Origin of the sequence: Streptomyces sp. NPDC059371 (genome assembly GCF_042751995.1) — a bacterium.
GTDB lineage: Bacteria > Actinomycetota > Actinomycetes > Streptomycetales > Streptomycetaceae > Streptomyces.
Map to the genome: position 1 here is coordinate 1 of NZ_JBHYXD010000019.1, position 54,176 is coordinate 54,176.

The 54,176-nt window shown below is 71.0% G+C and carries 46 protein-coding genes and 3 pseudogenes; 28 read left to right on the plus strand and 21 right to left on the minus strand.

Annotated elements, in window-relative coordinates; translation table 11 throughout:
- Positions 1-442 precede the first annotated feature (442 nt).
- Positions 443-946, plus strand: a complete 504-nt coding sequence (locus tag ACFXGX_RS13675) for a MarR family winged helix-turn-helix transcriptional regulator (protein WP_384789426.1) — start codon at positions 443-445, stop codon at positions 944-946.
- Here the strand turns inward: ACFXGX_RS13675 and ACFXGX_RS13680 are convergent.
- Positions 919-1,332: a winged helix-turn-helix transcriptional regulator gene (locus tag ACFXGX_RS13680; protein ID WP_384789429.1), complete on the minus strand. Its 414-nt coding sequence runs from the start codon at positions 1,330-1,332 to the stop codon at positions 919-921. The genes ACFXGX_RS13675 and ACFXGX_RS13680 overlap by 28 nt on opposite strands.
- A 122-nt stretch (positions 1,333-1,454) precedes the next feature.
- Here ACFXGX_RS13680 and ACFXGX_RS13685 point away from each other — a divergent pair, with 122 nt between their 5' ends.
- A complete protein-coding gene (locus ACFXGX_RS13685) occupies positions 1,455-2,345 on the plus strand; it encodes an NADP-dependent oxidoreductase (protein ID WP_384789432.1) in 891 nt (296 codons plus the stop codon).
- A 24-nt stretch (positions 2,346-2,369) separates the two neighbouring features.
- On the opposite strand, the gene ACFXGX_RS13690 is transcribed toward ACFXGX_RS13685, so the two are convergent.
- Positions 2,370-3,791 carry an MFS transporter gene (locus ACFXGX_RS13690; RefSeq protein WP_384789435.1) on the minus strand — a complete coding sequence of 474 codons (1,422 nt, stop codon included), beginning with the start codon at positions 3,789-3,791 and terminating at the stop codon, positions 2,370-2,372.
- A gap of 142 nt (positions 3,792-3,933) precedes the next feature.
- On the opposite strand from ACFXGX_RS13690, the gene ACFXGX_RS13695 reads away from it, so the two are divergent.
- Both ACFXGX_RS13695 and ACFXGX_RS13700 read left to right on the plus strand, forming a co-directional pair.
- On the plus strand, positions 3,934-5,025 hold the full coding sequence (locus ACFXGX_RS13695; RefSeq protein ID WP_384789697.1) for an LLM class flavin-dependent oxidoreductase: 1,092 nt from the start codon (positions 3,934-3,936) through the stop codon (positions 5,023-5,025).
- On the plus strand, positions 5,022-5,723 hold the full coding sequence (locus ACFXGX_RS13700) for a CE1759 family FMN reductase (RefSeq protein WP_384789438.1): 702 nt from the start codon (positions 5,022-5,024) through the stop codon (positions 5,721-5,723). The genes ACFXGX_RS13695 and ACFXGX_RS13700 overlap by 4 nt, the downstream gene beginning before the upstream one ends.
- A 225-nt stretch (positions 5,724-5,948) precedes the next feature.
- Here the strand turns inward: ACFXGX_RS13700 and ACFXGX_RS13705 are convergent, their stop codons facing one another.
- The 3 genes from ACFXGX_RS13705 to ACFXGX_RS13715 all read right to left on the minus strand — a co-directional run bounded on the left by ACFXGX_RS13705 (position 5,949) and on the right by ACFXGX_RS13715 (position 10,313).
- On the minus strand, positions 5,949-7,421 hold the full coding sequence (locus ACFXGX_RS13705) for an ATP-binding protein (protein WP_384789441.1): 1,473 nt from the start codon (positions 7,419-7,421) through the stop codon (positions 5,949-5,951).
- Entirely contained in the window at positions 7,422-8,141 is a 720-nt protein-coding gene (locus ACFXGX_RS13710) for a response regulator transcription factor (RefSeq protein WP_384789444.1), read from the minus strand. It abuts the gene before it with no gap.
- A 210-nt stretch (positions 8,142-8,351) separates the two neighbouring features.
- Positions 8,352-10,313 carry an amino acid transporter gene (locus tag ACFXGX_RS13715; protein ID WP_384789447.1) on the minus strand — a complete coding sequence of 654 codons (1,962 nt, stop codon included), beginning with the start codon at positions 10,311-10,313 and terminating at the stop codon, positions 8,352-8,354.
- Between the two features lie 472 nt (positions 10,314-10,785).
- Here ACFXGX_RS13715 and ACFXGX_RS13720 point away from each other — a divergent pair, with 472 nt between their 5' ends.
- The gene (locus ACFXGX_RS13720; RefSeq protein ID WP_384789450.1) at positions 10,786-11,172 is read left to right on the plus strand and encodes a hypothetical protein; all 387 of its coding nucleotides are present in this window, start codon (positions 10,786-10,788) and stop codon (positions 11,170-11,172) included.
- Between the two features lie 24 nt (positions 11,173-11,196).
- Here the strand turns inward: ACFXGX_RS13720 and ACFXGX_RS13725 are convergent, their stop codons facing one another.
- Positions 11,197-11,901: a class F sortase gene (locus tag ACFXGX_RS13725; RefSeq protein ID WP_384789452.1), complete on the minus strand. Its 705-nt coding sequence runs from the start codon at positions 11,899-11,901 to the stop codon at positions 11,197-11,199.
- A 390-nt stretch (positions 11,902-12,291) separates the two neighbouring features.
- On the minus strand, positions 12,292-13,020 hold the full coding sequence (locus ACFXGX_RS13730; RefSeq protein ID WP_384789455.1) for a hypothetical protein: 729 nt from the start codon (positions 13,018-13,020) through the stop codon (positions 12,292-12,294).
- Between the two features lie 459 nt (positions 13,021-13,479).
- Here ACFXGX_RS13730 and ACFXGX_RS13735 point away from each other — a divergent pair, with 459 nt between their 5' ends.
- Entirely contained in the window at positions 13,480-14,217 is a 738-nt protein-coding gene (locus tag ACFXGX_RS13735) for an SDR family NAD(P)-dependent oxidoreductase (protein WP_384789458.1), read from the plus strand.
- A gap of 156 nt (positions 14,218-14,373) precedes the next feature.
- Here ACFXGX_RS13735 and ACFXGX_RS13740 read toward each other — a convergent pair whose 3' ends face one another.
- Positions 14,374-14,811: a hypothetical protein gene (locus tag ACFXGX_RS13740; RefSeq protein WP_019061278.1), complete on the minus strand. Its 438-nt coding sequence runs from the start codon at positions 14,809-14,811 to the stop codon at positions 14,374-14,376.
- A gap of 582 nt (positions 14,812-15,393) precedes the next feature.
- Here ACFXGX_RS13740 and hemL point away from each other — a divergent pair.
- From hemL to ccsB, 7 genes are all read left to right on the plus strand, one after another.
- A complete protein-coding gene (gene hemL, locus ACFXGX_RS13745) occupies positions 15,394-16,710 on the plus strand; it encodes a glutamate-1-semialdehyde 2,1-aminomutase (RefSeq protein WP_384789462.1) in 1,317 nt (438 codons plus the stop codon).
- Entirely contained in the window at positions 16,707-17,408 is a 702-nt protein-coding gene (locus tag ACFXGX_RS13750) for a histidine phosphatase family protein (RefSeq protein ID WP_384789465.1), read from the plus strand. The genes hemL and ACFXGX_RS13750 overlap by 4 nt, the downstream gene beginning before the upstream one ends.
- 211 nt (positions 17,409-17,619) lie before the next feature.
- Positions 17,620-18,882, plus strand: a complete 1,263-nt coding sequence (locus ACFXGX_RS13755) for a hypothetical protein (protein WP_384789468.1) — start codon at positions 17,620-17,622, stop codon at positions 18,880-18,882.
- Between the two features lie 66 nt (positions 18,883-18,948).
- The gene (locus ACFXGX_RS13760) at positions 18,949-19,566 is read left to right on the plus strand and encodes a TlpA family protein disulfide reductase (RefSeq protein ID WP_384789471.1); all 618 of its coding nucleotides are present in this window, start codon (positions 18,949-18,951) and stop codon (positions 19,564-19,566) included.
- Positions 19,567-19,616: 50 nt separating this feature from the next.
- Positions 19,617-20,354 (plus strand): cytochrome c biogenesis CcdA family protein, encoded by a 738-nt coding sequence (locus ACFXGX_RS13765; RefSeq protein WP_384789700.1) that lies wholly within the window; start codon positions 19,617-19,619, stop codon positions 20,352-20,354.
- 3 nt (positions 20,355-20,357) lie between these two features.
- Positions 20,358-22,208 (plus strand): cytochrome c biogenesis protein ResB, encoded by a 1,851-nt coding sequence (locus tag ACFXGX_RS13770; RefSeq protein ID WP_384789474.1) that lies wholly within the window; start codon positions 20,358-20,360, stop codon positions 22,206-22,208.
- Positions 22,205-23,326 (plus strand): c-type cytochrome biogenesis protein CcsB, encoded by a 1,122-nt coding sequence (gene ccsB / locus ACFXGX_RS13775; RefSeq protein ID WP_384789477.1) that lies wholly within the window; start codon positions 22,205-22,207, stop codon positions 23,324-23,326. The genes ACFXGX_RS13770 and ccsB overlap by 4 nt, the downstream gene beginning before the upstream one ends.
- 19 nt (positions 23,327-23,345) lie before the next feature.
- Here ccsB and ACFXGX_RS13780 read toward each other — a convergent pair whose 3' ends face one another.
- The 6 genes and pseudogenes from ACFXGX_RS13780 to ACFXGX_RS13805 all read right to left on the minus strand — a co-directional run.
- Positions 23,346-24,890: an ABC transporter substrate-binding protein gene (locus tag ACFXGX_RS13780; RefSeq protein ID WP_384789480.1), complete on the minus strand. Its 1,545-nt coding sequence runs from the start codon at positions 24,888-24,890 to the stop codon at positions 23,346-23,348.
- A complete protein-coding gene (locus ACFXGX_RS13785; protein ID WP_384789483.1) occupies positions 24,890-27,004 on the minus strand; it encodes a hypothetical protein in 2,115 nt (704 codons plus the stop codon). The genes ACFXGX_RS13780 and ACFXGX_RS13785 overlap by 1 nt, the downstream gene beginning before the upstream one ends.
- Before the next feature lie 137 nt (positions 27,005-27,141).
- Positions 27,142-28,077 carry an isopenicillin N synthase family dioxygenase gene (locus tag ACFXGX_RS13790; protein ID WP_384789703.1) on the minus strand — a complete coding sequence of 312 codons (936 nt, stop codon included), beginning with the start codon at positions 28,075-28,077 and terminating at the stop codon, positions 27,142-27,144.
- Between the two features lie 244 nt (positions 28,078-28,321).
- Entirely contained in the window at positions 28,322-28,780 is a 459-nt protein-coding gene (locus tag ACFXGX_RS13795) for a nucleoside deaminase (RefSeq protein ID WP_384789486.1), read from the minus strand.
- Between the two features lie 122 nt (positions 28,781-28,902).
- Complete coding sequence (locus ACFXGX_RS13800) at positions 28,903-29,514, minus strand: class I SAM-dependent DNA methyltransferase (protein ID WP_384789489.1); 612 nt, start codon at positions 29,512-29,514, stop codon at positions 28,903-28,905.
- A gap of 45 nt (positions 29,515-29,559) precedes the next feature.
- A pseudogene (locus tag ACFXGX_RS13805) lies at positions 29,560-29,796 on the minus strand (zinc-binding dehydrogenase); the annotation flags it as partial.
- Here ACFXGX_RS13805 and ACFXGX_RS13810 point away from each other — a divergent pair.
- A pseudogene (locus tag ACFXGX_RS13810) lies at positions 29,790-29,879 on the plus strand (transcriptional regulator); the annotation flags it as partial. The pseudogenes ACFXGX_RS13805 and ACFXGX_RS13810 overlap by 7 nt on opposite strands.
- Before the next feature lie 62 nt (positions 29,880-29,941).
- Here the strand turns inward: ACFXGX_RS13810 and ACFXGX_RS13815 are convergent.
- A complete protein-coding gene (locus tag ACFXGX_RS13815; RefSeq protein ID WP_384789492.1) occupies positions 29,942-31,399 on the minus strand; it encodes an MFS transporter in 1,458 nt (485 codons plus the stop codon).
- Positions 31,400-31,577: 178 nt separating this feature from the next.
- Between ACFXGX_RS13815 and ACFXGX_RS13820 the strand changes: the two genes are divergently transcribed.
- Both ACFXGX_RS13820 and ACFXGX_RS13825 read left to right on the plus strand, forming a co-directional pair.
- Positions 31,578-32,225 (plus strand): TetR/AcrR family transcriptional regulator, encoded by a 648-nt coding sequence (locus ACFXGX_RS13820; RefSeq protein ID WP_384789706.1) that lies wholly within the window; start codon positions 31,578-31,580, stop codon positions 32,223-32,225.
- A 155-nt stretch (positions 32,226-32,380) separates the two neighbouring features.
- Positions 32,381-32,473: pseudogene (locus tag ACFXGX_RS13825) on the plus strand (EamA family transporter); the annotation flags it as partial.
- Positions 32,474-32,678: 205 nt separating this feature from the next.
- Here ACFXGX_RS13825 and ACFXGX_RS13830 read toward each other — a convergent pair.
- Complete coding sequence (locus tag ACFXGX_RS13830) at positions 32,679-33,077, minus strand: PLD nuclease N-terminal domain-containing protein (RefSeq protein ID WP_384789495.1); 399 nt, start codon at positions 33,075-33,077, stop codon at positions 32,679-32,681.
- 89 nt (positions 33,078-33,166) lie between these two features.
- On the opposite strand from ACFXGX_RS13830, the gene ACFXGX_RS13835 reads away from it, so the two are divergent.
- The 8 genes from ACFXGX_RS13835 to ACFXGX_RS13870 all read left to right on the plus strand — a co-directional run bounded on the left by ACFXGX_RS13835 (position 33,167) and on the right by ACFXGX_RS13870 (position 39,660).
- Positions 33,167-34,618 (plus strand): menaquinone biosynthesis decarboxylase, encoded by a 1,452-nt coding sequence (locus tag ACFXGX_RS13835; protein WP_384789498.1) that lies wholly within the window; start codon positions 33,167-33,169, stop codon positions 34,616-34,618.
- Positions 34,615-35,517 carry a menaquinone biosynthesis prenyltransferase MqnP gene (mqnP, locus tag ACFXGX_RS13840; RefSeq protein WP_384789501.1) on the plus strand — a complete coding sequence of 301 codons (903 nt, stop codon included), beginning with the start codon at positions 34,615-34,617 and terminating at the stop codon, positions 35,515-35,517. The genes ACFXGX_RS13835 and mqnP overlap by 4 nt, the downstream gene beginning before the upstream one ends.
- A gap of 31 nt (positions 35,518-35,548) precedes the next feature.
- A complete protein-coding gene (locus ACFXGX_RS13845; protein ID WP_384789504.1) occupies positions 35,549-36,238 on the plus strand; it encodes a UbiX family flavin prenyltransferase in 690 nt (229 codons plus the stop codon).
- 62 nt (positions 36,239-36,300) lie between these two features.
- On the plus strand, positions 36,301-36,756 hold the full coding sequence (locus tag ACFXGX_RS13850) for an Lrp/AsnC family transcriptional regulator (protein ID WP_037627278.1): 456 nt from the start codon (positions 36,301-36,303) through the stop codon (positions 36,754-36,756).
- A gap of 94 nt (positions 36,757-36,850) precedes the next feature.
- Positions 36,851-38,014: an aminofutalosine synthase MqnE gene (gene mqnE / locus ACFXGX_RS13855; protein WP_384789508.1), complete on the plus strand. Its 1,164-nt coding sequence runs from the start codon at positions 36,851-36,853 to the stop codon at positions 38,012-38,014.
- 1 nt (position 38,015) lies between these two features.
- On the plus strand, positions 38,016-38,549 hold the full coding sequence (locus ACFXGX_RS13860) for a GNAT family N-acetyltransferase (protein ID WP_384789511.1): 534 nt from the start codon (positions 38,016-38,018) through the stop codon (positions 38,547-38,549).
- A gap of 83 nt (positions 38,550-38,632) precedes the next feature.
- Entirely contained in the window at positions 38,633-38,938 is a 306-nt protein-coding gene (locus ACFXGX_RS13865) for a DUF4229 domain-containing protein (RefSeq protein ID WP_384789514.1), read from the plus strand.
- A 47-nt stretch (positions 38,939-38,985) separates the two neighbouring features.
- Complete coding sequence (locus ACFXGX_RS13870) at positions 38,986-39,660, plus strand: TetR/AcrR family transcriptional regulator (protein ID WP_384789517.1); 675 nt, start codon at positions 38,986-38,988, stop codon at positions 39,658-39,660.
- Positions 39,661-39,718: 58 nt separating this feature from the next.
- On the opposite strand, the gene ACFXGX_RS13875 is transcribed toward ACFXGX_RS13870, so the two are convergent.
- Both ACFXGX_RS13875 and ACFXGX_RS13880 read right to left on the minus strand, forming a co-directional pair.
- Positions 39,719-41,011 carry a DUF6716 putative glycosyltransferase gene (locus ACFXGX_RS13875; protein WP_384789520.1) on the minus strand — a complete coding sequence of 431 codons (1,293 nt, stop codon included), beginning with the start codon at positions 41,009-41,011 and terminating at the stop codon, positions 39,719-39,721.
- A gap of 203 nt (positions 41,012-41,214) precedes the next feature.
- A complete protein-coding gene (locus ACFXGX_RS13880) occupies positions 41,215-42,324 on the minus strand; it encodes a MaoC/PaaZ C-terminal domain-containing protein (protein ID WP_384789709.1) in 1,110 nt (369 codons plus the stop codon).
- Positions 42,325-42,872: 548 nt separating this feature from the next.
- Here ACFXGX_RS13880 and ACFXGX_RS13885 point away from each other — a divergent pair.
- Positions 42,873-44,777 (plus strand): AMP-dependent synthetase/ligase, encoded by a 1,905-nt coding sequence (locus ACFXGX_RS13885; RefSeq protein WP_384789522.1) that lies wholly within the window; start codon positions 42,873-42,875, stop codon positions 44,775-44,777.
- 108 nt (positions 44,778-44,885) lie between these two features.
- Here the strand turns inward: ACFXGX_RS13885 and ACFXGX_RS13890 are convergent, their stop codons facing one another.
- Positions 44,886-45,089, minus strand: coding sequence for a cold-shock protein (locus ACFXGX_RS13890; RefSeq protein ID WP_037627265.1), 204 nt, complete (start codon positions 45,087-45,089; stop codon positions 44,886-44,888).
- Positions 45,090-45,434: 345 nt separating this feature from the next.
- On the opposite strand from ACFXGX_RS13890, the gene ACFXGX_RS13895 reads away from it, so the two are divergent.
- A complete protein-coding gene (locus ACFXGX_RS13895; protein WP_355762557.1) occupies positions 45,435-46,283 on the plus strand; it encodes a menaquinone biosynthesis protein in 849 nt (282 codons plus the stop codon).
- Positions 46,284-46,380: 97 nt separating this feature from the next.
- On the plus strand, positions 46,381-48,204 hold the full coding sequence (locus ACFXGX_RS13900; RefSeq protein WP_384789712.1) for a serine/threonine-protein kinase: 1,824 nt from the start codon (positions 46,381-46,383) through the stop codon (positions 48,202-48,204).
- A 24-nt stretch (positions 48,205-48,228) separates the two neighbouring features.
- Here the strand turns inward: ACFXGX_RS13900 and ACFXGX_RS13905 are convergent, their stop codons facing one another.
- Entirely contained in the window at positions 48,229-48,831 is a 603-nt protein-coding gene (locus ACFXGX_RS13905; protein WP_384789525.1) for a hypothetical protein, read from the minus strand.
- Positions 48,832-48,883: 52 nt separating this feature from the next.
- Positions 48,884-53,449: an FtsK/SpoIIIE domain-containing protein gene (locus ACFXGX_RS13910; protein ID WP_384789528.1), complete on the minus strand. Its 4,566-nt coding sequence runs from the start codon at positions 53,447-53,449 to the stop codon at positions 48,884-48,886.
- Between the two features lie 277 nt (positions 53,450-53,726).
- Between ACFXGX_RS13910 and ACFXGX_RS13915 the strand changes: the two genes are divergently transcribed.
- The gene (locus ACFXGX_RS13915; protein WP_078943692.1) at positions 53,727-54,032 is read left to right on the plus strand and encodes a WXG100 family type VII secretion target; all 306 of its coding nucleotides are present in this window, start codon (positions 53,727-53,729) and stop codon (positions 54,030-54,032) included.
- Positions 54,033-54,176: the final 144 nt, after the last annotated feature.

Below are 54,176 nucleotides of genomic sequence, written 5' to 3' on the forward strand. Positions count from 1 at the left end.
GGTGGGCGTCGGTGGCGACGGGCATCGATGTACCGGCACGGCCCCGACGGTGCGTGGCCGGCTGCGGGTGCGTCGTGGTGGCCGCGCCGACCTCTATGCGTTCGCCCGGCTGCGGGTGCGTTGTGGTGGCCGGTCCATATTTGAGCCCCGGCCGGGCAGCAGGTTCAGCCCCTCCGGCGACAGTTTCAGTTCCGGCCGGCGAAGCTTCAGCCCCGGCCGACGAACTTTCAGCTCCGGTCGGCGAAAGTTCAGCCCCGGCGCCGGGAAAATCCAGCCCTGGCCGGGGAAAGCTTCAGCCCCTCCGGCGTTTGTGGAGTGGGGTCTGGGGTGGGGACCCGGGGGTGGGGCGGGTGGCTAGGGGAGGCTGGTGGGGCGGGTGCTCGTTTCTGGGGGTGCGGGGCGGGCGGCGTACGATTCTGGCCGGGCTGGTGAAAGGGGCCGTATGGCCATCGGCGGGGATTCTCGGGAGCGGCTGCTGGGGGAGCTGGCGGTCGTCTCGCGGCGGTACATGGCCTCGTACGCGCTGTTCAACCAGGCCCTCGCCGACCACGTCGGCCTGCATCCGACGGACGTGCAGTGCGTGAACCTGCTCAGCCTGGAGGACGGGCCCGTGACCACCGGGCGGATCGCCGAGATGACGGGGCTCACCACCGGGTCGGCCACGCGGCTGGTGGACCGGCTGGAGAAGGCCGGTTACGTGGTGCGGGAGCGCGATGTGGTCGACCGGCGACGGGTGCTGGTGGCGACCGTGCCCGAGAAGATCGCCGAGTTCGGGCGCATGTGGGAGCGGCTGGGCGCCGGCTGGTACGGCCTGTTCGACGGGCTCGACGACGACGAGGTCGCCCTGATCATCGGGCACATGCGGCGCACGGTCGATTTCAGCGCCGAGCAGGTCGCACGGCTGCGGTCCGGGGACTTTCAGGACGCCTCGGACGAGGTGTCGTAGCGCTCGCGGGCCTCGACGACTTCCTCGATGTGGTGCTCCGCCCAGTCCTTGACGGCGGTGAGCAGGCAACTCAGGTTCGTGCCCAGCGGCGTGAGTTCGTAGTCGACGCGGACCGGCACGGACGGGGTGACCGTGCGGGAGAGGATGCCGTCGCGCTCCAGTGACCGCAGGGTCTGCGTCAGCATCTTGGGGCTCACTCCGGCGATCTTGCGGCCGAGGTCGCTGTAGCGCATCGGTCCGCCGGCGCCGGCGAGGGCGCTCACGATCAGGCTGACCCACTTGTCGCTGATGCGGTCCAGGAGCTGGTTGGTGGGGCAGCTCTTGAGGAACGCGTCGTACTCGACACGGGCCTGGTGGCGCCGCTGGGCCGCCGTCGTGGTCGCCATGACTCACCTCCGGGTGACGTACGCACCTTCAGGTGCCTACTTACCAATGGATAGTAACTCTTCCTAGGGTTGTTGTGGCGGGTGAGAGACCCGCGAATGACCTACAGATGGGGTGAGTTGGGATGCGTGCAGCGGTTGTGACGTCGTTCGGTGGTCCGGAAGCCGTCGAGATCGTCGAGGTCGCCCTGCCGGAGCCGGGGGCCCGGCAGGTGCGGATCAAGGTGGCGGCCGCCGGGGTCAACCCCGTCGACGCCGGGGTGCGCGCCGGTGTGTTCGGGGGCGCCGGGAAGCGGCTGGGGCTCGGCTGGGATGTGGCGGGTGTGGTGGAGGCGGTCGGGGTCGCCTCGGGGTGGACCGTGGGTGACCAGGTGGTGGCGCTGGCGTACGGGACCGCCAAGCCTCTCGGCACACACGCCGATCTCGTGGTGGTCGACGCCGAAGCGGTGGCCGTGGCGCCCCGCTCGGTCGACACGGCGCACGCGGCGAGCCTGCCGCTCAACGCGCTGACCGCGGCCCAGGCCCTGGACGGGCTGGGCCTGGAGCCGGGGCAGAGTCTGCTGGTCACCGGGGCCGCGGGCGCGGTCGGCGGGTACGCCGTGCAGCTCGCCGCCCGGCTCGGGGTGAGCGTGACCGCACTGGCCCGCGAGGGCGACGAGGAGCTCGTACGGTCCCTGGGGGCGGACCGGTTCGTGTCGGACGGGGCGGCCCCGCGGAGCGTGGACGCCGTGCTGGACGCGGCGATCCTGGGCGCCGACGCCCTGGAGTGGGTGCGGGACGGGGGTGCGTTCATGGGCCTCATCCCGGGGGCCCACCCGGCGTCCGTGCGCGGGGTGCGGACCGGTGCCGTGGAGGTCGCGGCGGACGGCGCCCGGCTCGCGGAGCTGGTGGCGCTCGTCGACGAGGGGGCGCTGACCACCCGGGTGGCGGGGACGTACGCCCTCGACGAGGCCGTCAAGGCACACGCGCGGCTCGCGGAGGGCGGACTGCGCGGCCGGCTGGTGCTGGTGCCCTAGGGCCGGTGGAGTGTCAGTGGAATGTCAGTGGTGCTGCTCCGGGGCCTTGAGGGGGAGCAGACGTACGAGGGGGCAGCACAGGAGGGTGATGGCGGCCACGACGGTGAGGCTCACGGTGGTGGCGTGGGTCCCGCCGCCGTCGGCTCGGAAGTAGACGGTGGTGACGGCGGCGGCTCCGAGGGCGTTGGCGAGCTGCTGGACCGCGCCGAGTGAGCCGCCCGCGCTGCCGGCCTCGGCGGGTTCGATGTCGCCGATGGTGACGTCGTAGAGCGAGCCGAAGCAGGCGCCCATGCCGAGGCCGATGACCAGCAGCGGGGGGACCAGGGCCCAGCCGCCGGTGTCCGTGCCGGAGACGGTGACCAGGGCGAGGAGGTGGGCCGTTCCGGCGAGGGTGACCAGGAAGCCGATGAGGACGAGTCGGCGGCCCAGGCGGCCGATCAGGCGGTAGCAGGCGATCGAGGCGATGACGATGCCCGCGGACAGGGGTGTGAGGGCGAGCGCGGCAGCCGCGGGGGAGCGGCCGAGGCTCTGCTGGAGGAAGAGGGAGACGACGTAGAGGAGGCCGGCGACCGCGGCGAAGAAGACGACGCCGATGGCCAGTCCCGAGGTGAAGCCGCGGTTGTGCAGGAGGGAGGGCTTGATCAGGGGGCTGGGCGCGGTGCGCTGGCGGTGGCAGAACCCCGCGAAGAGCGCGAGGCCGGCGAGCAGGAGCAGGACGGGGAGCGCGCCCCAGCCGTGGGCCGAGCCTTCGATGAGGCCGGTGAGCAGGGCGAGCATGGCGGCGCCGAGGAGGGCGGAGCCGGGGACGTCGACGGTGGTCGCGCGGTCGCCGGTGTCGTGGGGGAGCAGGCGGGCGGCGGCGAGGAGCGCGGCGCCGCCGAGGACGAGGTTGATGAGGAACATCGGGCGCCAGCCGAGACCGGCGAGGTCGGCGTCGACGATGAGCCCGGCGAGGATCGGGCCGCCGACGGCGGACAGGCCCATCACCGGTCCGAACAGGCTGTAGGCCTTGCCGATCTGGTCCCGGGGCCAGGTCGCCCCGAGGATGCCGAAGCCCTGCGGGATGACGAGCGCGCCGAACGCGCCCTGGGCGAGACGGGCGGCGACGAGGGTTCCCGGCGTGGGTGCGAGGCCGCAGGCGACCGAGGCGGCGGTGAAGCCCGCGAGTCCGGTCAGGAAGAGCCGGCGGCGGCCGTACTTGTCGCCGAGCCGTCCGCCGAGGACGAGCAGGACGCCGAGCGCGAGGGCGTACGAGGCGCCCAGCCACTGGATGAGGGCGGTACCGCCGCCGAGGTCGCGGGCGATGGTCGGGGCGGCGATGTTGGTGATGGTGCCGTCGAGGAGGTCGAGGACGTCGGCGGCGAGGACGACGCCGAGGACCGCCCAGCGGATGCGGGAGGGAGGGTGTTCCGGAGTTTCCTTTGCGTTATGCAGTATCTGTGTCACGCAGATAAATGTGAGGCATGGATTGGGGTGCGGTCAAGCGAGATGACGGGAAAAGGGGTCCGCCGGTGTCGCGGAATACCTGGAGAGGGGCGGCGGTTCGAAGGTATAGTTGAACAGTCAACAAGATGGAGGGTGAGTGACCATGCAGTTCGGGATCTTCAGCGTCGGTGATGTGACACCGGACCCCACCACGGGCAGGGAGCCGAGCGAGCGCGAGCGGATCAAGGCCATGGTCGCCATCGCACTGAAGGCCGAGGAGGTCGGCCTCGACGTCTTCGCGACCGGCGAGCACCACAACCCGCCGTTCGTGCCGTCGTCGCCGACGACGATGCTCGGCTACATCGCGGCGAAGACCGAGAAGCTCGTGCTGTCCACCTCCACCACCCTCATCACCACCAACGACCCGGTGAAGATCGCCGAGGACTACGCGATGCTCCAGCACCTCGCGGACGGCCGGGTCGACCTGATGATGGGCCGCGGCAACACCGGGCCGGTCTATCCCTGGTTCGGGCAGGACATCCGGCAGGGCCTCAACCTCGCCGTCGAGAACTACGCGCTGCTGCGCCGGCTGTGGCGCGAGGACGTGGTGACGTGGGAGGGCAAGTTCCGTACACCGCTCCAGTCGTTCACGTCGACCCCGCGTCCGCTGGACGATGTCCCGCCGTTCGTCTGGCACGGCTCCATCCGCTCGCCCGAGATCGCGGAACAGGCCGCGTACTACGGTGACGGCTTCTTCCACAACAACATCTTCTGGCCCGCCGACCACACCAAGCAGATGATCGAGCTCTACCGCGAGCGGTACGCGCACTACGGGCACGGCACGGCCGAGCAGGCGATCGTCGGCCTCGGCGGCCAGGTGTTCATGCGGGCCAACTCGCAGGACGCCGTGCGGGAGTTCCGTCCGTACTTCGACAACGCGCCGGTCTACGGGCACGGGCCCTCGCTGGAGGACTTCACCGAGCAGACGCCGCTGACCGTCGGCTCGCCGCAGCAGGTCATCGAGAAGACGCTGGCCTTCCGCGAGTACGCCGGTGACTACCAGCGCCAGCTCTTCCTGATGGACCACGCCGGGCTGCCGCTCAAGACCGTCCTGGAGCAGCTCGACCTCCTCGGCGAACAGGTCGTGCCGGTGCTGCGCGAGGAGTTCGCCAAGAACCGTCCGGCCGACGTGCCGGACGCGCCGACCCACGCGGCCCGGGTGGCCGCGGCCAAGGAAGAGGTGAGCCGCGTATGAAGCTCGTCGTCGTCTCGGCGGGGCTGAGCGTTCCGTCGTCCACGCGGCTGCTGGCCGACCGGCTGGCGGCCGCGACCGCCGGCCGGGTCCCCGGCGCGGTGGATCTGCGGGTCGTCGAACTGCGGGACCTCGCCGTCGAGATCGCGCACAACTTCACCAACGGCTTTCCCGGCCGGGGGCTGTCCGCCGCGATCGACGACGTGACCTCCGCGGACGGGCTGATCGTCGTCACTCCTGTCTTCTCGGCTTCCTACAGCGGGCTGTTCAAGTCGTTCTTCGATGTGCTCGACAAGGACGCGTTGGCGGGCAAGCCCGTGTTGATCGGGGCGACCGGGGGGACCGGGCGGCACTCGCTCGTTCTCGAGCACGCCATGCGGCCGTTGTTCGCCTATCTGCGGGCTGTGGTCGTGCCGACCGGGGTGTACGCGGCTTCGGAGGACTGGGGGGTGGAGGGGTTGGCCGAGCGGGTCGAGAGGGCCGGGGGTGAGCTGGCCGGTCTCATGACGGCACTGACCGGCTCCCCGGTGCCCGGTCCGACGGGCCCCCTGGCCTCGGCTCAGGCTGCGCCCGCGTCGACCGCCGTCACCGCCCAGCCTTCGCCCGGGGCGGCCGCTGTCCCTGCCCAGCCTTCGCCCGGTCGGGCGGACGGGTTCCAGGTGGTCCCGTTCGCGGAACAGCTCGCGGCGCTTCGGTCGTAGCGGGTTCCTTCGCCCCTACCCGACCCATACCTGGGGCTCCGCCCCAGACCCCGCTCCTCAAACGCCGGAGGGGCTGAAATTTTGCACCCGCAGCCGGGAGCGCGCCGTCGGGGACGTGCCGGTACATCGATGCCCGTCGCCACCGACGGTCACGTCTCCGTCCAACGGCGACGGGCTGATGCACCGGCACGGCCCCGACCCACCCACCGACCGGGACCGCGCGTGTCAGTCGAGTGCCGGTGCGCCTTCCACCGTGAAGCCGATCACCGTGCCGCCGCCCTTGCGGGGGTGGGCGAACGGGATGCCTCCGTGGGCCGTGGAGACCTCGCGGACGATCGACAGGCCGAGGCCCGAGCCGGGGAGGCTGCGGGCGTCGGCGGTTCGGTAGAAGCGGTCGAAGACACGCACGAGGTCGTCGCCGCCGATGCCGGGGCCCCGGTCGAGCACCTCGACGCGCACCGGCCGGTGACGGCCGCCGGAGCCCGCCGAGACCGCGGAGCCCGCCGGGCTCGTTGGACCGGTGGAGGGCGGGCCCGTCACCTCGACCTCGATCGGGGCCGTTCCGGCCCGGTCGAACTTGGTCGCGTTCTCCACCAAGTTGGAGATGGCGCGCTGCAGGGCGCTCGGGCGGCCGTCGACCGTCGTGTCGCCGGTGGCCCGGACGGTGATGTCCCGCCCGGTGCGGCGGCGCGCGACGACCGCGACGTCCTCGGCGAGTTCGGCGAGGTCGAGCCGCCGCACCGGCTCGGTGTCCGACTGGCCGGCCGCGAGGGCGACCAGCTCGTTGACGAGGTCGGTCAGCTCCCGGGACTCCAGCGCCAGATCGGCGACGAGTTCCTCTCGGGCGTCGGGCGGCAGTTCGTCGATCCGGCGGAGCATCGAGATGTTCGTACGCAGGGAGGTCAACGGCGTACGGAGTTCGTGCCCCGCGTCCTGCACCAGGCGCCGCTGGTCCTCCTCGGACTGGGCGAGGCGGCCGAGCATCCGGTCGAAGGACCGCCCGAGCCGGGCCACTTCGTCGTATCCGGTGACCGGCACCTGGATGCCGAGACGACCGGTGCGCGCCACGTCCTCGGCGGCCCCCGCCAGCCGCACCAGACGCCGGGTGATGCGCCGGGCCAGCCACCAGCCGAACAGCCCCGCGGCGATCACGACGGCCCCGACGAGCAGTACGGTCCGCTGCTGGAGCTCCCGGAGCAGATCCTCGGTGTCGCTGAACTGCTGGGCGACCTGCACGGCACCGCGTCCGCCGCCGAGCGAGACGGTCGCGATGCGGTAGCGGTCACCGGCGACGTCGACGTCCTTGTGCTCCACGACCCTGCCCGCCGTGGCGTCGTCGGCGACCGCCCGGTCGCGCCCGTCCACGGGCAGCGGCGGGACACCGTGGTCGGCGATCACGCCGTCCGGTCCGAGCACCTGAACGTCGGTGCGGCTGGGCCGGATGATGTCGTCGAGGGGCCCGTCGTGGTCCGGGTCCGAGGAGGCGAAGTCACCGGTGTGCAGGGGGTGTTCACGAACCTGGTCGCGCAGGTCCTGCACCACCTCGGCGAAGACGGTCTGCTGATCGACCCGCACCAGCCGCGCGGCGGCGTCGTAGCTCAGGAATCCGACGAGGACCGTGACGGCGGCGGCGACGGCCGCGAAGGACACGGTGAAGGTGGCCCGCAGTGAGGACACCTGCCGCAGCCGTCGTCGCACTCAGTCCTCCCTCAGGACGTACCCCACGCCCCGCACGGTGTGGATCAGCGCCGGAGCGCCCGGCTCGTCGAGCTTGCGCCGCAGGTAGCCCACGTACACGGCGAGGTTCTTGGACCCGGGGCCGAAGTCGTAGCCCCAGATCCGGTCGTAGATGGTGGAGTGGTCGAGGACGATGCCCGCGTTGCGGACGAGCAGTTCGAGGAGCTCGAACTCGGTGCGGGTCAGTTCCAGCTCGCGCCGGCCGCGCCAGGCCCGGCGGGCCTGGATGTCCATGCGCAGCCCGGCCGCGGAGATCTGCGCTCCGGACGTCCGGGGTTCCCGGGGCGGGGGCGTGTCCTCGTCGAAGGAGCCGTTCCCGGTGCGGCGCAGCAGCGCGCGGAGCCGGGCGAAGACCTCCTCGACGTCGAACGGCTTGACGACGTAGTCGTCGGCGCCGGCGTCGAGGCCGGCGATGCGGTCGGCGGTCTCGACGAGCGCGGTGAGCATCAGGATCGGGGTGCGGTCGCCCTCGGCGCGCAGCACGCGGCACACCTGGAGGCCGTCGATGCCGGGCATCATGACGTCGAGGACGAGGACGTCCGGCGGGGTGCGGTGGGCCTGGGCCAGCGCTTCCACGCCGTCGGCCACGGCTGTCACCGTGTAGCCCTCCAGTGTCAGTGCCCTTTCCAGGGCATGGCGGATGGCGCGGTCGTCCTCGGCGAGCAGTACGTTCTGGGGCACTCGACCAGTCTGCCAAGCCGTTGGCGGCGTGCGACCTGGTGAGCGGCTCCGCGACGGACCTTCTTACCGGCCTCTCACTCCCTTCCGGTGTGTCGGACGTGCCCGGAAAGGTCCGGGACACGTCCGGATCCAGCCGGGCACCGCCCGATCTCCCGGGGGCCCGGGGCCCCGTCGGGCATCACCGGATCCCGCCGGCCCCCACCGGGGGTGTCAGCCGACGTGCACCCGTGGCCGGCGTGCGCGGTCGGGTTCGGCCTCGCGCAGGACTTCCCTGGTGACGGGGGCGACCTCGCCCTGGCCGAAGAGGAAGAAGCGCAGGAAGTTGGCGAAGGGGCTGCCCTCGGTCCACTCGAAGTAGATGTGCGGGATGCCGCCGGTGGAGTCGCGCACGTAGAGGAGCAGGGCGGCGAGGGCGTTGGGGATGGAGGCGGATTCCAGGGTGAGGACGCGGTAGCGGCCGTGCAGGACCTCGCCGCGTACGTTCATGACGGACTCGAACTCCGAGGGGTCGCCCACGGTGACCTCCAGGAAGACGAAGTCCTCCTGGGGCGGGAGGTCGTGGTCGGCGCGGATCTGCTCGATCTTCTCGCGGTACTCGGTGATGTCCCGCTGGTCGGGCTCGTTGGCGATGAACCGGATGCGCCGGCTCGCGATGTCCCGTACGAACCGCTCGGCCATGTCGTCCAGGGTCATGCTGGTCACCCGGAGTTCGAAGGCGCGGGCGAGCCGGGAGAGGAAGGAGACGAGCATGATGCCGGCGATGAAGCAGGCGCCGATCTTCACACCGTCGGGGCGCTCGATGATGTTGACGACGGTCGTGTAGAGGAAGACGACCGAGATGACCGCGAACGCGATGGTCCAGTGTTTCTGCTGGGCCTTGCGGGCGGCGATGGTGACGGCGATGGCGGCGGAGCTGATCAGGACGAGGACACCGGTCGCGTACGCGCCGCCCTGTGCGTCGACGTCGGCGTTGAAGATCCAGGTGACCAGGAACGCGACCAGGGTGAAGACGATCACCATGGGGCGGACGGCGCGGGCCCAGTGCGGGGCCATGCCGTAGCGCGGGAGATAGCGCGGCATGAGGTTGAGGAGCCCGGCCATGGCGGAGGCGCCGGCGAACCACAGGATGCAGATCGTGGAGACGTCGTAGACCGTGCCGAAGGCGTTGCCGAGGTACTCGTGGGCCAGGTAGGCGAGGGCACGGCCGTTGGCCTGGCCGCCCGGCTCGAACTCCTTCTCCGGGATCAGCACGGTGGTGATGAAGCTGGTGACGATCAGGAAGACGCTCATGATCACGGCGGCGGTGGTCAGGAGCTTCTTGGCGCCGCGGATCCGTCCGGTGGGCTTCTCCTCGGTGTCGGCCGGGTCGCCCTCGACGTGCGGCATGACCGCGACTCCGGTCTCGAAGCCGGACAGGCCGAGCGCGAGTTTCGGGAAGACCAGCAGGGACACGCCGATCATGGCGAAGACGTTGCCGTGCTCGGCGGTCAGCGCGGTGGTCCAGTCGGTGACGAGGTGCTCGTGGGTGATGACCTCCCAGACACCGGCCACGGCGACCACGACGTTGAGTCCGAGGTAGATGCCCACCAGGACGACGGCGACGCCGATCGCCTCCAGGAAGCCCTTGAGGAAGACCGCGCCCAGCAGGGCCACCAGGAACAGGGTGATCACCATCTGCTTGTCGTGCAGGGCGCTGTTCAGGTGGGGGTTCTCCACCAGGTGGGTGGAGGCGTCGGCCGCCGAGAGCGTGATGGTGATGAGGAAGTCGGTGGCGGCGAAGCCGAGCAGGGTGAGGACGAACAGCTTGCCCTTCCAGAAGGAGAGCAGGCGTTCCAGCATCGCGATGGAGCCTTCGCCGTGCGGGCTCTCCTCCGCGACCCGGCGGTAGACGGGCAGGGCGCCCGCCAGGGTGACGATGACGAGTACGACGGTCGCCACGGGGGACAGCAGTCCGGCCGCGAGGGCGGCGATGCCGGGCTGGTAGCCGAGGGTGGAGAAGTAGTCGACGCCGGTCAGGCACATGACGCGCCACCAGCGCTGCCCCTTGTGCACGGGTGCTGGCTCGGCGGCCTGCGTCGGGAGCTGCCGGCCCTTGCCCTTGCCCATGTCGGACAGGCCTTCCAGCATCCAGGCCCGCAAGCGGCTCGGCGGGGCGGGCTCGGTGCTGGCCATCGATGACTCTCCTGTACGTACGTCTCGTCGAACGGTTCCGGCCATCGAGGAGACGGCGCCCATCAGCGTATGCAGAGAGTGATCCCAGGGCCCGAGCGTCCAGGGGCCTCAGGCGTCAAGCTTGCGTTAAGACCGGCCGGTCGCGCATCACGGGAACGCCAAGGGAGCGGTGTTCGTCGCCCGTCCAGGTGTAGGTCGGTTCAGGGTTCGGCCGGCTCGGGGTTCGGCCGCGTCTCGCCTTCCGGGAGACGCGCTCCGCGCGCCGGCCGCCGAGTGGCCACGCCGCCGCAGAGTGACGAGTCGGTGATCCAACTCGCAGACGTCTGGGGTGATCTGACGGTCCGTCGGACCGTCTTGGAGGAGTGGCCGGGGGTTGGCACGGCTGGCGGGCGACTGTCCGGTGAGGGAGTGAATGCCCCAAGTGGGGATGATCACTCGATTTCGCGCCCCGTTCCCAAAATGCGTCATGTTCATGACCGACTACAACGGAAAGAAGATCAACCTCGCCGAGGGCTGGCAGGGCGCCCAGGTCTGCGGGGAGGACCCGGACGCGGGCGAGGCCAAGTGCTGGGACTCCGTCGAGGACTCCAACCGCGATGCGGCCGATGCGGCGCACGCCTCGCCGAGCGCGAGCGGCAGGAAGGCCGCGAAGGGCGAGAAGTCCAGGATGGCCGCCGCGGCCCGTCCGGCCGCCGCTCCGGCCGACGGTGACACCGGTGACGACACGGGCGGCGACGACTACACCGACGACGCCACCGGTGACGGCGGCAGCACCACGGCGATCCCCGACCAGCCGGAACCGGCCGGCCCCGGCTCCGGCGTCATCTCCAATACAACGTCTACGGCGACTCCCTCGTGACGCGCTGGCCGCACCGCTCGCCCGTCAGACGAGATGGGCGAAGACCACCAGGTTGTCGGTGTAGTCCTTGACGCTGCGGTCGTAGGTCCCGGCGCAGGTGATGAGACGGACCTCGGCGTCGGGGGTGTCGGCGTACACCTTGTCGTCGGGGAACGCGTCCTTCGCGTAGGTCTCCGCGCTGTCGACCACGAAGGACGCCGTCCGTCCGTCGGACCGCTCGACGCTGAACCTGTCGCCCTTCTCCAGGTTTTCGAGACCGGCGAACACGGCTGCGGAGGTCTTCGTGTCGACGTGCCCGGCGATGATCGCCGTCCCCGTCTCACCGGGGGAGACGCCCTTGGCGTACCAGCCCACCAGGTTCGTGTCGTTCGGGGGCGGAGGCAGGAGCTTGCCCGAGTCGTCGAGGGTGAGTTCGGTGAAGGGCGCGTCCACCGAGATCTTCGGGATGCGCAGCCGGGTCGGCTCGGCCCGTGGAAGATGCTTCGCGGCCGGGCGGTCGTTCGAGGGGGAGGCCGAGGACACGGGCGCGCGCGAGTGCGAGTGCGCGGGGGCCGCCGCGGCGGGGGTGGTGGGGGAGGGGTCGGACGATTCGTCCTGGCGGTGGAGCACGTTCGTGGTCAGCAGGACCGCGACGCCGGCGCACCACACGACCCACGTCACACGACGGCGGAAGGTGCGCCGGGGTGACGTGGGCGGGGTCTCGGCGGGAGAGGACAACCGGGCTGCCATCGGGCACCACCTCATCGGGTCGGGGCAACGAAGCGGACTGGGCGGAAGTGTCGGGAACAGCGGGACGGGCAACGAAAGCAAGATCAGCAAGACCGTTCAGGCAGTCACCGGAAGCAAACCCGGCAACACCGGCAACGGACACAAGACCGGCTGGACCCCGGTCGGACCGGCAACGGACGCAAGACTCTCTGAACCGGTCGGACCGGCAACGGACGCAAGACTCTCTGAACCGGTCGGACCGGCAACGCACAAGACCGGCTTGATCGGCAACAGAGGCAACAGAGGCAGAATCGGGAAGCGCGGCAGGAGCCGCGCAAGCCGACGGAGGGACCGGCCGGGCCGCCACGGGTGAGGGGGTGACGGCCCGGACCGCTATGTCGTCAGGCATGGTCAGGCCACACCACCCTGAGCGTTCCTACGGCGCAGCAGGTACACGCCCGCGGCAGCGAGGCCCAGGACGCCCACTCCGCCGGCCGTGACACCGGACGACGTGGCGAGACCGCCACCACCGGTGTGGATGCCGCCGTGCGGCCTGTCCTCGGACTCCTTGCTGCCCGAGTCCCACGAGCCCTTGCTGCTCGAGTCCTTGCTGCTCGAGTCCTTGCTGCTCGAGTCCCACGAGCCCTTGCTGCTCCCGGAGTCCCAGGAGCCGCTGCTGTCGGAGCTCGAGGAGTCCTTGTCCTTGTAGGTCTCCGGGTCGTACTTCTTGTCACCCTTCCAGGAGTCGTCCGTCGTGACGGACGTCAGCGCACCGCCGCCGGTGTGCACACCGCCTTCCGGCTTCTCGTGGTGCCAGGTCGGCTTGCCGTGGTCGCTGTCGTCCTTGCCGTGCTCGGCGCCGTAGCCGGAGTCTTCGTGCTCCTTGCCGTAGCCGGAGTCCTCGTGCTCCTTCGACTCCTTGCCGTAGCCGGAGCCTTCGTGCTCCTTCGACTCCTTGCCGTAGCCGGAGTCTTCGTGCTCCTTGCTGGAAGAAGAAGAGGAGGAAGAGGGGGAAGAGGAGGAGGAAGAGGAGTCGCTGTGGTCCCAGTCGCCGGTCGCGGCGGCGTACGCGCCGGGGGCGCCGATCGCGAGGGCGGCGGTGGCCGTCGCGGCGGCCAGGAGCATGCGGGCAGATCGCATTTGTTGGAGCCCTTCCGTCAGAACCAGGTAGCTGACCTCTTGTCAGCAGGCGAAAACCCGGTCGACGTGATCCACCGTCAATCCGAAGCGCGCGGCGCACCACCCGGGGAGCTCGCCCGGCCCATGGCGGAGACCCCGTCCGGCGGTCGCCCAGACACAAGCCCGACCACGGTCCGCACCGTCTGACCTGCTGATTCATCGCGCCCACCCGGGATGGCGCCACCCTGAGCGGCGCTTGTCATATGACCCGATCGGCGGCGACACGTCTGCTGCGCCCGAATGGGCCGTGCGGGGCCCTCACCGTCAGATCCCTTTGTCCTGAAGGCTCTTGTCCTGGCGCGGCCGTGGGGGATTCCGGGCGGGTCATGTCCCGGCGCCGCTCCGAGGAGGGCGTGGGAGAAGCGGGAGTGGCACCCTCTGCCGTCACACTGATGGTCCATGTCGTGAGGAGAGGTGATCGTGCGCAACGGGCGGAGGATCACGGTGGTGACCGGCGGCAGCCGCGGGATCGGCGCCGCGGTCTGCCGGCGGCTGGCCCTGGAGGGCCATGACATCGTCATCGGCTACCGGTCCGACCGTGCGGCCGCGGGGAAGGTGGCGGAGGCCGTCACGGACGCGGGCCGGCGCTGTCTTGCGGTGGCCGTCGACACCTCCGACGCCGCGGCGGTCGACGGGCTCTTCGACGCGGCGACCGCCGAACTCGGTCCGGTCACCGGGCTGGTGAACAACGCGGGCGTCAGCGGGCCCAACGGACCGCTGGCCGGCGCCGACCCGGACGGCATGCGGGACGCCCTCGCGGTCAACGTCCTCGGCTATCTGCTCTGCGCGCGCCGTGCCGTACGGGAGATGACCGCGTACGGCGGGGGAGCGATCGTCAACATCTCGTCGGCCGCGGCGACCCTTGGAAGTCCGGGGCAGTACGTCCACTACGCGGCGGCGAAGGCGGCCGTCGACGCCCTGACCGTGGGCCTGTCCAAGGAGGTGGCGGCCGACGGCATCCGAGTGAACGGTGTCGCCCCGGGCACGGTCTGGACCGACTTCCACGAGGACCCGCAGCGTCCGGCCCGGGTGGCCGCCGTCATCCCCATGGGCCGGGCCGGCCGGCCGGAGGAGATCTCCGGCGCCGTGGCCTGGCTCCTGTCGGACGACGCCTCGTACACGACGGGGGCGGTCCTGCGGGTCGCGGGAGGGCTGTAGCCGGCGGTCTCCGCTGGACCGCGCTTCGGGCCGGTGATCGTCGGCGACCGTCCCCGGGCAGGAGAGCAGGCCGTCCCCCGGCATGAGAGGCGACCGTCCCCGGGCATGAGAAAGGCGGGGTCCGGGAACCCCGCCCGCTGCCTCAGGACCCCGGGATCAGGGCCACACCAGGCAGTACGGCTGATGCCCCGCCTCGTGCAGGCGGTGGGAGAAGTCCTGCCACTCGTGCAGGAGCTGGTAGACGTTGAACGCGTCGCGCGGGCCGCCGCGGTCGGGGACGGTGGACCAGATGAAGGCGGCCGCGCCCACGGCCTCCTCGCCTATGCCGCGCAGCGGGTCGACGACGGTCATCGGGAGTTTGACCACGGCGTAGTCGGGGTGCAGGACGACGAGCTCCAGCGGCGGCACCTTGTTCAGGGGGACGCCTTCTATGCCGGTGAGGACCATCGCGGCCATCGTCTCCGGCTTGATCTTGGTGAACATGCCGTTCATGCCGAGTTCGTCGCCGCCGAGTTCCTCGGGACGCATCGATATCGGGACCCTGGCGGCCGTAGCGCCGTCCGGCGCGCCGAAATATTTGTACGTCACCCCCACTCGGCCACCATTCCCGCTCTCCGCCCGCAGTCGCTCGACCGCGCGATCGATCCGCTCGTCGGGGTCACCCTGCGAGCCCTGTATCTGGCCGGCTCTGCCGGCCGCCGCTTCCTCCGCCTCACGTCGGTGTTTCCCCCGCCGGGCACGCCGAGGGTTGAGGTCATCGGTCCCCTCGCCCAGTCCGCCACCGCGATGCATATCTCCACCCGACTGCTTTTCTAAGTCGCGCGACCCCCGCCACGCAACCCGATCATCGTGACAGTGACCTCCCCCACGGTCGCACGGCGAAACGTACGCCGAAATACCTGTCCGCGGGATCTTCGCGGCCCCTGAACACCGTCGTTCATGTGAGCTGTCCGTTCGTGGTCCCAGTTTCGCAGATGGCCGGGGGAAGGGACCCGGTTGTCGTCCCGGGCTCCGTCACACCGGCCCGGCGATGGCCGGGATCATTCCTCTGTGGAGCCGTACGTCGGGCCGGGGCCGTCCGTTCACGGGGTCCCGCTCTTCCCCTCGCGGCCCACCGGGCCCCCTGGCCTACCCTGAGGAGGTCACTAGCCCCCGGAGTCGGAGACGTCGCAGGTCATGACCGAACTGCCTTATCCCTACGAAGCCCCAGTCTCGCAGTCGCTGTTCGACCGCGCGGCGGCCGTCACGCCAGGTGGCGTGAATTCTCCGGTGCGCGCCTTCCGTGCCGTGGGCGGTACGCCCCGGTTCATGGTGTCCGGTACCGGTCCGTATCTGACCGACGCCGACGGCCGTGAGTACGTCGACCTCGTCTGCTCCTGGGGTCCGATGATCCTCGGGCACTCCCGCCCCGAGGTCGTCGCCGCCGCTCAGGAAGCCGTCGCGCGCGGTACGTCCTTCGGTACGCCCGGTGAGGGAGAGGTGGTCCTCGCCGAGGAGATCGTCGCCCGCATCGAGCCCGTCGAGCAGGTCCGGCTCGTCTCCAGCGGCACCGAGGCGACCATGTCGGCCATCCGGCTCGCCCGCGGGTTCACCCGGCGCACGAAGGTGATCAAGTTCGCCGGCTGCTACCACGGCCATGTCGACTCGCTGCTGGCCGCGGCGGGCAGCGGGGTCGCGACCTTCGCGCTGCCCGACACGCCCGGCGTCACCGGCGCCCAGGCCGCCGACACCATCGTCCTGCCCTACAACGATCTCGAAGCCGTGCAGGCCGCGTTCCACGCGCACCCCGGCGAGATCGCCTGTGTGATCACCGAGGCCTCGCCCGGCAACATGGGTGTGGTGCCGCCCGCGCCCGGCTTCAACCAGGGCCTCAAGGACGCCTGCGCGAAGAACGGCGCCCTGTTCATCTCCGACGAGGTCATGACCGGCTTCCGCACGAGCCGGGCCGGCTGGTACGGGATCGACGGTGTGCGTCCCGACCTGATGACCTTCGGCAAGGTGATGGGCGGTGGCTTCCCGGCCGCCGCGTTCGGTGGCCGCGCGGACGTGATGGCGCACCTCGCGCCGGCCGGGCCGGTGTACCAGGCGGGCACGCTCTCGGGCAATCCCGTCGCCACCGCCGCCGGGATCGCGCAGCTCCGGCTGCTCGACCAGGCCGCGTACGACACGATCGACGCGGTGTCGGAGCGGATCCGGACGCTGGTGACCGAGGCGCTCACCAAGGAGGGTGTGACCCACCGTCTGCAGAGCGCCTCCAACATGTTCTCCGTCTTCTTCACGGGACGCGAGGTGCGCGACTACGAGGACGCGAAGGCGCAGCAGTCCTTCCGCTACACCGCGTTCTTCCACTCGATGCTGGCGCAGGGCGTCTATCTGCCGCCGTCCTCCTTCGAGTCGTGGTTCGTGTCGACGGCCCATGACGACGAGGCGGTTCAGAGGATCGCCGACGCCCTTCCGGCGGCGGCACGGGCAGCGGCGGAGGCCACGGCATGAGCGAGACCACCGGCAAGAACGGTGCGGGCGACATCACCGTCGTCCATCTGATGCGGCACGGCGAGGTCGCCAACCCGGACGGGGTGCTCTACGGGCGGCTGCCCGGGTACCACCTGTCCGAGCTGGGCCGGCAGATGGCCGACCGGGTGGCCGAGCACCTCAGCACGCGCGATGTCACGCATGTCGTGGCCTCGCCGCTGGAGCGGGCGCAGGAGACGGCGACGCCGATCGCGAAGGCGCACGGGCTCGACCTGGCGACCGACGGGCGGCTCATCGAGGCCGACAACGTCTTCCAGGGCAAGACCTTCGGTGTCGGGGACGGCGCGCTGCGGCGGCCGGAGAACTGGAAGCACCTCGTCAACCCCTTCAAGCCGTCCTGGGGCGAGCCGTACGTCGACCAGGTCGTCCGCATGATGGGCGCGCTGGACGCCGCCAAGGACGCGGCGCGCGGCCACGAGGCGGTGCTGGTGAGTCATCAGCTGCCGATCTGGATCGTCCGCAGCTACGCGGAGAAGCGGCGGCTGTGGCACGACCCGCGCAAGCGGCAGTGCACCCTGGCCTCGCTGACGACGTTCACCTACCGCGGCGACAAGATCGTGTCCGTGGGCTACACCGAGCCCGCGCGCGATCTGGTTCCGGCTCATCTCCTCGCGGGCGCCAAGCCGGTGCCGGGCAAGAGCAAGGCGTTCGGGGCCTGATGCCCGATGCCTGATGGCCGATGCCCGATGCCCGATGCCCGGGGCCGGTGTTCGGGCCTGACGGGCCGGTCCGAAACCCGGGCCGAATGGGCGCATCTTCGTAAAATCATATAAATCACCGCGCGTTTATCGGAACCTCGGACTTCATCGTGCCCTCTCATGGGATGCCAGCTGAGAGCCAGCTGAGAGGGTGCGATGAAAAGAGGTCCGTATGCGGGACGTCAGCCGAAGGGGAATGATCGGCCTCGGTGCGGGTGCGGCGACCGCGCTCGGACTCGCCGCGTGCGGCACCACCTCGGGCAAGGACACCACGAGGCATCCCGACGCCTCCGCCACGGCGGGCACCGGCCGGCCCGGCGCCCCGAAGAAGCCGGCCGCGCGTCTCATCGGTGACGGATCCACCGCCTACACCGGCAAGCAGCCGCGCCAGCCGCAGGCCCCTGTGCCGCTGGAGCCCGGTGAGACCCCGCCGCAGTTCGTGGTCTTCTCCTGGGACGGGGCCGGAGAGGTCGGCACCGGCCTCTTCGACCGCTTCCTCCAGCTCGCCCGGGAGAACGAGGCGCACATGACGTTCTTCCTCTCCGGCCTGTATCTGCTGCCCGAGTCGAAGAAACGCCTCTACGACCCGCCGAACAACCCCCGCGGCGCCTCGGACATCGGCTACCTGAGCGACGAACACGTCCGCTCCACCCTGAAGCTGGTCCGTCAGGCCTGGCTCGACGGCCACGAGATCGGCACCCACTTCAACGGCCACTTCTGCGGCGGCTCCGGCTCGGTCGGCAACTGGACGCCCCGGCAGTGGACCAGCGAGATCGAGCAGGCCAAGTCCTTCGTCACCGAGTGGCGCACCAACACGGGCTGGACCGATCTGCCCCCGCTGCCCTTCGACTACGAGAAGGAGCTCATCGGCGCCCGTACCCCGTGCCTGCTCGGCCAGAGCAGCCTGCTGCCCGCCGTCAAGCAGCTCGGCTGGCGATACGACGCCTCCTCGCCCGGCGGCGTCCAGCGCTGGCCGCAGAAGAAGGAAGGGCTGTGGGACCTGCCCCTGCAGGCGATGCCCTTCCCCGGGCACCGCTTCGAGGTCCTCTCGATGGACTACAACATCCTCGCCAACCAGTCGGTCGCCACCACCCGGGCGCCCTCGTACAACTACCCGGGCTGGCGTACCCAGGCGTCCGCGTCGTACGTGGCGGGATTCAAGCGGGCGTACGAGACGAACCGCGCGCCCTTCTTCATCGGCAACCACTTCGAGGAGTGGAACGGCGGCATCTACATGGACGCCGTCGAGCACGTCTTCACGCACATCGCCCAGCAGAAGCAGAAGGGCGGCGACGTGCGCATGGTCTCCTTCCGGCAGTTCGTGGACTGGCTCGACGTCCAGCGGCCCGAGGTGCTGGCGAAACTCCAGGCGATGGACGTGGCCGAGGAGCCCTCCGGCGGCTGGCACCGCTACCTTCGGGGGCAGGCCGCCTGAAATGCGGGTTTCCGCCCGCAAGGGGGGTGCGGAAGATCCCCGAAACGGGCATGCGAAACTTTTCACATGAGTGCCGCCTGCCGCGCAGACCAGCGCCCGAACCGCCCCCGCGCCGCCCTGTACGCCGCGGGGGCCGCCGTAGCCGCGCTCGTGCTGTCCGCGTGCGGATCCGGCGGCACCTCCGGCGGCGCGGGCAACAGCAACTTCGTCCGCGGCAAGGACGGCATCTCCACCGTCGCCAAGGGGTCCAGGGACGCCGCCCCGGACCTGTCGGGCGAGACCATAGACGGCAAGCAACTCGACGTCGCGGACTACAAGGGCAAGGTCATCGTCCTCAACGTGTGGGGATCCTGGTGCCCGCCGTGCCGCGCCGAGACGCCGAACCTCGTCAAGGTCGCCAAGGAGACCGCCGCCCAGGGCGTGCAGTTCGTCGGCATCAACACCCGTGACCCCAGCACCTCCCCGGCCAAGGCCTTCGAGAAGCAGCAGGGCGTCCCGTACCCCAGCCTGTACGACCCGACGGGCAAGCTGATGCTCCGCTTCAAGAAGGGCACGCTCAACCCGCAGACGATCCCCTCCACGATCATCATCGACCGGGACGGGAAGATCGCGGCCCGCACGCTCCAGGCGCTCAGCGAGGACAAGCTGCACGAGATGCTCGACCCCGTTCTCGCGGAGAAGTGACCGACGTGTCCCTTCTCCAGACGTCCACGCAGCTCGCCGCCTCGACCGACATGAACACCACGGTCTACAGCGGCGCCCTGCTGCTCGCGCTGCCCATCGCCGTGCTCGGCGGCCTCGTCTCCTTCTTCTCGCCCTGCGTCCTGCCGCTGGTGCCCGGCTATCTGTCGTACGTCACCGGAGTCAGCGGCACGGATCTGGCCGAGGCCAGACGGGGACGCATGGTCGCGGGCGCCAGCCTGTTCGTGCTCGGCTTCACCGCCGTGTTCGTCTCCGGCGGGGCGCTGTTCGGATACTTCGGCTCGACGCTGCACGAGTACAACGGCACGCTCAGCAAGATCCTCGGCGCGCTGATGATCCTGATGGGTGTGTTCTTCATGGGGCTGATGCCCTGGCTCACCCAGCGCGAGTTCCGCTTCCACAAGCGGCCGGTGACCGGGCTCGCGGGCGCGCCGATCCTGGGCGCGCTCTTCGGCATCGGCTGGACGCCGTGCCTGGGCCCGACACTCACCTCCGTCACCGTGCTCTCCATGGACCAGGCGAGCGCCGGGCGCGGGGCCATACTGACGGTCGCCTACTGCCTCGGTCTGGGGGTGCCCTTCGTGCTCGCCGCGGTCGCCTTCCGCAAGGCGCTCGGCGCGTTCGGCTGGGTGAAGCGGCACTACACCTGGGTGATGCGGATCGGCGGCGGCATGATGATCGTGACCGGCCTTCTCCTGCTGACCGGTGCCTGGGACGGCATCGTGCAGCAGATGCAGACCTGGTCCGACGGCTTCACGGTAGGGATCTGACCCATGAGCAGCACTGACACCGGCAAGGCGGCCGAGTCCGCCCCGACACCGGAGGACGACGGCACTCCCGATCCGGTGAGCGCGAAACGGCACGTCGGAGTGGCCGCGGACGGCGAGCTCGGCGCGGCGGGATCCCAGCTGTCCACCGCGCCCGTGGATACGGCCATGCCCGGCTCCTTCGGCGGCGCCCGGACCCCCGGCGCCGCCGGGTGGATCGCCTGGACCGGGCGCGAGGTCACCGGCTGGACCCGCTGGATCTGGCGCCAGCTCACATCGATGCGGGTCGCGCTGATCCTGCTCTTCCTGCTGTCGCTCGGCGCCATCCCCGGATCGCTGATCCCGCAGTCCGGCACCGACGCCGCGAAGGTGCAGGCGTTCAAGGACGCGCACAGTGTGCTCGGTCCGCTCTACGACCGGCTCGGCCTGTTCCACGTGTACAGCTCGGTGTGGTTCTCCGCGATCTACATCCTGCTGTTCGTCTCGCTCATCGGCTGCATCGTGCCGCGCACCTGGCAGTTCGTCGGACAGCTCCGCGGCCGTCCGCCGGGCGCCCCCCGGCGGCTGACGCGGCTGCCCGCGTACACGACCTGGCGCACCACGGCGGAGCCCGAGCAGGTCCGCGAGATCGCGCTCAAGGTGCTCAAGCAGAAGAGGTTCCGGGCGCACGTCGACAAGGACGCCGTCGCCGCCGAGAAGGGCTACCTCCGTGAGACCGGCAACCTGCTCTTCCACATCGCGCTGATCGTGATGCTCGTCGCCTTCGCCTGGGGCCAGCTCTTCAAGTCCGAGGGCGACAAGCTGATCGTCGAGGGCGACGGCTTCTCCAACACGCTGCTGTCCTACGACGACTTCAAGTCCGGCAACCTCTTCAGCACCGACGACCTGACACCGTTCAGCTTCGACCTGAAGAACTTCACCGGCACCTACGAGCGGACCGGCCCCAACAAGGGCACACCCCGCACGTACCAGGCGGCCCTCACCTACAGCGAGGGTGCCTACGGCAAGGAGCGCAAGACGGTCGTCAAGGTCAACGAACCGCTCGTGATCGGTGACACGAAGGTCTATCTGACCGCCCACGGCTACGCGCCCACCGTGACCGTCCGCGACGGCAGGGGCGACGTCGTCTTCCACGACGCCGTGCCGCTGCTGCCGCTGGACTCCAACGTCACCTCGCAGGGCGCCGTCAAGGTCATGGACGGCTACAAGAACGCGCAGGGAAAGACCGAACAGCTCGGCTTCTCCGCGTTCTTCGTGCCGACCTTCGCCGGGGCGGGCAAGGGCGACATGTTCTCCCAGTTCCCCGCGCTCGACTATCCCGTGCTCGCGCTGAGCGGCTTCCACGGCAGCCTCGGGGTCGACGCGGGTCTCCCGCAGAACGTGTACCAGCTCGACCCGGCCCACATGAAGCAGTTCAAGGACGCCAAGGGCAAGATCGTCAAGGCGCGGCTGCGGCCCGGCGAGACGATGACGCTGCCGGACGGCGCCGGTTCGATCACCTTCGACAAGGACATCAAGGAGTGGGCGAACTTCCAGGTCACCCAGCAGCCCGGCAGTGACTGGGCGCTGGCCGGTGCGTTCACCGCGATCCTCGGACTCGCCGGATCGCTGTTCATCCAGCGCCGCCGTGTCTGGGTGCGGGCGACCACCGGCGACGACGGTGTCACCGTCGTCGAGATGGCCGGGCTCGGCCGCAGCGAGTCCGCGAAACTGCCCGAGGAGCTCGGCGACCTGGCCGCGCTCGTGCACGAACAGGCACCCACCAAGCCCGACGAAGACGCGGCACCCACCGACGCCGACGCCGACGCCGACGCCGAACCCCCCGTACCCGCCGCTGAAGGGGCCGAGAAGCAGTGACGCTCGCCACCGCACACGACCTGGGCGCCGTGACCGAACTGGCCACCGCGACCAACGAACACCTCGCCAACATCAGCAACACGCTGATCTACTCCGCGATGGCCGTCTACACCCTGGCCTTCTTCGCCTTCATCGCCGAGTGGCTCTTCGGCAGCCGCAGCAAGGTCGCCCGCACCGCCAGCGCGCTCACCGCGAACGGTACGGAGGCGGCCGCGTCGGCCCCCGAGGTCACCGTGCGGAAGGCCGGCGGGACCACCGTGCTGGAGCGGCCGAAGGTCGTCACCCGGTCCGCGGCCGGCGCGCGGGACGTGCCCGACGGGCCCGGCGCGCACGGCGGGGACGAACAGGGCGACCTCTACGGCCGGATCGCCGTGTCCCTCAGCGTGCTGGCCTGGGGCGTCGAGGCGGCCGGCGTGCTCGCCCGCGCCCTGTCGGTGCGGCGGGCCCCCTGGGGCAACATGTACGAGTTCAACATCACCTTCTCCACCGTCGCCGTCGGGGTCTTCCTCGTCCTGCTCGCGCTGAAGAAGAACGTCCGCTGGCTCGGCCTCCCGCTGATCACCACGGTCCTGCTCGACCTCGGTCTCGCGGTCACCGTCCTGTACACCGCGAGCGACCAGCTCGTCCCCGCGCTGCACTCGTACTGGCTGTACATCCACGTCTCGACCGCGATCCTGTGCGGCGCCGTCTTCTACGTGGGCGCCGTCGGCACGATCCTGTACCTCTTCAAGGACTCGTACGAGAACAAGCTCGTGAACGGCGGGCAGCCCGGCAGCTTCGCCACCTCCGTCATGGAGCGGCTGCCCTCCGCGGCCTCGCTCGACAAGTTCTCCTACCGCGTGAACGCGGCCGTCTTCCCGCTGTGGACCTTCACGATCATCGCGGGCGCGATCTGGGCGGGCGACGCCTGGGGCCGCTACTGGGGCTGGGACCCGAAGGAGACCTGGGCGTTCATCACCTGGGTCGCCTACGCCTGCCACCTGCACGCGCGCGCCACGGCCGGCTGGAAGGGCCGCAAGGCCGCCTACATCGCCCTGATCGCCTTCGGCTGCTGGCTGTTCAACTACTACGGCGTCAACATCTTCGTCGGCGGCAAGCACTCCTACGCGGGCGTCTGACCGCTCGCCCTCGAAGACCCTAGGACGGCGGCAGGCACTGGGCCGCCGGTGGCCTGCCGTCCGGCCAGGCGATCTTCACGAAGCGGGCGCGGCTGTCGTGGGTCAGTTCCACGATCGGCACGGCCTTGTCGTACGGGTTCCCGTGGGCGTCCAGACAGATCCACCCGCTCGCCCCGTTCACCCGGAGCTGCGCGCCCTTCACCTGGGGCCACTGGAGGCCGACGTCCGCGAGCGCGGGGATCCGCCCGGTCGGCGAGGCCCCGCGGATACCGCGCACGGCGAGCCGCATGGCGTCGTAGGCGATGATCAACTGCCCGTCGTCGAGGGAGACCGGACCGATGGGCCCGGCCGGCTCGCGCGCGGCCTCGGCCAGCAACCGCTGGAGCACCTTCGCGTCGGCCGCGCTGCCGCCGGTCCGCGCGTTGTCCTCCACCCAGGCGTCGGGATGGGCGAGGGCCGTGTAGCGCACGGTCAGCAGCGGGTCCTTCAGGGCGGCCGGGTCGAGGTCCTTGTCGCCCGCGAGGTACGAGCCCTCGTCGCCGGTGAGCACGGTGAAGCGGCGGTCGGAGCAGCCCCGGGCGCCCAGCGCGTTGATGAACTGCCGCAACTGGGTGTGCCGGCCGGCGAACAGGACGGTGTTCGTGGTCTTCGGCGTGTTGCACAGGATGTTGGCGATCTGCGCGAAGACGTTGGCGGTGCTGCCCTCCTTGCTGCGGTCGGCGGGCGGTGTGAACGGCTGGGCCTCGTAGCGCGCGCCCTTCAGCATCCTCTCGAACGACGCCTGGAGCGTGCGCGTGTACGGGTCGCCGGTCCGGTCGTAGACCAGGAAGGCGTTGGCCGCCGACACCTTGGCGAAGGAGGCGAGGGCGCGTGCCTCGTCGGTGTTGGTGGGGGAGACGCGGGCGAGCCCCGGGAAGGGGTCCTTGCCGTCCTGTCCGTTGGCGAGGCTGTCGGCGGTGATCGAACTCCCTATCACCGGGATGCCCCGCCTGGTGAGCTCCGCGACCGCCTTCTTGTTGTTGTCCGTGCTCACTCCGACTCCGGTCACCGCGCGCAGCCGGTCCGGGGCCTTGGTCATCCGGTCGAGCTGGTCGACGGTGTGACGCCAGGAGGCCCCGGTGGCACCGGGGTTGGCGAGCACGAGCCGGATCTTCGGCTTCAGCCCGGTCGTGTCGTGGTTGGCCTGGTACTGCGCCAGATAGGCGCCCTGGAGTTCGTGGAGGGCGTCGGCGAGGTTGTCGGCGTCGGTCGCGGTGAAGGGTTCGAGCAGGGCGACGGTGACGTAACTGCCGGGCTTCAGGCGGTGGTTCTCGCGGTTGATGGCCCGTACGGTCGCGGCGAACCGCGCGCGCCCGAAGGCGTACGCCGTCGAGGAGACGCCCACGCACTCTTCGCCGTCCTTCGGCTGGACGACTCCCGGCGCGCACGAGCGGTCCACCTTCGCCGCCGTCATGCCGCCCCACACGCCGAGGCCGGCGAGGGCGGCGGCGAGCGTCAGCGCGACATACCTGCGGAAACGAATCTCCCAGATGTCCTCGCGCAGCCAGACCCATAAGCGCGCCATCACCGTCCTCCGTCCTCGTCGTCCGGGACGCGCAGCGGCCGGCCGGCCAGGGCGTCCGAGGGCCAGTCCCGCGAGGCCCGCCACAGCAGGGCGTTGCCCGCGGGCCGCAGGTTCGAGAGCTGTTCCAGTTCGAAGCGCAGCCGCTCGGCCACCCTCGGGTCCGGCAGCACCAGGGGGTCGGTGAGCTGCCACACCGCGTGCAGCAACCGCCGTACGCGCAGGTGCAGTACGGCGTCCACGCCGGCCGGCGGCCGGTGCGTGGCGTCCGTGCGGCCGAGGGCGACGGAGGCGCGGTGGTCGGGGCCCTCGAAGTCGCGGCCGTCCGGATCGTGGGCGTGGTAGTAGGGCGCGGAGGCGATGAACAGCAGCGAGGACAGCCAGGCGCGGGTGTCGGAGCCGGGGAAGGTGTCGCGCAGTTGCGCGACCGCGAAGTCCGCCTTCCCGAGGGCGAGTTCGTGGTGCAGTCGGTAGCGGTCACTGTCGGCCGGGGAGGTGTCGGCCAGGTCCTGGTAGTGGTCGACGAGGGCGCGGTGCACCGCCCGCCATCGTTCGTGGCCGGTGTCGTCGTGATGCAGCCTGAGCAGGAGGAGCGCGCGCAGGAAGGGATCGCCGACGAACTGTCCGGCCGCCGTCGCCCAGCCCTCCGACGCGAGCCGTTCCTCCAGGTCCAGGACGCCGGACGCGCCGAAGTCCTCCGGCAGCCGCGACTGGGCGAGCGAGCACGCCGAGTCGCGGTCGTGGGCCGCGGCCAGCACGGTCAGCTCGTCGAGCCGGCCGCCGGGGACGAGCCGGCCGAGGAGTTCCTGATAGGCGGGGCGGCCCGCCTGGTCCTCGTGCGGGGCGATGTCGGCGGTGAGCAACGTGCCGAGCGAGTCGGCGCCCTCGGTCAGGTTCTGCCGGACCGAGGCGGCCAGCAGGGTGATACCGAGCGGGCTGCCGCCGGTCAGCCTGTGTGTGGCGTGCGGGAGTTGGGGTGGCACGACGGCCGGGGCGGCGGGCCCGGCGCCGTTCGACGCGGTGTCCATGATGTGCAGGGTGTCGTCGGGGGTCAGCGGCGGCAGCGGGACGAGCAGGGCCCGCGAGGACGGCGTGGCACCGGGCCTCCAGTCGGTGCCGCGGGCCGTCTCGGGCAGCGCGAGGCGGCCCGCGTTGCGCAGCGCCGGATGCGCGTAGCCCCGTAGCGCGGCGAAGAACACGGCCTGGTCCTTGATGCCGTCGGCGCGGTCGCGCAGGACCGGCTCCAGGAGTCCGAGGCCCGCGGGCTCCTGGACGTTGTCGATCAGCAGGACCGGGCGTCCCCGCCGGTGGGAGCGCTGGACGACGCCCGAGTAGGCGTCGTCGAGGTCGGCCAGCAGGGCCCGTACGAGGTGGCGTTCGGCGTGTCTGCGGGAGTCGCCGCCCGCCCGGAAGTGGCGGGAGAGCAGGATCAGCGCGAGCTTGGGGCTGCCGCCCGCGTTCGGGTAGTCGCGGTACCAGCCGGCGGCTCTGCGCAGCCGGCGGTGGGCCGGGGAGACGCCTTCCGCGAAGGCCTCCAGGGTGGCCTCGATGATGGGTTCCACCACCGGACCGGTGCCGCTCATCGAGGCGACGAGTTTGGAGATCACCTTGCTCACCCAGCGCCCCGCGAATCCCGACAGCCAGGACTCGGTTTCGCTCAGCAGCAGGATGCGCTCCGCCTCCTGCCGGATGCGGGGCACGTCGCGGTCGCTCCAGCCGCCAGCCGCCACGGCCAGCAGCCCGGACGACAGCCGCGGGAAGCCGATCCGTCCGGCGCCCTTGACCGGTTCGGCGAGCTGTTCGGCGGCCGTGGTGAGCGCCTGCCCCACCGGGGACCAGGACTCGGCCGGGCGGTCCGGGGGCGGTGCGCCGAACTGCCTTTCCTCGCCGTCGATCAGGGCGACGGGCGTGTGTCCGCGGTAGGCCTCGCGCAGGGCGAGGAGTACGGCGGTCTTGCCCAGTCCCCGGCCGCCCGCGAAGACCACGAAGGGCGGCTCCTCGGGGTGTTCGTACGGTGTGGCGCGGAGCTGGTACGGACGCAGGCCGACCAGTCGTGACGCGAGTCCGGGCGGATCGGTGTCGAAGAGCGCCCCCCGGCCGTGCAGCCCTGTGTGCACCGCATCTCCCCCTGGTCCGCGGTCCGGTCCATTCCCTATGTGCTGCTGTGAGGTGTATCAACAACAGTTTAAGAAGGGGGGGGTTGGTTCGGGATAGGGCATCCGGTGTCCGTTCAGTTACGAAAACGTTCAACCGTTCAACCGACAGTGATCGAATCGAGTTTTCGGCGCAGGTAGACGTGGGAATCCACCGGTTCGTACACGACGCGGCCGACGGGGGCGGGCACCGACTCGACCAGTGTTCCCGGTGTGCACTCGCCGAAGTACACGAGCGAGATCAGCTCCTCGGCGGGTGCGTCGGCCGGCGGCGGCAGCACCCGGTGCCGTCCCGAACGCCACCGGTCGCCGGTCCAACGGGCCATGAGATCACCGATGTTGATCGTCAGCGCCGCCGGGTCGAACGGCGCGTCCCGCCAGCCGTCGGTGTCCGTGAAGACCTGGAGCCCGCCCTTGCCCGCCTGCCGGTCGAGGATGGTGACGGTGCCGAAGTCGGTGTGCGGCCCGATGCGGAACTGGCCGGGCCGCGCCTCGCCGACGACCTCCGTGCCCGGATACCAGTTGATGTTGAAGCCGTACGTCGGATGGTCCATGTGGCGGGTGAAGAAGTCCGGTTCGAGGCCGAGCGCCCGGCCGAGCAGTTCGAGGAGCAGGTTCTCCAGCCGCGCCATCTCCGCCAGGTACTCCTCGCAGAGCGCCCGCAGCTCCGGGGCCTCGGCGGGCCAGACGTTCGGCGCGTACCACTGCGCGTTGGTCTCCGGGTCCTCGAACGGCTCGTGCGTCGCGAACGTCAGCGACTCCTTGAGGTCCGGCGGGGTCTCGGTGCCCTCCGCGTAGCCGTTGGCCTCGGCGCCGGGCCCGAGCCAGCCACGCCCGCCGACCCGGGCCGCGTACGGCTGCTTGACCGTGGCGGGCAGTACGAAGAAGGTCCGGGCCGCGTCCCGCACGCGGCGGCGCAGTTCGGGGTCCACGCCGTGCCCGGTGACGAGCAGGAAGCCGGCCGTGCGCAGGGCGTCGTCGACGGTGCGGGCGAGCGCGGCACGGGCGTCACGGTCCCCGGAGAGCCAGGGCCGCAGGTCGACGGTGGGGACGCCGGAGAGCGCGGGGTGCGCGGAGTCGGCGGTGGTGTCGGGGACGCCGGAGAGCGCGGGGTGCGCGGAGTCGGCGGTGGTGTCGGGGACGCCGGAGAGCGCCGGACGCGCGGAGTCGGTGGTGGTGCCGGGCGGTCCGGACGCCGCCGGGTGTGCGGAGCCGACGGCGTCGGCGGAGCCGGAGGCCGCCGGGCGGGCGGGACCTTCGGTACCGGACGCTGTTCTCGGGTCATTCACCGATGTCCTCGTTCCACAGGGCCGGGTTCTTCTCGATGAAGTCGCGCATCAGCGCGGTGCACTCGGGATCGTCGAGCAGCACGATCTGCACGCCGTGTTCGGCGAGCCAGTCGTGGCCGCCGCGGAAGGTGGCCGCCTCGCCGACGACCACCCGGGAGATCCCGAACTGCCGGACGAGCCCGCTGCAGTACCAGCACGGGGACAGCGTGGTCACCATGGTCGTACCGCGATACGACCGCTGCCGTCCCGCGTCGCGGAAGGCGGCCGTCTCGCCGTGCGCCGAGGGGTCGCCGTCCTGGACGCGGCGGTTGTGGCCGCGGCCGAGCAGGGTGCCGTCCGCGCCGTACAGCGCGGCCCCGATGGGGATACCGCCCTCGGCGAGCCCCGCGCGTGCCTCCTCCAGAGCCGTCGCGAGCCACGCGCGGGCCTGTGCCTGATCGATGCGCTCCATGACTCCACTGTCCCCCGGGTCCCCCTCTCCCGTCGCCGGAACACGAGGGTGATCGGGGGGAGTGCTCACCGGGCCGTCGCGGGGGCGAGGGGATCTCCGGTCCTGCGGGCCAGGACGAAGGCCTACGGGGTGGCCTCGTGGGGGTCGGCCTCGCGGACGAGCCGGGCGACCTCGGACAGGCCGGCCGCCCGCAGGAGTCCGGCGACCCGCTCGGGCGGGAAGCGGTGGACGTCGAGGTCCACGTCGTGGCCGTACGCGTGCTCCAGACGCACGTGTTCGTCGCCCGCCTTGAAGGCGAGGAGCAGATGGCCGCCAGGGGCGAGGACCCGGTGGAACTCGGCGAACATCTCGGGCAGTTCGTCGATGGGTGTGTGCACGGTGGAGTACCAGACCAGCGCTCCGCCGAGACCGGCGTCCGGGAGGTCCAGGGCCGTCATCGTCCCCACCTCGAACCGCAGCCGGGGATGCGTCCGGCGGGCCACCTCCACCATCCCCGGCGACAGGTCGATCCCGAACGCGTCGAGCCCGAGCTGCTCCAGATGGACGGTCACCCGACCGGGACCGCAGCCGAGGTCCGCCACGGGACCGCCCCCGCCGACCCGCACCCGCTCGGCGAACGCCGCCAGCATCGCCATGTCCAGTGGTTTCCGGTCCAGTTCGTCCCTGAGCAGTTCCGCGTAGTCGGCGGCGACGGTGTCGTAGGAGGCGCGGGTGGCGTGGAGGCGAGGCGTCATGGTGGTGCAGGGTAGGGCGGGGGCCGACGGACGGGGTGCCTACAGGCCGGTCGGGTAGAGCTCCGGCCGGCCCACCGTCCAGGGCTCCGCCGAGCTCGCGTTGCCGAAGGAGACCAGCCGGCCGAAGGAGGCGAGGGATGCGAGGCCGCTGTGGAGGGTCTCGCCGGGCACCGGGTCCAGGACGAGGTCCACCCCGCGGCCTGCGGTCGCCGCGCGGACCTCGTCCCGGAAGGAGCCCATGAACACCTCGTCGTAGCCGTTGCCGAGTGCGTATCCGGCGCGTCAACCGGCTGCGACGGGCCGAGTTCGACGCTCGCTTCCCGGGCCTGATCGCTCTCGTCCTGCGCGAGGAGCCGCCCCGCTGAGCGGTCTCGGCGGGGGTCCGGCCGCGTCGCGGAGGCGCCCGGCGACCCCGGGCTCGGACGTCTCAGGCCGGCTCCTCGGTGACGTGCGAGTCGGTGAGCGTGAGTGCGCCGCCGGCCGCGATCAGGCCGACGACGACCGCCAGCACGGCGTAGGTGATCCGCTCGCCGTGGAAGAACGACGCCACCAGGGAGTCGCTCCAGGTGCCCGCGGGCAGCCGGGTGGTGACCAGCGCGGCGATGAGGGTGCCGACCACGGCGGTGCCGATGCTGTTTCCGACCTCCTGGGCGGTGTCGTTGAGCGCCGCGCCGATCGACGTGCGGTTGCCCGGCATCGCGTCGACGAGCGCGATGGCGCAGATCGTCATGACGGTGCGCAGTCCGACGGTCATGACGACCATGCAGACCGCGATCGCGCCGTAGCCGCGGTCGATGCCCCAGGACAGCCCCGCGAGTGAGCCGGCCAGGCAGGCGGCGCCGACCAGGCAGGCGATGCGGTGGCCGAACCTTGCCGCGAGCCACTCGGACAGGGGAGTCGCGACGACCATGGTCACGATCATCGGCAGGTTCGCCAGGCCGGCCCGTACGGGGCTCCACCCGAAGGCGTACTGGAAGTGGAGGATCAGCCCGAACATCACGGCGGCCATCGCGATGGCCGTGCCGATCTGCGCGATGGCGGCGCCGCGGACGGTGCCGTCGGAGAAGAGGCGGAGGTCCAGCATCGGCGACGCGCTGCGGCGCTCGTGCCACACGAACGCGATCCCCGCGATGACGGCGCCGAGGACCGACGCGAGGGTGGTCGTGGAGAGCCAGCCGTGCTCGACGCCGCTGGTCAGCGAGTAGCAGGCGAGGCCGATGGCGGTGACGCTCAGGACCGCGCCGGGCAGATCGAGCTTGTCGTGGGTCAGGTCCTGCGGCCGGTCGGCCGGGACACCGAGGCGGACGCCGATGGCCGCGATCAACGCGATCGGGGCATTGACGACCAGGAGCCACTGCCACCGGAAGTGGGCCAGGGCGGTGCCGCCCAGCAGCGGGCCGAGGACGAAGCCGGACATGCCGACGACGATCATCAAGGTCATCGCGCGCATGCGCAGCGCCTTGTCGTCGAACAGCCGGAAGACCAGCGAGTTGGTGATGGGCGCCATCGCCGCCGCGGCGATACCGAGGCCGGCCCGCAAAGTGATGAGCTGCCCCGCGGTGGTGACCGCGACGACGGCCAGGCTCAGCAGGCCGAACACCGCCAGGCCGGCCAGCAGCACACGTCGGCGCCCGAGACGGTCGGCCATCGATCCCGCCGTCAGCAGCAGTCCGCCGAACGTCAGCGAGTACCCGCCGGTGACCCACTGCAGCGCGGTCGTGCTGCTGTCGAGGTCCCGGCCGATCGTGGGCAGCGCGATCGAGAGCAGGGTGTTGTCGACCATCTCGACGAAGAAGGCCAGGCAGAGCGCGGCCAGGGGAATCCACGCCGCGCGCAGGGACGGATAGGTGCGCGATGCGGCGGGCGCTGGGGCGGTCGTGGTCATGGCGGCCTCCTCTCGGAACGCCGTCGGCTATAGAACGACGTTCGACAATGGAACGATGTTCGACAATAGAACGAGGTTCGATGATGGCGCAAGCTGTGATTGGATGGACGTCATGACAGGCCCGCGACCACGACCCGCCGATCGCCCTTCGCGAGGACGTCAACGGGCCTCGCACTCCATCGAGGCCGTTCTCGGCGCGGCCGTGGCCCTGCTCGACGAGGCGGGCGAGCCGGCGCTGACCCTCCGCGCCCTCGCGACCCGGCTCGGCACCGGCGTCGGCAGCATCTACTGGTACGTCTCGGGCAAGGACGACCTGCTCGACCGGGCCATCGACCACGTGCTCGACGGGGTGCTGACCGCCGTCGAGGGGCAGACCGGCAGCGACGACCCGATCGACGACCTGCGCGTGATGGCCGTCACGCTGTTCGACGCGGTCGCGGACCGGCCGTGGCTGGGCGCGCACTTCATGCGCCGCACCGACGTCCAGGGCAACTCGTTGCGGCTTTTCGAGAAGCTGGGGCAGCAGACTCTTCGACTCGAACTCACGCCGCTCCAGCGGTTCCACGCCGTGTCGGCGATCGTGGGCGTCGTCGTCGGCAACGCCGCCGAGATGGGGCAGGAGCCGCCCCCGGAGGTGCTCGACGGCGTCATGGACCGCGACGAGTTCCTCGGCCGCTACACCGAGACCTGGCGTGCGCTCGACTCGAAGGAGTTCCCGTTCGTGCACGAGATCGTCGAGGAGTTCGACGGGCACGACGACAAGGAGCAGTTCCTCGCCGCGCTGGACCTGACCCTGGCGGGCCTCCGCCTCCAGGCCGGAGCCTGACGCCGCCTGCCCGTACGCATCGGCGCTGCCGATGGGGGCATCGGCGGGACGCCCCGGTGGACCGTGGCCCGGCCGCGGGTCCCGCTCCTTATCTTCGGCACATGACCTCAGCCACCGCAGACGAGAACAAGGGCATCGCCCAGCTCACCGCCGCCATGATGCTCTCCGGGACCCTCGGCGTCTTCGTCGTCGAGTCCGGGGCCCCGCCGTTCGACGTCGTCTTCTTCCGCGTCCTGTTCGGGCGTCTCCCCGGCCGACTTCGCGCACGGAGGCGCGTATCTCACCGGCGTCGGACAGGCGCTCCTCCTACGGTCTTTCCACCTTGCCTTTCGGGCAGGGCGCCCGGTCCTTCAGGGGCGGGGTGAATGCCCGTTCCTGCGGAGCGGGTCGAGGGAGGCCGAATCGCTGCCAAGAAGATGCGGCGTCTTGGGCGAGCCGGTGGCGAGGCCGACCTCAGGACTCCTCGTCGGACCTGCTCTGCTCCTCGCGGCGCTTCAGTTCCTCCTCGCGGCGGCGCAGGTCGGCCTCCCAGTCCTTCAGGAGGGACTCGTCCTTGCGATTCTCGGCCTTGAGGGATTTGAGGAACTCGGGGTTGTCGTCAGGGGCGACGAACGTCGTCCGCTGGTTGCGGTGCCACTCGGAGGGCGTGGAACCGCCCGCGGGACCCCGGCGGTTGCGGCCCGCGACCAGCCAGGCGACCGGACCGACCAGCACCTCGCCGAAGAGCAGGATGATGATGACCCAGACCACCTTGGGCAGGCCTCTGACCTCCTCCTCCGGCGTGTTCAGGCAGTCGACGAAGGCGTAGATCCACAGCGCCAGGACCAGCAGGAAGGGCAGATACCTGAGCATGGCCGAACGATCCCCCAGTGAGCGACGGCGGGGCGGCACGGGCCCCCCGGTGACGGGCACAGATTAGCGGGTGGCCGATACTTGGACACATGGCTTACGACGATCTTCGCTCCCTGCTCAGGGCGCTGGAGCGCGAGGGAGACCTCAAGCGCATCAAGGCCGAGGTGGATCCGTACCTGGAGGTCGGGGAGATCGTCGACCGGGTACAGAAGTCCGGCGGGCCCGCGCTCCTCTTCGAGAACGTGCGCGGGTCGGCGATGCCGCTCGCGATGAACGTCTTCGGCACCGACCGCCGCCTGCTGAAGGCCCTCGGGCTGAAGTCGTACGGCGAGATCTCCGAGAAGATCGGCGGACTGCTCAGGCCGGAGCTGCCGCAGGGCTTCGTGGGCGTGCGCGAGGCCTTCGGGAAGCTCGGCGCGATGGCGCACGTACCGCCGAAGAAGGTCAAGGACGCGCCGGTGCAGGAAGTGGTGCTGCGGGGCGAGGACGTCGATCTCGACGCGCTGCCCGCGCTGTTCACCTGGCCCGAGGACGGCGGCTCCTTCTTCAACCTCGGGCTCACCCATACCAAGGACCCCGAGTCCGGCATCCGCAACCTCGGTCTGTACCGGCTCCAGCGCCACGACAAGCGCACCATCGGCATGCACTGGCAGATCCACAAGGACAGCCGGAACCACTACCAGGTCGCGGCCCGCAAGGGCGAGCGGCTGCCCGTGGCCATCGCCTTCGGCTGCCCGCCCGCCGTCACGTACGCCTCCACCGCCCCGCTGCCCGGCGACATCGACGAGTACCTCTTCGCCGGGTTCCTCCAGGGCAAGCGGATCGAGATGGTGGACTGCAAGACCGTTCCGCTCCAGGTGCCCGCGAACGCCGAGGTCGTCCTGGAGGGCTGGCTGGAGCCGGGCGAGATGCTGCCCGAGGGGCCGTTCGGCGACCACACCGGGTTCTACACCCCGCAGGAGCCGTTCCCGGCGCTGACCATCGACTGTGTGACGATGCGCCGGCGCCCGCTGCTCCAGTCCATCGTGGTGGGCCGGCCCCCGACGGAGGACGGTCCCCTCGGCCGGGCGACGGAGCGGTTCTTCCTCCCGCTGCTGAAGATCATCGTCCCGGACATCGTGGACTACCACCTGCCGGAGGCGGGCGGTTTCCACAACTGCGCGATCGTCTCGATCGACAAGAAGTACCCGAAGCACGCCCAGAAGGTGATGCACGCCGTCTGGGGGGCACACATGATGTCCCTGACGAAGCTGATCGTGGTCGTCGACGCGGACTGCGACGTCCACGATCTGCACGAGGTGGCCTGGCGCGCGCTCGGCAACACGGACTACGGACGTGACCTCACCGTCGTCGAAGGCCCGGTCGACCACCTCGACCACGCCTCCTACCAGCAGTTCTGGGGCGGCAAGGCGGGCATCGACGCGACGAAGAAGTGGCCCGAGGAGGGCTACACGCGGGACGGCGGCTGGCCCGAGATGGTGCTGTCCGACCCGCAGACGGCGGCGAAGGTCGACCGCCGTTGGAAGGAGTACGGGCTGTGAGTTCAGCTTCCGCGGCGCTTCCGCAGCCGGGCCGCACCAAGGCGTTCCTGCGCCTCGTCATGATCGAGCACTCGGTGTTCGCGCTGCCGTTCGCGTACATCGCGGCGCTCACCGCGATGTTCGAGGTCGACAAGAACATCCACTGGGCAAAGCTGCTCCTGGTCACCGTCGCGATGGTGGGCCTGCGCACCTTCGCCATGGCCGCGAACCGGATCATCGACCGCGAGATCGACGCCCGCAATCCCCGTACGGCCCATCGTGAACTGGTCACCGGCGCGATGACCGTGAAGCACGCCTGGACGGGGGCGCTGGTCGCCCTGGTCGTGTTCCTCGGCGCCGCCGCCCTGCTCAACCCGCTCTGCCTGGCGCTGGCGCCCATCGCGGTCATCCCGATGGTCGTCTACCCGTACGGCAAGCGGTTCACGAACTTCCCGCAGGCCATCCTCGGTCTCGCCCAGGCGATGGGCCCGGTCGGCGCCTGGATCGCCGTCACCGGCACCTGGTCCTGGGACGCGGTCGTCCTCGGCCTCGCGGTCGGTGTCTGGATCGGCGGCTTCGACCTGATCTACGCCTGCCAGGACGTCGAGACCGACCGCGAGATCGGTGTGATGTCCGTGCCGGCCCGGTTCGGCATCCCGGCCGCGATCCAAGGCGCGCGGGCCTGCCACGCGGTGACGACGGCGCTCTTCGTCTGGTACGGAGTGGCCACCGGCGCCGGCGCCTTCTTCTGGCTGGGCCTCGTGATCGTCGCGGGCGCGTTCCTCTACGAGCACTCCATCGTGAAGCCGCACGACCTGAGCCGGCTGAACCGGGCGTTCTTCCAGGTCAACGGCTTCATCGGGATCGCCCTGTTCGTGTGCGCCCTGCTCGACCTGCTGGTGCGCGGGCTGACGGTCTGAACATGGCCGGTGGCCGGATAGGCTCGACATCATGAAGCCAGGACAGACGCAGCGCCGGCCTTGGATCGTGGGGGTCTCCGGCGCGTCCGGTACGCCGTACGCGGCCGCGGTGCTGCGTTCGCTGCTGGATGCGGGGGAGAGCGTCGACCTGGTCGTCAGCAGGGCCTCACGGCTCACGCTGCTCGACGAGACCGGCCTCCCGTTCCGCGACGCCCACTGGCGGGGCGATCTGCGCGCGTGGCTGGAGCGGGGCGCCGACGGCAAGCCCGGCACCTTCGACGTCTCCGGGGAACATCTCGACGGCGTACGTCACTGGAGCGCGGGCGACCTGGCGGCGGGCCCCTCGTCGGGCTCGTACCCGGCCAAGGGCATGCTGATCGTGCCCGCCTCCACCGCCTGTGTGGCCGGAGTCGCCCTCGGCCTCTCCAAGGATCTGCTGCAGCGGGCCGCGAGTGTCACCCTCAAGGAGGGGCGCAAGCTGGTCGTCGCCGTACGGGAGACCCCGTTGAACGGGCAGACGCTGCGTCACCTGGTCTCCCTGGACGACGCGGGCGCGGTCGTGCTGCCCGCCTCGCCGGCGTTCTACGCGGGAGCCACGCACATCCAGGACCTGGTGGACTTCGTCGCCGGACGGGCCCTCGACGCGGCGGGCGTCGAACACGGCCTGTACCGCCGGTGGAAGGGCGAACTCGGGAGCGGATCCCGGGACGCCACCACCTGACCTCGCACGACCTCTCGAACTCTCACGACTTCTCAGACCTTTTCAGCGGAAGGCTCGATCGCATGGACGCGGTGGACAGGCAGCTCATCCAGGCCCTGAGAGAGAACGGCCGGGCCTCCTACGCGGAGCTGGGGCGCCTCGTCGGACTGTCGGGACCCAGTGTCACCGACCGCATCAACCGGCTGGAGGCGGCCGGCGTCATCACCGGGTACCGCGCGACGGTCGACTCGGCCTCGCTCGGTCTCGGCGTCACCGCCCTGATCGGCATCTCGCTGTCCGACGCGGCCGACCACGAGGACGTGGCCCGGCGGCTGCGCGACCTCAGCGAGATCGAGGACTGCTGGTTCATCGCGGGCGACGACTCGTTCATGCTCAAGGTGCGCTCCAGCGACGTCGACGGACTGGAGAAGACCATCCGGCGGCTGTCCGGGACCAAGGGCGTCTCCCGTACCCGTACGACGATCGTGCTCTCCACGAAGTGGGAGAACCGGGTGGGCGAGCTGCCCGAGGAGGACTAGAGGCGCCCGCGGCACGAAGGTCCTGGTGGGGGCCTTCCGCCGGAAAACCGGGGGAGTACGGTTGGCAGCGTTCGTCACAGGGAGAGGTAATCGCATGGATGTCGGGCTCAAGCGCGAGCTGGAGGACAAGGTCCGGGCCGGTGAACGGCTCAGCCGCGAGGACGGCATCGCGCTGTACGAGTCGGACGATCTGGCCTGGCTCGGCGGGCTCGCGCACGAGGTGCGCACGCGGAAGAACGGCGACGTCGTCCACTTCAACGTCAACCGTCACCTCAACATGACGAACGTGTGCACCGCGTCCTGCGCGTACTGCTCGTTCCAGCGCAAGCCGGGCGAGAAGGACGCGTACACGATGCGCATCGAGGAGGCCGTCCGCCTCGCCACGGCGATGGAGGGCGAGAACCTCACCGAGCTGCACATCGTCAACGGCCTGCACCCCAGCCTGCCCTGGCGCTACTACCCGCGCTCCCTCAGCGAGCTGAAGAAGGCCCTGCCGAACGTCTCGCTGAAGGCGTTCACGGCCACCGAGATCCACCACTTCGAGACGATCTCGGGGCTGTCGGCCTCGGAGATCCTCGACGAGCTGATCGAGGCCGGTCTGGAGTCGCTGACCGGCGGCGGCGCGGAGATCTTCGACTGGGAGGTCCGCCAGCACATCGTCGACCACCGCACCCACTGGGAGGACTGGTCGCGCATCCACCGCCTCGCGCACGAGAAGGGTCTCAAGACCCCGTGCACGATGCTGTACGGGCACATCGAGGAGCCGCGGCACCGGGTCGACCACGTGCTGCGGCTGCGCGAGCTCCAGGACGAGACCGGCGGCTTCCAGGTCTTCATCCCGCTGCGCTACCAGCACGACTTCGTGGACATGAAGGACGGCAAGGTCAGGAACCGCCTCCAGGCGCGCACCCAGATGGCGACCGGCGCCGAGGCCCTGAAGACCTTCGCGGTCTCCCGGCTGCTCTTCGACAACGTCCCGCACGTCAAGGTCTTCTGGGTCATGCACGGCGTCCAGACCGCCCAGCTCGCGCTCCAGCACGGCGCCGACGACATGGACGGCTCGGTCGTCGAGTACAAGATCACGCACGACGCGGACAACTACGGCACGCCGAACAAGCTGACCCGCGAGGACCTGCTGGACCTCATCCGGGACGCGGGCTTCCGTCCGGTGGAGCGCAACACGCGCTACGAGATCATCCGCGAGTACGACGCACCGGACCCGGCGCGCCGCGAGGCACCGCAGGCCATGCGGGTCTGACGTGGCGTTGGTCTTCGAGCTGGACCCGGCGGTCACCCCTGAGCTCCGGGACGGTGTCGTCGCCCTCTGGGTGGACGTCTCCAACGCGGGCGGCTCCGTCGGCTTCGTGCCGCCGGTGGCCGCCGGCGACGTGCGCCCCGAACTCGTGAAGCACTTCGTCGCCATGGCGGAGGGCCGCACCCGGCTGCTGGTCGGCCGGGACGAGGAGGGCGGCGTCGCCGCGACCGCCTTCCTCACGCACAACACCCACCGGCTGATGCGGCACTGGGCCTGGCTGTACACCGTGATGGTGCACCCGCGGCACCAGGGCAAGGGGTACGGCCGGGACCTGCTCGCCGCCGTCGAGGAGGCCGCGGGCCGTCTCGACGGCGTCGACGCGATACGGCTGACCTGCCGGGGCGGCGAGGGGCTTGAGCGTTTCTACACCTCCTGCGGCTACAAGGAGGTCGGGCGGGTGCCCGGCGCGATCCGGGTCGCGCCCGGCGACGACCGGGACGACATCACGATGCTGCTGCCCCTCGCCGTCCGCGGCTGAGGACCCGCTGCAAGATCGCTGTCCGGGCGTGCTTCACTGGACGGAGTTCTTTGGGACCGTTCGGAACGGAAGAGTGGATTGAGATGTTCCGCTACACACTGATGCGCCTCGGTATCTTCGCGGGCTGCCTCGTGGTCGTCTGGGGCCTCGTCTACTCGGGCGTCGCCCCCCGCGGCCTCGGCGACTCCAACTACATGTGGGTCGTCCTGCTGGCCATGGTGATCTCCGCGCCGATCAGCTTCGTCGTCCTGCGCGGCGCGCGCGACCGCGCCTCGGCCCAGGTCGTCGCCCGTGTCGACCGCGCCAAGGCCAACCTGGAGCGCAACCGCAACCAGGAGGACGCTCTCCTGGACGAGACCGCCCAGGGCGCCCCGCACCAGGCCTCCTGACACCGCCGTGCGCCCGGCCGTGCCGCGCGCCCTCGTAGGCTTGGCGCATGGGTGCTGTGAAGAACAAGCGGATGCCCCGCGCGGTACGCGAACAGCAGATGCTGGACGCGGCCGTACGGACCTTCGGGCAGCGCGGGTACCGGGCCGCGTCGATGGACGAGATCGCCGAACTGGCGGGCGTGTCCAAGCCGTTGGTCTACCTGTACCTGAACTCGAAGGAAGACCTGTTCACCGCGTGCATCCGGCGTGAGGCCAAGGTGCTCACCGACGCGGTCCGCGCCGGAGTCCGCCCCGACCTGCCCGCCGACCGTCAACTCTGGGAAGGGCTGCGGGCGTTCTTCACGCACACGGCCGAGAACCCGGACGGCTGGGCGGTCCTGCACCTCCAGGCCCGTACGCACGGAGAGCCCTTCGCCGCCGAGGTCTTCGCGATGCGCGAGGAACTGGTCCGCTTCGTCACGCAGTTGATCGTCGTCGCCGCGCGCGAGGCACACCGCGACCCGTCGCTGCCCGCGCGGGAGGTCGCCGGGCTCGCGGAGGCGCTCGTCGGCGCCGCCGAGTCGATGGCCGCGTGGGCCAACGCCACCCCGGGCGTCTCGGCCCGGCAGGCCGCCGCCACCCTGATGAACTTCGCCTGGGCGGGACTCGGCACGCTCATGCAGGGCCGCCCCTGGTCCCCGCCGGCCCCGGTCATCCCCTCCCAGACCACCGCGGAGGTCTGACACCTCCGGCCCCCGGCACCTGTCCGTTCCGGGCGGGGCCGGGCCGCTCCGGGCGGGGTCAGGCCTGGCCCCACCGGCGCAGCGCGGGGGCCACCCGCTCACGGCCCACCCGGTAGAGGGACTTGGCGCCGCTGCGCGCGGCCCGGCGGATCACCGTGCGCACCGGACCTCCGCCGCTCGCGCCCGCCGCGAGCGTCAGCGGCCTGCCCTTCTCGTCGAGGCCGTTGCGCTCCAGGATGCCGGCGAGGTACGCCCCCGCCCGCTGCGGAGAGTAGTACGGCCGCAGTGCCGGCAGCCTGCCCGTCGCCCCGAGCGCGGCGACCCGGGCGCGGGCGGCGGCGTACGGATCGCTCTTGCCGACGCCCTGCCGTGCCGCCCAGGCCGGGTCGACGCGGGGCGCCGCGCCGGCGTCCAGGTCGTCCCAGGAGGCGAGGCAGCCCGAGTGCACGAAGTAGTGGTTGCCGTGCGCCTCGCGGACCCCGAAGTCGGTGAGGATCGCGGTCGGGATGCCGCGGTGCATCGACTCCAGGGCGGCCGTCGAGCTGACCGTCACCAACAGGTCGGTGCGGTCCAGGACTTCACCCATGTTGCCGTAGACGAGACGCAGGTTGTCCGGGACCGGCCCGGTCATCCTCTCGATGAGGAGCTGGTACGGATCGGCCTCGACGTGTGTGGTGTGCTCGCCGGGGAGGCTGCGCAGTTTCATCAGCACCAGCCGGTCGGGGTGCCGTCGCGCGTGGGTCGCCGCCCGCTCCAGCAGCTTGAGCCGGGACACCCGGCCCTTGGGCACGGACGGCTGGACGGCGAAGGTGAGTGTGAAGGGCCGCTCCGGGGACGGCGCGTACGGCTCCCCGCCGAGGAAGGGCAGGGCGCACTCCACCACCGAGCCGGGGTCGACGCCGACGCTCGCGAACGCCTCGCGGAAACGGTCCGCGTCGTAGGCGCTGTTGGCGAGGACGAGATCGGTGCCGGCCCGGGTCATCAGCCCGTCGACCATCTTCTCGTACACGACGCCGACGTATCCCGTGACGGTGACCGGCCGCCGTTCCCTCCCCTCCCACGCGATGCCCAGGCCGTGGGTGAGCGCGAGTGTGGTGCCTCCCGCGGTGGCCAGGACGAGCACGTCGGCGGCGGCGAGTTCCTCGTCGTCGACCAGCTCCGCCACCGTGACGTCGCGCCGGGTGTCCGGCTCGATGCCGATCTCCGTCAGTTGGCGCTCCGTCGGGGTGGCCCGGGTGCGCAGGAAGAGCGCGTCGAGGGCGTACTCGGGAGCGATCTGCCGGGCGACGGACGCTCCCCACTTCCAACGGGTGTCGGAGTCGGCGATGACGGCGATTCGTCTGGGGGGCATGCTTCGGTGCCTTTCCTGGCGGCGGCCGGGGTGGACCGAGGCTAGGAACGGTGTCTGAGGGTGGGATGAGGGGCTGCTTGAAGCCGCCTTGGTGCCCTGGGTGTGGACTGTGAGAGCTTTCTCAACGCGACTTCTTCACCTGCGAGTTGACGACAGCCGGGGTGCGCGGCGGGGGCTTTCGCCATGCACTGTTCGCTCGAAGTTCACGTGTCTCGCGGCCGCGGCGGGCGTACGTCGCCGGTCAGATGGACCCGTCCGTCCGAGCGGAGCTCGAACTCCGGCCCCCGCGCGGCGTACGTCACCGCCCCGGGCAGCGGCACCGGCGCCCTGAACTCGGCCCGTACATCGACCGCTTGTCCCGGACCGTACTCGGCGAGGCAGCGGGCGACCGTCCACATGCCGTGCGCGATGGCGCGCGGGAAGCCGAAGAGGCGGGCGGTGAGGGGGTGCAGATGGATGGGGTTGCGGTCCCCGGAGACGGCACCGTAGCGACGCCCGACGTCCGGACCGAGCCGCCACTCGGCGAGGGCGGGCAGCGTCCCGGAGCCCTGCCGGGGGGCGGGGTCCTGGCGGTCCTGGCGGTGCGCAGGGTCCTGGTCCCGGTCGTGGTCGTGGTTTGGGTCCCGACCGTGGTCCGGCTCCGGGTCCAGGTCCGGGCTGTGGTCGTGGTCCGGCTCCAGGTCCCGGCCGTGGTCGTGGTCCGGGTCCAGCTCCCGACCGAGGTCCAGGTCCCGATCGTGGTTGTGGTCCGGGTCCGGATTCCGGTGGTGGTCGTGGGCTTGGGCGGGGGTCTTGTCCGGGTTCCGGGGGCGGTGCCGGGCCAGGTAGGTGCTCCTCGACTCCCATACGAGCGTGCCGTGGACCCGTGCCTCGGTCAGCACGGTCGCCTCCGTGCCCCGCCGGTGCGGCGCCAGCTTCTCCACCAGCACCGCGAGTTCGTACTCCGCGTTCGCCGCGCACTCCTGGTACCGGGTGATCTCGATCGAGGTGTGCACCAGCCCGAGCAGCGGAAGCGGGAACGCGCGCCCCGCCAGGATCCGCATCGCCAGCGGAAAGGCGAGCACGTGCGGATACGTGACCGGCAGGGCGTCCGCGCCGGTCGGGAACCCGCACACCCGCTCGTACGCGGCGAGATGGGCGAGGTCGATCCGCACTCCGGAGAGAACGAGCCGGGTGGCGGGGACCGGGGCGTCCGGGCGGGGCCGCTTGAAGGGGGAGAGCAGGGCACCGCGGGCCAGCAGCGGGACGAGCGAGGGGGCGGCGTCGAGGGTGTGCGTCCGCGGCTCGGGGCGGACGGGCGGCTGGGTGCGCATCGGAGTCTCCATGCGGACGGTGAAGGTGCGGCTCTCGGCGGGCGGTGCGACGCGGGGTTCGGCGAGCGGGTGGGGGTGGTGCGGGGTTCCGCGGACGGGGGGCTGCGCGGCGGCGGGATTGTCCGGCTTCCGGGCGGGCATGAGGTGACTCTGAAGTAAGTTACCGGGGGTAAGGCTACGTCAGGGGGAGGCGTGGGTCGAGATGAGGTACGGCGATCTCCCGGGGGCGGGCTGTCCGGGGATGAGACCCGGAGCCTTCGGAGTGCCGGTGCCGGGTGGTCCGGTCCCGGGGCCACCAGGGCTGCCGACGGCGGCAGTCGTGGCCGGGCAAAGGGCACAGCTACCCCGGGTAACCCGCACTCCACCTGCGGCAATACGTCACAAACCCCACACTTCGGCGCCGTAGGATCCCCGTCTCACCGGGTTGCCGAGACCCCTGAACCCCCCACTCCCCAGGGCCGTATGAGATTTCGCGCCGCCGCGCGCTCCGCCGAGCCCGAACACGCCTTGCACCCGCCCCGGCCTCCCGGCCGACAAGGAGCCGCCCCGTGTCCAGCCCCTACTCGTCCGACTCCGCCCCTCCCTTGCCGGAGCCCGAGATCAAGCGGCTGGACGGTGTCGTGCGCGAGGTCGCGATGCCGCCGATCGCGGGCCAGGTGACGCACGGCTCCCTCGCGGACATCCCGTTCGACAACGCGGCCGCCGCTCCGCTGGAACCGGTCCTCAGCCGGAAGACCCCGGACGGCGAAGGCTGGCGGGACGTGAGCGCCGCCGAGTTCGCGGACGAGGTCCTCGCGGTGGCCAAGGGGCTGATCGCGGAGGGGCTGGTGCCGGGCGACCGGATCGCGATCATGGCCCGGACGACGTACGAGTGGACCCTCCTCGACTTCGCCGCCTGGGCCGCCGGCCTGGTCACCGTGCCGGTCTACCCGACCTCCTCGGTCTTCCAGACCCGCTGGATCCTCCAGGACTCGGGGGCTGTCGCGCTCGCCGTGGAGTCCGTGGCGCAGGCCGCCGCGCTCGGCCCCGAGCGCGCGCACATCCCCGATCTGAGGCACATGTGGGTCTTCGAGAAGGGCCATGTGGAGCGCCTCGCGGAGCTCGGCCGCGACGTCCCGGACCAGGAAGTGGCCGTACGGCGTGGGGTGCTGGGCCCGGACACCCTCGCCACCCTGATCTACACCTCGGGCACCACCGGCCGCCCCAAGGGCTGCGCCCTCACCCACGGCAACTTCTTCGCCGAGGTCGACAACGCCGTCGAACTGCTCTACCCGATCTTCAAGGCCCGCTCCCAGGACCCCGCCTCCACCCTCCTCTTCCTCCCCCTCTCGCACGTCTTCGGCCGCATGGTGGCCGTGGCCTGTCTGCGCGCGCGGGTGAAACTCGGTCACGCGCCCAGCCTCCAGACCGAGGAACTCCTCGCGGACCTGGCCTCGTTCAAGCCGACCTTCCTGCTCGCCATTCCGTACGTCCTGGAGAAGGTCTTCAACACCGGCCGCGCCACCGCCGAACGGATGGGCCGCGGTTCGTCCTTCGACCGGGCGGCCCGGATCGCCCAGAAGTACGGCGAGGCCGTCGAGGCCCGGCAGCACGGCACGGGTCCCGGCCCGAGCCGGTCCCTCCGTACCGCCCGCGCCCTCTACGACCCCCTGGTCTACCGCCGTATCCGCAACGCCCTCGGAGGCCGGGTCCGGCACGCCATCTGCGGCGGGTCCCCGCTCGGCCGCCGGCTCGCCGCCTTCTACGCGGGAGCCGGCATCGAGATCTTCGAGGGGTACGGACTCACGGAGACCACGGCCGCCGCGACGGTCACGCCCCCGCAGAAGCCGCGCCTCGGCACGGTGGGCCGGCCCCTGCCGGGCACCCGGGTGCGGATCGCCGCCGACGGGGAGGTGCTGCTGTGCGGCGCGCAGGTCTTCCGCGGCTACTGGGACCCGCACGCGGGCGGTGTCGTCGACGCGGCCCCGGACGGCTGGTTCGCCACCGGTGACATCGGAGAGCTGGACGACGGCGGCTATCTCGCCATCACCGGCCGCAAGAAGGAGATCCTGATCACCGCGGGCGGCAAGAACGTCGCTCCCGCGCCCCTCCAGGACTTTCTCCGCTCCCATCCGCTGATCGCCCAGTGCATGGTGCTCGGGGACCGCCGGCCCTTCGTCTCCGCCCTCATCACCCTCGACCCCGAGGGCGTCGCCCACTGGCGCCGGATGAACGGCAAGCACCCGGTTCCGCCCGAACTCGTCATGGACGATCCGGAGTTGCTGGCCATCCTGCAGCGCGCCGTGAACGAGACCAACCGGCATGTCTCGCGCCCCGAGTCCATCCGCCGCTTCACCGTCCTGCCCGTCGACTTCACCGAGGCGGCCGGCCACCTCACCCCGTCGATGAAGCTGCGGCGCACGGCGATCGAGAAGGACTTCGGCAGGGAGATAGAGGCCCTGTACGCGACGTAGCCCCCGCGTGACGGCGAAAGGCAGGAGCCCCGCTACCGGCTGGTGCGGGGCTCCTTGGGTACTGCTATCCGTTCCGGATCAAAGCTTTGGGCTCATGGAGCCGCAGGCTTAGAGCGGAGTGACGTTCTCCGCCTGCGGGCCCTTCGGACCCTGCGTGACGTCGAAGGAAACCGACTGGTTCTCTTCGAGCGAACGGAAACCGTTCGCGTTGATCGCGGAGTAGTGGACGAAGACGTCCGGGCCGCCGCCTTCCTGGGCAATGAAACCAAAGCCCTTTTCGGCGTTGAACCACTTCACGGTTCCGGTAGCCATAAGCCCTCCTTGGGCCCAAAGGGTTGCCCTGCTCCAGAACCTGCGATTGTGTAAACAACTGCATACGTCTGAAAACGACGAGAGCCCGCGGTCACATGCTCCGCAGGCTCTGTACTGCAAGGGAAACCAAACTGCAACTTGCGGCGAGCCTAGCACGCAGGCAGCCGAAAGCAATAGAGGCAAAGATCACGTCATCCGGACGGGTGCTTCGCACGGGTGTCAGGGGTCTGACGTGCGTTGACTCCGGGGTGTCACAACGGTTGACACGAGGCGTCGGGACGGTTTCCACCCGCACACGCCGACCCTGGAGCCCGCACGCCACCGGATGGGGTCTAGCCTCGCGATGTGGACAATTCTCGCACCCGGCCGCGCGTCGGCCACATCCAGTTCCTGAACTGCCTCCCCCTGTACTGGGGGCTCGCGAGAACGGGCACGCTCCTCGACTTCGAGCTCACCAAGGACACCCCCGAGAAGCTCAGCGAGAAGCTGGTGCGAGGGGACCTCGACATCGGGCCCATCACGCTCGTCGAGTTCCTCAAGCACGCCGACGACCTCGTCGCCTTTCCGGACATCGCCGTCGGCTGCGACGGCCCCGTGATGTCCTGCGTGATCGTCTCGCAGGTCCCTCTCGACCAACTGGACGGCGCCCGCGTCGCCCTCGGCTCGACCTCGCGCACCTCCGTGCGGCTCGCCCAGCTCCTGCTGGCCGAGAAGGTCGGGGTGCGGCCCTCGTACTACACGTGCCCGCCGGATCTGAGCCTGATGATGCAGGAGGCCGACGCCGCCGTCCTCATCGGCGACGCGGCGCTGCGCGCCAACCTGCTCGACGGACCGAAGTACGGGCTCCAGGTGCACGACCTCGGCGCGCTGTGGAAGGAGTGGACGGGCCTGCCGTTCGTCTTCGCCGTGTGGGCGGCCCGGCGCGACTACCTGGAACGCGAGCCGCTCGTCACCCGCAAGGTGCACCAGGCCTTCCTCTCCTCCCGGGACCTCTCCCTCGACGAGGTCTCCAAGGTCGCCGAGCAGGCGGCCCGGTGGGAGGAGTTCGACGAGTCCGTCCTGGAGCAGTACTTCACGACGCTCGACTTCCGCTTCGGCGGCCCGCAGCTCGAGGCCGTACGGGAGTTCGCGCGCCGGGTCGGCTCGACCACCGGGTTCCCGGCGGATGTGAACGTACGGCTCCTGCAGCCATGAGACGCCGGCCCCGGTCCCGGTCGGTTTCGGGGCCGGGGGCGCGCACGGCACTACGCTGCTGGGCAGTGTGTACGGGGGAGGGGGAACCGTGAGTGCCATGCAGCCGCTCGGAGCCGACGAACCCACGGTCGTGGGGCCCTATCGGCTGCTCGGCCGGCTGGGGTCCGGCGGCATGGGGCGCGTGTATCTGGGACGCAGCGCGGGCGGACGTACGGTCGCGGTCAAGATCGTGCATCCGCACTTCGCGCTCGACGAGGAGTTCCGCGCCCGCTTCCGCCGCGAGGTCGAGGCGGCGCGGCGGGTGGGCGGCGCGTGGACGGCGCCCGTCCTGGACGCGGACCCGGAGGCGCCGGTCCCCTGGGTCGCCACCGGCTACGCGGCCGGCCCCTCCCTGACGTCGGCGATCGCCGACGGCGGGCCGCTCCCGGCCCACTCCGCGCGCGTGCTCGGCGCCGGTCTGGCCGAGGCGCTCACCGCGGTCCACGCGCTGGGCCTCGTCCATCGTGACGTCAAACCCTCCAACGTGCTGCTCACCCTCGACGGTCCGCTCCTCATCGACTTCGGCATCGCCCGGGCCACGGACGGCACCGCCTCCCTGACCTCGACGGGGGTCTCGGTCGGCTCACCCGGCTACATGTCCCCCGAGCAGATCCTCGGCAAGGGCGTCACGGGAGCCGCGGACGTCTTCTCGCTCGGCGCGGTCCTCGCGTACGCCGCCACCGGCGAGCCGCCCTTCCCCGGTGACTCCTCCGCCTCCCTCCTCTACAAAGTGGTGCACGAAGAACCGCGACTCGAATCCCTGGAAGGCGAGTTGCGCGAGCTGGTGGCGGCCTGCCTGGCCAAGGAGCCCGCGGCGCGGCCCACTCCGGGCGAGGTGGCCGTCCGGCTCGCACCGCAGGGCGCGGCCCGGCTGGTGTCGGCGGGCTGGCTGCCGGGCGCCCTGGTCGAGCGGGTGAGCCGAAGTGCCGTACAACTGCTGAACCTTGAGGCGACGGGGGCCGCGCAGGTCACGCCCTCCGGGCCGTTGGGCTTCAGCAGCCCGTCGGTCGAGGCGGGCCGAGCGGCAGGGACCGGTGCCGGGACGGGCACCGGGGTGCCGGGTTCGGGCGGGGGCTTCGGGCCCCCTCCGCCGGGCTTCGGGCCGCCGCCCGCGATGCCTCCCTACGTACCGCGGCAGGGCCAGGACGGGACCGCCGGGCCCCAGGACGCCGTACACCGTGAGGGGACGTCGGACCCGCGCACGGCCGACCGGCCCGGCAAGCTCTCGGTCAGCGTGGCGGCGACCTCCGCGCCGGGGGCCGGCGGACAGGGCCGCAGGATGAGCTGCACGGTCGCACTCGCCGTCGCGGGAGCGCTGGCGGCGGTGACCGTGGGGTCCGCGTTCCTCTTCGACCTGCTGCCGGGCGGCGGCGCCGACGACAACGGGAGCGTCGCGGGCGGACGCCCGTCGGCGAGCCGGAGCGCCACCGGCTCCGATCCCTCGGCCAGCGCCACACGGCCGGGCTCCACGGCGAGCGCCCCGGAACCGGCCCCGACGAAGAGCGCCTCCGATCCGGGCGGCGAGCAGTCCACGATCCCTGCCTCCTACGTCGGCACCTGGGAGGGCGATGGCCTCGGCCTCAGCGGCACCCTGCCCATGGGGACCTTCCGTGTCACCGTCCACCAGGCGGCCGTGGGAGAGGAGTTGGGCACGTTCCGGCAGACCGACCAGATCGGCGGCATCTGCGACGACGTCCTCGTCCTCAAGAAGGTCACGAAGAAGCAGCTCGTCGCGACGAGCGTGGCCTCGGAGTCCAACCGGGACGTCTGCACGACGGGACGGCACGAGGTCCGGCTGACGCCCGTCGGCAGCGACCTCACGTACGAGACGGACAACCCGGAGGCGGGGGACCCGGTGGCCAGGATGACCAAGGTGGGCTGACCACGGCGCCGGCCGGACCCCGGTTCAGCCGGCCGCCGTGCTCCGGCGGGCCTTGTCGATCCTGAAGAGCACGGTGAACAGCACGGCGGTGGCGAGCACCGTCGAGAGCAGGCCGACGGCCCACACCCAGGGGTACTCGACGTGCACCCAGCAGGGCTTGCCCCGGCTGTAGCACCCGGAGTTCCAGTCGCGCCGGTGCTTGGGGCGGAAGCCCGCGAAGGCGACCACCACCCACACGAAGGAGGCGGCGACTCCGGGCAGCGAGGCGAGCACCCAGCCGAGCGAGCGCAGCGGGTTCGTCTTCCACCGCGTCCGGCCGAGGGTCGCGATCACGGCGGCCAGGCCGAGGGGTCCGGCGGCCCCGACGACGGCCGCGAAGCCGTAGCCCCCGCCCGGCCAGGCGGGGGCCGCGGAGCCCCAGAGCTCGGTCCCCAAGGTCATGATCGTGAGCGCGAACCCGATGATCGCGGCCGCCACGGTCAGAAGGGCCAGACAGCCGCCCCACGACTCCCTTCGGGACGCCTTCTCCCGCGCCTGCGCCCACGCGGACGGCCGCTGCCGCACGTGCTCGTAGCGCAGGGCCGCCCCGGCGGCCTTCCGCCGTCCGGGCTTCGCCGATCCGCTCACCCGCCCGTTCCCTCCTTCTCTCGCGCTTCTTCCGGTGGGTTGTTCCGGCGGCCTACATCGGTGTCGTCACCGTCAGCGGCTCCCCGTCGCCCAGGTGCAGCAGGCCCTTGCCGGGGGCGACGGGGCCGCCGACCATGCTGCGGTTCGTACGGATGCCGATCAGCTCACCCGCGGAGGAGTCCTGCGGGGACAGCAGGATGCCGCGGCGGCCCTTCTTCATCTCGACCTGCCAGCCGGAGAAACCGCTGCACACGTCCTCCTCGTCACCGGCGATGACCAGGCCGAGACCGCGTTCGCCGCCGCGCTGCACGATCCGCTTGAAGACCGTCTCGGCGTCGCAGTCCTCCAGGACCTCGCCGTCGTCGACCAGCACCACGATCGGCTCCTCCGGCGTCGCCGAGTCGATGGCCTCGCGCAGGTCGTCGCCCTCGATGTCGTCCTCGTCGAAGACCTTCAACACGCCCTCCTGGCCGTCCAGTTCGCGCAACGGTGACGGGCGGGGCGCCGCGACGACCAGTCGTACGCCCTGGGCCAGATACGACCGGGCCATGTTCATCAGCGTCGTGCTGCGGCCGGACTTGGCGGGGCCCGCGACGACGAACGTCGGCACGCCCTGGGAGAGGTCCGGGCCGAAGCCCCTGACGTCGTCGCCGCCGATGCCCACCAGGCTCCACAGCCGGGAGCGGGAGGCCTCCGGGTCGCGCATCTCCCAGGCGTCGGCGAAGCCGATCCGGGTGGGCAGCACGTCGACCCGGAACGGGCGCCGGGCGCGCGGCAGTTCGGCGTCCCGTGCAGCGGCGGCCTCGCCGATCGCGGTGAGTGCCGCGGCCTGGCCCTGACCGGTCGAGTCCTCCGTGAGCAGGGCGAACTGGGTCTCGGTGCCGTGCTCGTTGCGGTAACCGCGGCCGGGCGGGATCTCCTCGGGGATCTTGCGCGCGTTGACGCCGATCAGCGAGAAGTCGGAGCGGTCGGCGAGCCGCAGGGCGTACTTGTCCTCGGTGAGCGAGCCGATCCGGGCGGAGAGGATCTGCCGGTCGCCCGTCATCACCAGGTGCAGTCCGACGCTCGCGCCCTCGCGCATCATCGCGGTGAGCTGGTCGGTCAGATCGCCGTGGTCGTACTCGCCGAGCGTCGGCAGCCAGCCCTCCCACCGGTCGAGCAGCACCACGATGTGCGGGAGCCGTTCATCCGCTCCCGACGCGGCCCGCTGCTCGCCGATGTCCGCGAAGCCCTTGTCCGCCAACAGGTCCTGCCTGCGGGTCAGTTCACCCTTGAGGCGGGCGATGAGGCGGACCACGCGCTCGGTCTGGTTGCGGCCGACGACGGCGCCGCAGTGCGGCAGCCGGGCCAGCGCGTTGAGCGCGCCGTTGCCGCAGTCGATGCCGTACAGATGGACGTCGGCCACCGAGTGGGTGCGGGCCAGCGAACCCGCGATCGTCCGCAGGATCTGCGATCGTCCGCTGCGGGGTGCGCCGCCGATGAGCAGATGCCCGAAGGAGGCGAAGTCGACCACGACGGGCCGGCGGGCCTGGTCGGCGGGCAGGTCCTCGACGCCGTACGGGGCGGGCGGCAGCTTGCCCGGACCGCCGGAGAACGCGGGCGGGGTGATCTCGTCGAGCAGCAGTGTCTCGGCGAGGGCGGGCAGCCAGGGGCTGTGCTGGGGCGGGATGCCGAGGGCCCGGTTGGCCTCGCGCACGGCGTCGACCAGCACCTTGAGGTCGGTGATCTCCTCCTCCTCGCGCTGCTCGGCCTTCGGCTTGACCAGCGTGGCCCGCCCGAGGTCCGACCAGCCGAGGGGGCCCGCCCAGGGCGCGAGCGCAGCCGGATCGGCGGCACCGGGCCGGCGGCCACCGACGCGCCCCGACTGGAACGGTACGAGCGAGGCGTGCCCGAGACGGACGTACGCGCGGCCCGGTGTGTTCTTGGAGATGTGCCCGGCCTCGGGGGAGTCGATGACGTCGCTCGACTCGCCGCCGTCGGTGACGCGCAGCGCTATCCGGAGGTTGGTGTTGGCCCGGATCTCCGGCGATACGACACCGCTCGGCCGCTGGGTGGCCAGCAGCAGGTGGATACCGAGCGAACGGCCTCGCTGGGCGATGTTGACCAGACCCGCTACGAAGTCGGGCAGGTCGCGCACCATGGAGGCGAACTCGTCGATGACGATGAGGAGTCGGGGCACGGGAGCGTACGAGGGATCACGGCGTACGAGATCCTGGTAGTCCTCGATGTCCTTGGCGTCGGCGTCGGCCAGGATGTGCTCGCGCCGCTTGAGCTCCGCGCCGAGCGATTCCAGCGCACGCTCGACGAGATGGGCGTCGAGGTCGGTCACCATGCCGACGGTGTGCGGGAGTTGGACGCAGTCCTTGAACGCCGAGCCGCCCTTGTAGTCGACGAGGACGAACGTCATGTTCTCGGGGGTGTTGGCCACGGCCAGCGATGCCACGATCGTCTGGAGCAGCTCCGACTTTCCGGAGCCCGTCGTACCGGCGATGAGACCGTGCGGGCCGTCGCGCCGCATGTCGATGCCGAACGGGCCGTCGTACGACTCACCGATGACCGCCGTCGTCGACTGCCCGCCCATCCGCCAGCGCGCGCTGATCGCGTCCCCGGTCGGCGGCTCCAGTTGCAGTACGTCGAGCAGCCGGCTGGCGCCGGGCAGGGCGGAGTCCTCGGTCTCGCCGCTGATGTCGCGCAGCGCGGACAGGGCGCGCGCGAGCCGGGAGCTCCAGGCGGCCGACACGAAGTCGGGCCGTACGTCCCGTACGCGGGCGACGCCCGTCTGCTGCACCCGCAGCCGCAGTTCGAGTGCCTTGGACGTTCCGGTGGCGGAGTCGTCGGCCTCGGTGGCGTGCCAGGCGTGGAAGGAGGGGAAGCCGCCGGGGGCGGCCGGCGCGGTCCTGGCGGGCGCCTGCGCGTCCGGGTGTTCCTCGGGCTTCGGCTCCGCGATGACGATGGCCTGGCACTCGCCGGGCAGGAACCGCTCCTCGGCGTCCAGACAGATCGCGTACATGGACATGGCGGGGCCCTCGCGCAGCAGCCGCACCACACCCGGCATGGACCGCAGCCGCCGGGAGCCGTCCCAGACGACGACGATGTCCGGATCGCTGAACGAGGCCTTGTTGCCGTTCTGCTTGGCGGCCTTCTGGCGGGCGTCGAGGAGCTGGGTCAGCTCGCCGATGCGGGCGCCGACCGTCTCGGCGTCCGTGCCGATGAGAACGTTGGCGTCCTGGGCGCCGGCGGGCCTGCTGTGCGGGAGCCAGCGCACCCAGTCCCAGCTCTCCTGGCCGCTGCTCTCCGTCAGGACGTAGAACTGGACGTCCAGCGGGCTGTGCAGCACCGCGGTCTGCGCGACGGCCCAACGGCCCAGCGCCTGGGCCGAGTCACCGGGCCCGGCGATGCCGACGACACCGCGCTCCGCGAGCGGGAGGGAGACCGGTGCGTCCTCGATGGTCCAGGTGACCTGGCGCTTGTGGTCGTCCTGCTCGGGGTCGTCGAGCAGGACCTCGGACGGCAGCCGTCCGGTGCCGACGCGCAGCAGCAGATGGTCGGCGTCGGTGCGGCGCCGCTCCCACAGCCGGGTGCGCGGCCCGGTGCCCAGCGACAGCACGGTCGCCGGATCGGGGATCGCCCGGCGCCGGTCGAGGCGTTCGGCGAGCAGTGCCTCCTGGGCGTCCTTCTCGATCCGCGCCTTGTGCTCGTTGTACTCCTTGACCTGCTTGGCGTGGGACTTGCGGCCCTGCTTCTTGTCCATGAAGTAGTTGCCGAGCATGATGAGCGGGCTCAGCAGAGCCATGATCATGTAGTACCAGCGCCCGAAGACCAGCACCATGACGATGGCACTGACCAGCGGCGTCAGCGCCATCAGCCAGGGCAGCGGCCGGGCCTCGTAGTCCCGTACGGGGCTCGGCAGCCGGAACTTCGTCTCGCGCTCCGGCGGACGCAGACGCGGGGGCCGGTTGTAGTCGAGACCGGCGCCGTCCTCCGACCACTTCAGCGCGGCGTCGGGCTGGGTGTAACGGTCGAGCTGCAGAAGGGTGTTGCCGACCGCGACCTGGCCGCCGAGGGGCCAGCTCTCGTCCTCGCGCTCCTCGAAGGGTTCGCCGTCGAGGGTGACGCCCTTCTTCTCCCCGTGCACGGTGACGCCGCACGTTCCGTCCGTTGCAACTGACAACGTCAGCGCCCTTTGCGGAAGTTCGGGATCGTCGATCCGGACGTACGAGGCCGCCCCGGCGCCGATGTCGTACCGGCCGATCCCGAGCCGGTGCACGGCACCCGCCGACGGACCGCCCGCCACCCGCAGTTCGACCAGTCCGGTCGGCTCGCCGGGCAGACAGCCGGCCGGGTCGTGCAGACTCACGACGGCGCCCTCGCGCAGCGGCGAGGTGGCGATGGTCGCGGCGGGATCGACGGGATAGCCGTCCACGTACGCGACCGGCGCACCGCCGCCCGCGGCCCCCTGGTGATGGCCGATGGGGATGATCTGCGCACCGCCGCCGTAACCGACGTGCTCCGCGAGCTCTTTGGCGATGTCCCCCACCGAGGACTCGGGATCCGCGTCGAGAACCACATCGGCGGTGGCGCCGCCGAGCGGGTCGACGACGGTCAGAGTCAGCCGCACGCTCGTCCTCCCCCAGACACCGAGGGCCGCTTCCGGAACGCGGGCCACAGTGCTTCCGACCATATCCGCTCACCGCTTCCCGCAGGCAACGGCCCGTGTGAGGGAACAACGAAGGCCCCTTCCGGGAAAGGCCCTTGGTGCGCGCTCGTGACACAACCGGGGTGTGCGCCTGCAAGCGCCGTAAGTAAGCTGCTTGCTCGATGCGGACGATCGCACCATCCGCATCAGGAGCCACGGGGGTTGGCCCTGCGGCGAGTTGAAGCATGGAGGACGCCACATGGCCGGCGGCAAAGACGCGGACATCACTTACGAGAAGATGCGGCACGCTGCGAAGCGACTCGGCCACGAGAAGGAGAAGATGGAGGACAAGCTCCACGGCCTCGACAGCTACATCGACGGCCTCGTCGCCGACGGCTACACGACGTCCAAGGGCTCCCAGGCCTTCGACGACTCCTTCAAGGAGTTCACCAAGGGCATGAAGGACACCCTCGAGGGCCTCAAGGGAATGGCCAAGTTCCTGGAGGACGCGGCGAAGGCCTATGAGGATCTGGATGATCAGCTGGCTAAGGGTGTCAAGGGCTAGTACCTGCGGCGCCGACAGGTTGTGCCAGGCGGGGGGGGGCCGGGGGGCGGGGCACCACCCACCCCACAAGGGGGGGAGAGAAACGCGGGTGAGAGCGAGAAAGCGAACAACCCCCACCACACACACCACAAAACAAACGCGCAA

Coding starts and splice junctions, on each gene's coding strand:
- ACFXGX_RS13675 (WP_384789426.1), top strand. CDS start 443: ATGGCCATCGGCGGGGATTCTCGGGAGCGGCTGCTGGGGGAGCTGGCG.
- ACFXGX_RS13755 (WP_384789468.1), top strand. CDS start 17,620: ATGCGGGACGTCAGCCGAAGGGGAATGATCGGCCTCGGTGCGGGTGCG.
- ACFXGX_RS13730 (WP_384789455.1), bottom strand. CDS start 13,020: ATGCGATCTGCCCGCATGCTCCTGGCCGCCGCGACGGCCACCGCCGCC.
- ACFXGX_RS13725 (WP_384789452.1), bottom strand. CDS start 11,901: ATGGCAGCCCGGTTGTCCTCTCCCGCCGAGACCCCGCCCACGTCACCC.
- ACFXGX_RS13795 (WP_384789486.1), bottom strand. CDS start 28,780: ATGGAGCGCATCGATCAGGCACAGGCCCGCGCGTGGCTCGCGACGGCT.
- ACFXGX_RS13830 (WP_384789495.1), bottom strand. CDS start 33,077: ATGCTCAGGTATCTGCCCTTCCTGCTGGTCCTGGCGCTGTGGATCTAC.
- mqnE (WP_384789508.1), top strand. CDS start 36,851: ATGGATGTCGGGCTCAAGCGCGAGCTGGAGGACAAGGTCCGGGCCGGT.
- ACFXGX_RS13915 (WP_078943692.1), top strand. CDS start 53,727: ATGGCCGGCGGCAAAGACGCGGACATCACTTACGAGAAGATGCGGCAC.
- ACFXGX_RS13685 (WP_384789432.1), top strand. CDS start 1,455: ATGCGTGCAGCGGTTGTGACGTCGTTCGGTGGTCCGGAAGCCGTCGAG.
- ACFXGX_RS13720 (WP_384789450.1), top strand. CDS start 10,786: ATGACCGACTACAACGGAAAGAAGATCAACCTCGCCGAGGGCTGGCAG.
- ACFXGX_RS13815 (WP_384789492.1), bottom strand. CDS start 31,399: ATGACCACGACCGCCCCAGCGCCCGCCGCATCGCGCACCTATCCGTCC.
- ACFXGX_RS13870 (WP_384789517.1), top strand. CDS start 38,986: ATGGGTGCTGTGAAGAACAAGCGGATGCCCCGCGCGGTACGCGAACAG.
- ACFXGX_RS13835 (WP_384789498.1), top strand. CDS start 33,167: ATGGCTTACGACGATCTTCGCTCCCTGCTCAGGGCGCTGGAGCGCGAG.
- ACFXGX_RS13695 (WP_384789697.1), top strand. CDS start 3,934: ATGCAGTTCGGGATCTTCAGCGTCGGTGATGTGACACCGGACCCCACC.
- ACFXGX_RS13880 (WP_384789709.1), bottom strand. CDS start 42,324: ATGCGCACCCAGCCGCCCGTCCGCCCCGAGCCGCGGACGCACACCCTC.
- ACFXGX_RS13850 (WP_037627278.1), top strand. CDS start 36,301: ATGGACGCGGTGGACAGGCAGCTCATCCAGGCCCTGAGAGAGAACGGC.
- ACFXGX_RS13890 (WP_037627265.1), bottom strand. CDS start 45,089: ATGGCTACCGGAACCGTGAAGTGGTTCAACGCCGAAAAGGGCTTTGGT.
- ACFXGX_RS13750 (WP_384789465.1), top strand. CDS start 16,707: ATGAGCGAGACCACCGGCAAGAACGGTGCGGGCGACATCACCGTCGTC.
- ACFXGX_RS13875 (WP_384789520.1), bottom strand. CDS start 41,011: ATGCCCCCCAGACGAATCGCCGTCATCGCCGACTCCGACACCCGTTGG.
- hemL (WP_384789462.1), top strand. CDS start 15,394: ATGACCGAACTGCCTTATCCCTACGAAGCCCCAGTCTCGCAGTCGCTG.
- ACFXGX_RS13845 (WP_384789504.1), top strand. CDS start 35,549: ATGAAGCCAGGACAGACGCAGCGCCGGCCTTGGATCGTGGGGGTCTCC.
- ACFXGX_RS13900 (WP_384789712.1), top strand. CDS start 46,381: ATGCAGCCGCTCGGAGCCGACGAACCCACGGTCGTGGGGCCCTATCGG.
- ACFXGX_RS13715 (WP_384789447.1), bottom strand. CDS start 10,313: ATGGCCAGCACCGAGCCCGCCCCGCCGAGCCGCTTGCGGGCCTGGATG.
- ACFXGX_RS13780 (WP_384789480.1), bottom strand. CDS start 24,890: ATGGCGCGCTTATGGGTCTGGCTGCGCGAGGACATCTGGGAGATTCGT.
- ACFXGX_RS13865 (WP_384789514.1), top strand. CDS start 38,633: ATGTTCCGCTACACACTGATGCGCCTCGGTATCTTCGCGGGCTGCCTC.
- ACFXGX_RS13760 (WP_384789471.1), top strand. CDS start 18,949: ATGAGTGCCGCCTGCCGCGCAGACCAGCGCCCGAACCGCCCCCGCGCC.
- ACFXGX_RS13765 (WP_384789700.1), top strand. CDS start 19,617: ATGAACACCACGGTCTACAGCGGCGCCCTGCTGCTCGCGCTGCCCATC.
- ACFXGX_RS13800 (WP_384789489.1), bottom strand. CDS start 29,514: ATGACGCCTCGCCTCCACGCCACCCGCGCCTCCTACGACACCGTCGCC.
- ACFXGX_RS13700 (WP_384789438.1), top strand. CDS start 5,022: ATGAAGCTCGTCGTCGTCTCGGCGGGGCTGAGCGTTCCGTCGTCCACG.
- ACFXGX_RS13770 (WP_384789474.1), top strand. CDS start 20,358: ATGAGCAGCACTGACACCGGCAAGGCGGCCGAGTCCGCCCCGACACCG.
- ACFXGX_RS13680 (WP_384789429.1), bottom strand. CDS start 1,332: ATGGCGACCACGACGGCGGCCCAGCGGCGCCACCAGGCCCGTGTCGAG.